57 protein-coding genes and 1 riboswitch (1 of these 58 running past the window's edge) are annotated in these 57671 nt (G+C 41.9%); of the genes, 11 read left to right on the top strand and 46 right to left on the bottom strand.

Going from position 1 to position 57671, the window contains the following annotated elements; genetic code table 11:
- The 9 genes from metH to AAGC65_RS04675 all read right to left on the bottom strand — a co-directional run.
- Positions 1–2499 carry the 5' portion of a methionine synthase gene (metH, locus tag AAGC65_RS04715; RefSeq protein WP_343111261.1) on the bottom strand. It extends 1176 nt beyond the left edge of the window, so 2499 of the gene's 3675 nt are visible here — the first part of the coding sequence; the start codon lies at positions 2497–2499; its stop codon lies off the left edge, out of view.
- Between the two features lie 162 nt (positions 2500–2661).
- A riboswitch (SAM riboswitch) is annotated at positions 2662–2771 on the bottom strand.
- Between the two features lie 132 nt (positions 2772–2903).
- Positions 2904–3635, bottom strand: coding sequence for a Bax inhibitor-1/YccA family protein (locus AAGC65_RS04710; protein ID WP_343111260.1), 732 nt, complete (start codon positions 3633–3635; stop codon positions 2904–2906).
- Between the two features lie 205 nt (positions 3636–3840).
- On the bottom strand, positions 3841–4812 hold the full coding sequence (locus AAGC65_RS04705; RefSeq protein ID WP_343111259.1) for a YihY/virulence factor BrkB family protein: 972 nt from the start codon (positions 4810–4812) through the stop codon (positions 3841–3843).
- Between the two features lie 71 nt (positions 4813–4883).
- Entirely contained in the window at positions 4884–5567 is a 684-nt protein-coding gene (locus tag AAGC65_RS04700; RefSeq protein WP_343111258.1) for a M15 family metallopeptidase, read from the bottom strand.
- A gap of 4 nt (positions 5568–5571) precedes the next feature.
- A complete protein-coding gene (locus AAGC65_RS04695; protein WP_343111257.1) occupies positions 5572–6798 on the bottom strand; it encodes an alanine dehydrogenase in 1227 nt (408 codons plus the stop codon).
- Positions 6799–6850: 52 nt separating this feature from the next.
- Positions 6851–7267 carry a tRNA (adenosine(37)-N6)-threonylcarbamoyltransferase complex ATPase subunit type 1 TsaE gene (gene tsaE, locus AAGC65_RS04690; protein ID WP_343111256.1) on the bottom strand — a complete coding sequence of 139 codons (417 nt, stop codon included), beginning with the start codon at positions 7265–7267 and terminating at the stop codon, positions 6851–6853.
- A 142-nt stretch (positions 7268–7409) separates the two neighbouring features.
- Entirely contained in the window at positions 7410–8390 is a 981-nt protein-coding gene (locus tag AAGC65_RS04685; RefSeq protein WP_343111255.1) for an alpha/beta hydrolase, read from the bottom strand.
- 425 nt (positions 8391–8815) lie between these two features.
- On the bottom strand, positions 8816–11335 hold the full coding sequence (locus AAGC65_RS04680; protein ID WP_343111254.1) for a TonB-dependent receptor: 2520 nt from the start codon (positions 11333–11335) through the stop codon (positions 8816–8818).
- 69 nt (positions 11336–11404) lie between these two features.
- Entirely contained in the window at positions 11405–11737 is a 333-nt protein-coding gene (locus AAGC65_RS04675; protein WP_343111253.1) for a hypothetical protein, read from the bottom strand.
- 227 nt (positions 11738–11964) lie between these two features.
- On the opposite strand from AAGC65_RS04675, the gene AAGC65_RS04670 reads away from it, so the two are divergent.
- The 3 genes from AAGC65_RS04670 (at position 11965) to AAGC65_RS04660 (ending at position 13942) form a co-directional block, all read left to right on the top strand.
- A complete protein-coding gene (locus AAGC65_RS04670; protein ID WP_343111252.1) occupies positions 11965–12312 on the top strand; it encodes a hypothetical protein in 348 nt (115 codons plus the stop codon).
- 29 nt (positions 12313–12341) lie between these two features.
- Positions 12342–13040 carry a peptidylprolyl isomerase gene (locus AAGC65_RS04665; RefSeq protein WP_343111251.1) on the top strand — a complete coding sequence of 233 codons (699 nt, stop codon included), beginning with the start codon at positions 12342–12344 and terminating at the stop codon, positions 13038–13040.
- A gap of 134 nt (positions 13041–13174) precedes the next feature.
- Positions 13175–13942: an exodeoxyribonuclease III gene (locus tag AAGC65_RS04660; RefSeq protein WP_343111250.1), complete on the top strand. Its 768-nt coding sequence runs from the start codon at positions 13175–13177 to the stop codon at positions 13940–13942.
- A gap of 184 nt (positions 13943–14126) precedes the next feature.
- Here AAGC65_RS04660 and AAGC65_RS04655 read toward each other — a convergent pair whose 3' ends face one another.
- The 7 genes from AAGC65_RS04655 to AAGC65_RS04625 form a co-directional block, all read right to left on the bottom strand.
- Positions 14127–14660, bottom strand: a complete 534-nt coding sequence (locus AAGC65_RS04655) for a hypothetical protein (protein WP_343111249.1) — start codon at positions 14658–14660, stop codon at positions 14127–14129.
- A gap of 158 nt (positions 14661–14818) precedes the next feature.
- Positions 14819–15382 carry an elongation factor P gene (gene efp, locus AAGC65_RS04650; protein WP_343111248.1) on the bottom strand — a complete coding sequence of 188 codons (564 nt, stop codon included), beginning with the start codon at positions 15380–15382 and terminating at the stop codon, positions 14819–14821.
- A 124-nt stretch (positions 15383–15506) separates the two neighbouring features.
- A complete protein-coding gene (locus AAGC65_RS04645) occupies positions 15507–16127 on the bottom strand; it encodes an ABC transporter ATP-binding protein (protein WP_343111247.1) in 621 nt (206 codons plus the stop codon).
- Positions 16128–16244: 117 nt separating this feature from the next.
- The gene (gene lpxA, locus AAGC65_RS04640; protein WP_290326962.1) at positions 16245–17030 is read right to left on the bottom strand and encodes an acyl-ACP--UDP-N-acetylglucosamine O-acyltransferase; all 786 of its coding nucleotides are present in this window, start codon (positions 17028–17030) and stop codon (positions 16245–16247) included.
- On the bottom strand, positions 17027–18436 hold the full coding sequence (locus tag AAGC65_RS04635) for a bifunctional UDP-3-O-[3-hydroxymyristoyl] N-acetylglucosamine deacetylase/3-hydroxyacyl-ACP dehydratase (RefSeq protein WP_343111246.1): 1410 nt from the start codon (positions 18434–18436) through the stop codon (positions 17027–17029). The genes lpxA and AAGC65_RS04635 overlap by 4 nt, the downstream gene beginning before the upstream one ends.
- A gap of 94 nt (positions 18437–18530) precedes the next feature.
- The gene (gene lpxD, locus AAGC65_RS04630; protein WP_343111245.1) at positions 18531–19574 is read right to left on the bottom strand and encodes a UDP-3-O-(3-hydroxymyristoyl)glucosamine N-acyltransferase; all 1044 of its coding nucleotides are present in this window, start codon (positions 19572–19574) and stop codon (positions 18531–18533) included.
- 127 nt (positions 19575–19701) lie between these two features.
- Positions 19702–20946, bottom strand: coding sequence for an HD domain-containing protein (locus tag AAGC65_RS04625; protein ID WP_343111244.1), 1245 nt, complete (start codon positions 20944–20946; stop codon positions 19702–19704).
- 265 nt (positions 20947–21211) lie between these two features.
- Here AAGC65_RS04625 and AAGC65_RS04620 point away from each other — a divergent pair, with 265 nt between their 5' ends.
- The gene (locus AAGC65_RS04620) at positions 21212–22765 is read left to right on the top strand and encodes a bifunctional response regulator/alkaline phosphatase family protein (RefSeq protein WP_343111243.1); all 1554 of its coding nucleotides are present in this window, start codon (positions 21212–21214) and stop codon (positions 22763–22765) included.
- Between the two features lie 181 nt (positions 22766–22946).
- On the opposite strand, the gene hisS is transcribed toward AAGC65_RS04620, so the two are convergent.
- Positions 22947–24317 (bottom strand): histidine--tRNA ligase, encoded by a 1371-nt coding sequence (gene hisS, locus AAGC65_RS04615; protein WP_343111242.1) that lies wholly within the window; start codon positions 24315–24317, stop codon positions 22947–22949.
- A gap of 144 nt (positions 24318–24461) precedes the next feature.
- Here hisS and AAGC65_RS04610 point away from each other — a divergent pair, with 144 nt between their 5' ends.
- Positions 24462–24974: a GNAT family N-acetyltransferase gene (locus AAGC65_RS04610; RefSeq protein ID WP_343111241.1), complete on the top strand. Its 513-nt coding sequence runs from the start codon at positions 24462–24464 to the stop codon at positions 24972–24974.
- Positions 24975–25107: 133 nt separating this feature from the next.
- Here AAGC65_RS04610 and AAGC65_RS04605 read toward each other — a convergent pair whose 3' ends face one another.
- From AAGC65_RS04605 to AAGC65_RS04570, 8 genes are all read right to left on the bottom strand, one after another.
- The gene (locus AAGC65_RS04605) at positions 25108–25548 is read right to left on the bottom strand and encodes a low molecular weight protein-tyrosine-phosphatase (RefSeq protein ID WP_343111240.1); all 441 of its coding nucleotides are present in this window, start codon (positions 25546–25548) and stop codon (positions 25108–25110) included.
- A gap of 94 nt (positions 25549–25642) precedes the next feature.
- Complete coding sequence (locus AAGC65_RS04600; RefSeq protein WP_343111239.1) at positions 25643–26437, bottom strand: S1/P1 nuclease; 795 nt, start codon at positions 26435–26437, stop codon at positions 25643–25645.
- Between the two features lies 1 nt (position 26438).
- Positions 26439–26879 (bottom strand): fumarate hydratase, encoded by a 441-nt coding sequence (locus AAGC65_RS04595; RefSeq protein WP_343111238.1) that lies wholly within the window; start codon positions 26877–26879, stop codon positions 26439–26441.
- 154 nt (positions 26880–27033) lie between these two features.
- Positions 27034–28431: a class II fumarate hydratase gene (gene fumC / locus AAGC65_RS04590; RefSeq protein ID WP_343111237.1), complete on the bottom strand. Its 1398-nt coding sequence runs from the start codon at positions 28429–28431 to the stop codon at positions 27034–27036.
- A 158-nt stretch (positions 28432–28589) separates the two neighbouring features.
- Positions 28590–29480, bottom strand: coding sequence for a type II CAAX endopeptidase family protein (locus AAGC65_RS04585; RefSeq protein ID WP_343111236.1), 891 nt, complete (start codon positions 29478–29480; stop codon positions 28590–28592).
- 9 nt (positions 29481–29489) lie between these two features.
- Positions 29490–30509: a tetratricopeptide repeat protein gene (locus AAGC65_RS04580; protein WP_343111235.1), complete on the bottom strand. Its 1020-nt coding sequence runs from the start codon at positions 30507–30509 to the stop codon at positions 29490–29492.
- Positions 30510–30606: 97 nt separating this feature from the next.
- A complete protein-coding gene (locus AAGC65_RS04575) occupies positions 30607–31266 on the bottom strand; it encodes a DUF6624 domain-containing protein (protein ID WP_343111234.1) in 660 nt (219 codons plus the stop codon).
- Positions 31267–31329: 63 nt separating this feature from the next.
- Positions 31330–32331 carry a tetratricopeptide repeat protein gene (locus AAGC65_RS04570; protein ID WP_343111233.1) on the bottom strand — a complete coding sequence of 334 codons (1002 nt, stop codon included), beginning with the start codon at positions 32329–32331 and terminating at the stop codon, positions 31330–31332.
- 109 nt (positions 32332–32440) lie between these two features.
- Here AAGC65_RS04570 and AAGC65_RS04565 point away from each other — a divergent pair, with 109 nt between their 5' ends.
- The 3 genes from AAGC65_RS04565 to AAGC65_RS04555 all read left to right on the top strand — a co-directional run bounded on the left by AAGC65_RS04565 (position 32441) and on the right by AAGC65_RS04555 (position 34856).
- Positions 32441–33655, top strand: coding sequence for a serine hydrolase domain-containing protein (locus tag AAGC65_RS04565; RefSeq protein WP_343111232.1), 1215 nt, complete (start codon positions 32441–32443; stop codon positions 33653–33655).
- Between the two features lie 99 nt (positions 33656–33754).
- On the top strand, positions 33755–34060 hold the full coding sequence (locus AAGC65_RS04560; RefSeq protein WP_343111231.1) for a YbaB/EbfC family nucleoid-associated protein: 306 nt from the start codon (positions 33755–33757) through the stop codon (positions 34058–34060).
- 115 nt (positions 34061–34175) lie between these two features.
- Complete coding sequence (locus AAGC65_RS04555) at positions 34176–34856, top strand: metal-dependent hydrolase (protein WP_343111230.1); 681 nt, start codon at positions 34176–34178, stop codon at positions 34854–34856.
- Positions 34857–34930: 74 nt separating this feature from the next.
- Here AAGC65_RS04555 and AAGC65_RS04550 read toward each other — a convergent pair whose 3' ends face one another.
- From AAGC65_RS04550 to AAGC65_RS04520, 7 genes are all read right to left on the bottom strand, one after another.
- Positions 34931–35110: a hypothetical protein gene (locus AAGC65_RS04550; protein WP_343111229.1), complete on the bottom strand. Its 180-nt coding sequence runs from the start codon at positions 35108–35110 to the stop codon at positions 34931–34933.
- A 76-nt stretch (positions 35111–35186) separates the two neighbouring features.
- Positions 35187–36449: a glucose-1-phosphate adenylyltransferase gene (locus AAGC65_RS04545; protein WP_343111228.1), complete on the bottom strand. Its 1263-nt coding sequence runs from the start codon at positions 36447–36449 to the stop codon at positions 35187–35189.
- On the bottom strand, positions 36446–37870 hold the full coding sequence (locus AAGC65_RS04540; RefSeq protein ID WP_343111227.1) for a glycogen/starch synthase: 1425 nt from the start codon (positions 37868–37870) through the stop codon (positions 36446–36448). The genes AAGC65_RS04545 and AAGC65_RS04540 overlap by 4 nt, the downstream gene beginning before the upstream one ends.
- A gap of 557 nt (positions 37871–38427) precedes the next feature.
- Positions 38428–41235, bottom strand: a complete 2808-nt coding sequence (gene polA, locus AAGC65_RS04535; RefSeq protein WP_343111226.1) for a DNA polymerase I — start codon at positions 41233–41235, stop codon at positions 38428–38430.
- Between the two features lie 208 nt (positions 41236–41443).
- Positions 41444–42010 carry a DNA-3-methyladenine glycosylase I gene (locus tag AAGC65_RS04530; protein ID WP_343111225.1) on the bottom strand — a complete coding sequence of 189 codons (567 nt, stop codon included), beginning with the start codon at positions 42008–42010 and terminating at the stop codon, positions 41444–41446.
- Complete coding sequence (locus AAGC65_RS04525) at positions 42003–42623, bottom strand: hypothetical protein (protein ID WP_343111224.1); 621 nt, start codon at positions 42621–42623, stop codon at positions 42003–42005. The genes AAGC65_RS04530 and AAGC65_RS04525 overlap by 8 nt, the downstream gene beginning before the upstream one ends.
- Before the next feature lie 131 nt (positions 42624–42754).
- On the bottom strand, positions 42755–43099 hold the full coding sequence (locus AAGC65_RS04520) for a carboxymuconolactone decarboxylase family protein (protein WP_343111223.1): 345 nt from the start codon (positions 43097–43099) through the stop codon (positions 42755–42757).
- A 389-nt stretch (positions 43100–43488) separates the two neighbouring features.
- On the opposite strand from AAGC65_RS04520, the gene AAGC65_RS04515 reads away from it, so the two are divergent.
- Together AAGC65_RS04515 and AAGC65_RS04510 are read left to right on the top strand one after the other, a co-directional pair.
- On the top strand, positions 43489–44754 hold the full coding sequence (locus AAGC65_RS04515; RefSeq protein WP_343111222.1) for a hypothetical protein: 1266 nt from the start codon (positions 43489–43491) through the stop codon (positions 44752–44754).
- A gap of 95 nt (positions 44755–44849) precedes the next feature.
- Complete coding sequence (locus tag AAGC65_RS04510; protein ID WP_343111221.1) at positions 44850–45209, top strand: VOC family protein; 360 nt, start codon at positions 44850–44852, stop codon at positions 45207–45209.
- Here the strand turns inward: AAGC65_RS04510 and AAGC65_RS04505 are convergent.
- The 14 genes from AAGC65_RS04505 to AAGC65_RS04440 form a co-directional block, all read right to left on the bottom strand.
- Positions 45204–45536, bottom strand: coding sequence for an MGMT family protein (locus tag AAGC65_RS04505; RefSeq protein ID WP_343111220.1), 333 nt, complete (start codon positions 45534–45536; stop codon positions 45204–45206). The genes AAGC65_RS04510 and AAGC65_RS04505 overlap by 6 nt on opposite strands.
- A gap of 58 nt (positions 45537–45594) precedes the next feature.
- On the bottom strand, positions 45595–46245 hold the full coding sequence (gene trmB / locus AAGC65_RS04500) for a tRNA (guanosine(46)-N7)-methyltransferase TrmB (protein WP_343111219.1): 651 nt from the start codon (positions 46243–46245) through the stop codon (positions 45595–45597).
- Between the two features lie 64 nt (positions 46246–46309).
- The gene (locus AAGC65_RS04495; protein WP_343111218.1) at positions 46310–46744 is read right to left on the bottom strand and encodes a hypothetical protein; all 435 of its coding nucleotides are present in this window, start codon (positions 46742–46744) and stop codon (positions 46310–46312) included.
- A 4-nt stretch (positions 46745–46748) separates the two neighbouring features.
- On the bottom strand, positions 46749–47099 hold the full coding sequence (locus AAGC65_RS04490) for a phage holin family protein (RefSeq protein WP_343111217.1): 351 nt from the start codon (positions 47097–47099) through the stop codon (positions 46749–46751).
- Between the two features lie 184 nt (positions 47100–47283).
- Positions 47284–47550 (bottom strand): YtxH domain-containing protein, encoded by a 267-nt coding sequence (locus AAGC65_RS04485; protein WP_343111216.1) that lies wholly within the window; start codon positions 47548–47550, stop codon positions 47284–47286.
- 156 nt (positions 47551–47706) lie between these two features.
- Positions 47707–48750: an AI-2E family transporter gene (locus tag AAGC65_RS04480; protein WP_343111215.1), complete on the bottom strand. Its 1044-nt coding sequence runs from the start codon at positions 48748–48750 to the stop codon at positions 47707–47709.
- 88 nt (positions 48751–48838) lie between these two features.
- Positions 48839–49057 (bottom strand): hypothetical protein, encoded by a 219-nt coding sequence (locus AAGC65_RS04475; protein WP_343111214.1) that lies wholly within the window; start codon positions 49055–49057, stop codon positions 48839–48841.
- Positions 49058–50485: a sigma-54 dependent transcriptional regulator gene (locus AAGC65_RS04470; protein WP_343111213.1), complete on the bottom strand. Its 1428-nt coding sequence runs from the start codon at positions 50483–50485 to the stop codon at positions 49058–49060.
- A 173-nt stretch (positions 50486–50658) separates the two neighbouring features.
- Positions 50659–51258, bottom strand: a complete 600-nt coding sequence (locus tag AAGC65_RS04465; protein WP_343111212.1) for a hypothetical protein — start codon at positions 51256–51258, stop codon at positions 50659–50661.
- Between the two features lie 349 nt (positions 51259–51607).
- Complete coding sequence (locus tag AAGC65_RS04460) at positions 51608–52390, bottom strand: enoyl-CoA hydratase-related protein (RefSeq protein WP_343111211.1); 783 nt, start codon at positions 52388–52390, stop codon at positions 51608–51610.
- Positions 52391–52396: 6 nt separating this feature from the next.
- Positions 52397–52816: a cobalamin B12-binding domain-containing protein gene (locus AAGC65_RS04455; RefSeq protein ID WP_343111210.1), complete on the bottom strand. Its 420-nt coding sequence runs from the start codon at positions 52814–52816 to the stop codon at positions 52397–52399.
- 258 nt (positions 52817–53074) lie between these two features.
- Positions 53075–53602, bottom strand: coding sequence for a hypothetical protein (locus AAGC65_RS04450; RefSeq protein WP_343111209.1), 528 nt, complete (start codon positions 53600–53602; stop codon positions 53075–53077).
- Positions 53603–54027: 425 nt separating this feature from the next.
- Positions 54028–54717, bottom strand: a complete 690-nt coding sequence (locus AAGC65_RS04445) for a response regulator transcription factor (protein ID WP_343111208.1) — start codon at positions 54715–54717, stop codon at positions 54028–54030.
- Position 54718: 1 nt separating this feature from the next.
- Entirely contained in the window at positions 54719–56353 is a 1635-nt protein-coding gene (locus AAGC65_RS04440; protein WP_343111207.1) for a HAMP domain-containing sensor histidine kinase, read from the bottom strand.
- A 450-nt stretch (positions 56354–56803) separates the two neighbouring features.
- Between AAGC65_RS04440 and pdeM the strand changes: the two genes are divergently transcribed.
- Entirely contained in the window at positions 56804–57469 is a 666-nt protein-coding gene (gene pdeM, locus AAGC65_RS04435; RefSeq protein WP_343111206.1) for a ligase-associated DNA damage response endonuclease PdeM, read from the top strand.
- The last annotated feature ends 202 nt before the right edge of the window (positions 57470–57671 follow it).

Here is a 57671-nt window from a genome sequence, read left to right as displayed (position 1 = left end):
GGCCCCGCCAATAATAAGCGGAATAGTAAACCCTTCACGTTCCATCTCTTTGGCAAAATGCACCATCTCGTCAAGCGATGGGGTAATGAGGCCGCTAAGGCCAATAATATCTACATTTTGTTTCTTAGCTTCTTCAATGATCTTCTGCGCAGGTACCATCACACCCAAATCAATCACCTCAAAGTTATTACAGGCTAAAACCACGCCTACTATATTTTTACCAATATCGTGCACATCGCCTTTTACAGTGGCCATTAATACCTTACCGGCATTGGCACGCTGATCTGCACCTCCATTATTCTTTTTCTCTTCCTCAATAAAAGGTAAGAGATAAGCCACAGCTTTTTTCATCACCCGAGCCGATTTTACTACCTGCGGTAAAAACATCTTTCCGGCTCCAAAAAGGTCGCCAACGATATTCATACCGTCCATCAACGGGCCTTCTATTACTTCAAGCGGTTTGCTGTAAGCCAGACGTGCTTCTTCCACATCATCATCAAGGTATTCGATGATACCTTTCACTAAGGCGTGTGAAAGCCTTTCCTGTACAGTTCCCTTACGCCATTCCTCATCCCTTACAACCTCTTTACCTTTACTTTTAATGGTATCGGCATATTCAACCAGGCGCTCGGTAGCGTCATCACGGCGGTTAAGCAGTACGTCCTCTACCAGTTCAAGCAGGTTTTTATCAATCTGCTCGTAAACTTCCAGCATACCGGCATTCACAATACCCATATCCATACCCGCTCCAATTGCATGGTACAGAAATGCGGAGTGCATAGCCTCACGAACCACATTATTACCCCTAAAGGAGAATGATATATTACTTACACCACCGCTTACCTTAGCATGTGGCAGGTTTTGCTTTATCCAGCGGGTAGCTTCAATAAAATCGACAGCGTAGTTGTTATGCTCCTCTAAACCGGTTGCTACGGTTAATATGTTGGGGTCGAAAATAATATCCTGCGCCGGGAAACCTACCTCATTTACCAGGATATCATAAGAGCGTTTACAGATCTCGATACGACGCTGCAATGAATCGGCCTGACCGGTTTCGTCAAAAGCCATTACTACAGCAGCGGCGCCATAGCTCAATATTTTACGGGCTTGTTCCTTAAATTTATCTTCACCTTCTTTTAGTGAGATGGAATTAACAATACCCTTGCCCTGTATACACTTTAATCCCGCCTCAATAACCGACCATTTAGATGAATCGATCATGATGGGCAGCTTGGCAATATCGGGTTCGGATGCTACCAGATTCAGGAATTTAACCATCACCGCTTCCGAATCAATCATTCCTTCATCCATGTTGATATCAATCACCTGGGCACCACCTTCTACCTGTTGCAGGGCAACGGCCAGGGCCGCTTCATAATCTTCGGCCAGTATCAACTTAGAGAATTTTGGCGAACCGGTAATATTGGTACGTTCACCCACATTCACGAAAATACTTTCGGGCTTAATGGTAACCGCTTCCAGTCCGCTCAAGCGCAGATCAGGCTCAACCTCAGGAATTAATCTTGGTGGATGTTGAGCTGCCTTATCTGCAATACATTTAATATGATCTGGCGTGGTACCACAACAACCACCCACGATGTTAACCAGGCCTGCTTTTATAAAATCATCAACCTGGTGCGCGGTTTCATGCGCGGTTTCATCATACTGGCCAAACTCGTTAGGCAAGCCCGCGTTTGGATAGGCTGATATAAAAACATTAGCTTTCTCAGACAGCTCGGCAAGGTGGGGGCGCATTTCCTTTGCACCTAAAGCACAGTTTAAACCTACCGAAAGCAGGTTGGCATGGCGTACAGAATTCCAGAAAGCCTCTACCGTTTGGCCAGACAAGGTGCGGCCAGAAGCATCGGTAATAGTACCTGATATCATAACAGGTAAATGCTTGCCTGATTCATTGGCATAACGATCAATCGCGAATAAGGCTGCTTTCGCGTTCAGGGTATCAAATATGGTTTCAACCAGCAACAGATCGCTTCCGCCATCAACCAAACCGCGAACCTGATCATAATAAGCTTCGGCCAAATCATCAAAGGTTACGGCACGGAACCCTGGATCGTTCACATCGGGCGACAAAGAAGCCGTACGATTTGTAGGACCAACCGCACCTGCAACAAACCTTGGCTTTGCAGGATCTTTTTGGGTGTATTCATCGGCCACTTCCCGGGCCAGGCGCGCGCCTTCGTAGCTAAGCTCATAAGCCAGCTCTTCCAGCTTATAATCGGCCAGTGAAATTACCTGTGTACTAAAAGTATTGGTTTCAATAATATCAGCACCGGCATCCAGGTATTCAGCATGAATAGCTTTGATCACGTCAGGACGTGTTATATTCAGCAAATCGTTATTGCCTTGCAAATCGGTGCCATGATCTTTAAAACGCTCTCCACGAAAATCTTTTTCAGATAACTGGTAGCGCTGTATCATGGTGCCCATTGCACCATCAATAACCAATATACGTTTCTGTAGTTCTTTTCTAATATCCATGTTAGTATCAAGTAATTAGTATCAAGTATCGAGTACAGAAATCAGTCTTCAATTTCAGTAGCATCAAATAAAAAAGACTAAAAAAATCTTGATACCTGATACTAATTACTTGATACTAAAAAATACAGCTTATCTCGAAAAGTCGGGTGTTATGTTGACTTTCGCTTATCTGTCCCAAAGCTTTGCAGCTGTTGAGTAGAATGTAGCACCTTGTGAAGTACAGGTTGCTAAGACATCGCAGGGTCTAATCCCTCCGCCTTTCTCTATAAGCATTGCAAAGTTGCACAATAAAGCTTTAATATGCAATAGCATCCGACGTTTCAAAAGTGTATGCTATGTAAATTTTGTAAACAAAAAAAGCCGCCCGTTGCGGGGCAGCTTTAATAATAATTTTTTGTTTGTTATTATCTTCTTCTGCCAAATAAACGCAGTATCATCAGGAAAAGGTTGATGAAATCAAGGTAAAGCGTTAAGCCACCCATCAGCGCCATTTTTGAGGCCGATGCATCACCGTATTCCAGACCGGCACCAATACGTTTTAGTTTTTGAACATCATAAGCGGTTAAGCCTACAAATACTGCCACACCAACATAGCTGATGATATAATCTAAGCCACTGCTGTGCATAAACATATTAACTACTGAAGCTACAATAACACCAATAAGCCCCATCATAAGAATTGGACCATATTTAGTTAAATCGGTATTAGTAACATAACCCGCAACCGCCATTATACCAAACACAACCGATGTAGTGATAAACACACCCAATACCGAGCCTGCGGTGAAAACCAGGAGTACATAGCTTAAACTAATACCCATTATGGCCGAAAATGCAATAAACAAAAGAGCTAACACCCCGTATGACAAACGGTTAAATCCAAAAGAGATCAATAACACGAATGCAAGTGGTGCAAACATGACCGCGGTACCTAAGCCTGTATTACGACCTGTGGCCGGATCAATAAGCATATATAGCAAAGCTGTATTATGAGCAAATAAAAATGCGCAAACTGCAGAAAGCCCCAAAGCAACAAACATCCATAAAAACACATTGGCTATGAATTTACGTGAAGCGTCGCCTTCATTTAATTGTACTACGTTTTTATAAACGTATTCAGGATCTTTAATTTCCATGTTGTATTAAAAATTTAACACTCAAATTTACAAATAAATTGTGAATATAATGTGAAGGTTTTTGTGGGACTGTGAGACTATGGGACCTGGAGACTTTAGGACAACGGAAGGTAAGATGAAGGACATAAGACTATGGGTTCACCATCCCAAAGTCCCTTCGTCCTAAAGTCTCAAAGTCCATTCATCCTATAGTCTCCCAAAATCCTTATTCTCTTTTCAAATTCCCCTGCAATTCAGGATTTTGCGCCGGCAGGTTGGTTACAGATTGTTCAACCTCTGTTTGCTTGATATGTACCGCATAATCTGCCGGTTCAATATGGCTGCCGCTGGCTTCGGCATAAACCTGTGTGTATTCTGCACCAATGTACAATATGGCCGATGTATAATAGATCCACACTAAAATTACAATGATAGATCCCGCTGCACCATAGGCCGAGCCCTGAGCGGTGTATTGGATGTATAAACTTATCAGATACTGCCCCAACATAAATAACAGCGCGGTAAAAAAAGCTCCGGTACGCACATCCCGCCATTTGATCTTCACATCGGGCAAAAATTTAAATATGATGCCAAACAACACGGTAATCACCACCAGGGTGATGCCCAAGTTCACTGCCTTTAATAACAAGCCTGTTACCGCCGGTAAAAAGTGTTCGATTCGTTTACCCAATGCGTCAACAATAAAGTTTACTAACAGAGATGCCAGTAATAAAAAGCCCAGGCTTATGATCAACGAGAACGATACAAATCTGTTTTTCAATAATTTAACCCAACCACGTTTAGGTTTGGCCTTAACCCGCCATATGATATTGAGCGAATCCTGTATTTCAATAAAAATACTGCTGGCACCCACCAACAGCGTTACCACACCAATAATAACCGCCATGCCCGATTTGCCCGAGAGCTGTAAATGCTTTAACATTTCCTGTATTTGCTCGGCGGCGGCTTTACCCACATAACCTTGTATTTGCGGATAAAGCTGATTGGTAGCGGCATCCTGCCCTAAAAACAAACCAGCCAGCGATATCACAATGATAAGCAGCGGTGCCAATGAAAAAACGGTATAATAGGCTAATGAAGCGCTCAGCTTTAAGCCGTTATCATTTGAAAAGCCTGAAAATGTAGCTATCAATATTTTCCACAGCTGCTTAAGGTATTCCTTGCTATATATTTTCATGCCTGATATGTTATTAGTCGTCATTGCTAAACATTAGCAATTTTAATGCCTTTACAACCCAGAGTGATAAATTAAAGAGCCTGAAAGGGAATGTCAAGTAATTCATATCCAGCCCATCCATTAAAATCATAATGCCACCACTCGGTTTTCAGCACCGTGAACCCGTGTGCTTGCATTATAGTTTTAAGTAACTCGCGATTATTTAATTGCGTTGGCGAAACAACAGGATAGTTTGCCGCTGCCTTTCTGCTAAAACTATCAAAACCGGTAGGCATATCCAGTTCTTTACCTGTTTTAAGATCAATAAGGCTTAAATCAATGGCGCAGCCCCTGTTATGCTTGGAACCTTTACGCGGGTTGGCGACAAAGTTAGTATCGCTGGCCATTTCATAAAACTTAACGGTAACCGAGTAGGGGCGATACGCGTCATAAATTTTAAGACCAAGACCACGCGTTTGCAGGTCGGCCTCTACCTGTTGCAAGGCTTTCACTACCGGCAAACGGACAAATGCACGGGCTTGCTGATACATGCGCCTATGCATAAAATTATTAGTGGTAGCATACCTGATATCAAGAACTATTTGAGGGATATAGCGCTTAATTTCTACCAGTTGTTTATCAGGGTTGACCTTTACCTGTCTTTTATAACGGTCAGTTCCGCTGATTTTTGTACTATCAATATATTTATAGCGCTGTGCCTGCGAGCTAAACCCCGCGATCGTCAACAACATAACTACCAGGCAGCGGCGCATCATGCTGCTAACGGTGCGATACGATAAGTAGATCCAGGTCTTTACAAGGGATGGAAAACCGCTCGCCGATGTGTTTATTGGTCAGATGACCATGATAAATATATACCGCGTTGCGCACGCCCGATTTTTGCCATATCACATTTTTAATGCCGCCCTGATCACCAATATCAAGCAATATGGGTGCAAATATATTAGTGAGGGCATATGTAGCAGTGCGGGCCACACGTGAGGCGATATTGGGTACGCAATAATGAATTACGTCATATTTACGAAACACAGGGTGAGTATGGTTGGTTACTTCCGACGTTTCAAAACAACCGCCCTGGTCAATACTCACATCAATAATTACCGAATCACGCTTCATCCTACTCACGGTTGATTCTGATATGATAGCGGGGCTGCGGCCATCTTCTGCACGTATGGCACCAATGGCAACATCACACGTGGTAATGGCTTTTTCAAGCACTATAGGCTGTACCACTGATGTAAACACGCGGCTGCCTATATTATTTTGCAGGCGGCGTAATTTATAAATAGATGAATCGAAAACCTTTACTTCGGCACCTAATGCAATGGCGGTACGGGCAGCATATTCGCCCACAGTACCGGCACCCAATATCACAATTTCTGTAGGGGGGACACCTGTAATACCACCCAGCATTAAACCCTTGCCATCAAATACATTACTTAAATATTCGGCAGCTATAAGCACAGAAGTTGCTCCAACTATTTCGCTCATAGCCCTAACCACGCTCAGGGTATTTCCCTCATCACGTAAATGTTCAAAGCTAAGGGCGGTTATTTTTTTTGCCATCAGGGCGTGGAGGCATTCTGCTTTAAGAGTGGCCAATTGCAGGGCCGACAATAATATTTGTCCGGCTTTCATCATCTCAATTTCCTGCAGCATTGGCGGCGCTATTTTGATAATGATATCTGCCTCGTAAACAGATTTGGTATCATAAACTATTCGGGCACCCTGATCGCTGTAATCTTTATCAGAAAAATTAGCGGCCTGGCCGGCATTACTTTCTAAAATAACATCATGGCCGTTGTTAACCAGTAAAGCCACTGACAATGGAGTTAACGGGATCCTGTTTTCCTGGAAGGTTGTTTCTTTAGGAATACCAATATATAATTTATCTTTTTTGCTTTTAACCTCCAGCATCGACTCCTGGGGTTGCATCAATGCCTGTTTCGCAATGTCTGAAAACCCACTGTATATCCCTGAACTCATGTTGTTTTATTTTGTGGCTGATGAAGATAATAAAAAAGGGGCTATCATTAAACTAAATATTTTCAACGTCGATCTGCCGTGAGCCATCCGCCAAAGCAGCTATACTAACCCGGGTATAATTCAGGGGCAGCAGATCAGGAATTTTTTCGGGCCACTCAATAAAGCACCACGCACCGGCATAAAAATATTCTTCATAACCCATATCCAGGGCTTCTGTTTGGTTTTTAAGCCGGTAAAAATCAAAGTGATATATTTTGTCGTTTACCATCTGATATTCATTTACAATGGCAAACGTAGGACTTGTAACCGTATCGCTCGTGCCCAAAGCACTGCACAAACTTTTAATAAGTGTGGTTTTACCGGCGCCCATATCGCCGTAAAAAAGAAATATCCGGTTATTACTCGCATGCGCGATAATGGCTTCGGCAGCAGCAGGCAATTCTGCTAGTGATTGTATGGTTATTAACACTTCTATTTATTGATCGTTATACGTTTTATGTTATTGAGCATCACCCAACCCTCTCCAAAGGAGAGGACTTCAGAAGTATCCCTCTTTGGAGGAGATTTAGAGGGGGCTTCATCTCACAACAACATCTATGTACCAAAAATAATCAAATATTTTCAACCAGCGCTTTCAGGAACACCTCCGGAATCTCCACATGCGGAATATGACCGCAATTATCAAATTCAATTAACTTACAACCGGGGATCTTTTTTGCGGTTTCGGGGCCTAATATTTTGTATTGCCCATGTTTGGCTTTTTCCTCATTGCTCAGCAGGCCTTTGCCTACTATAGTTTTATCCTCTTTGCCAACAAACAATACGGTAGGCACTTTGATCAGGCCAAACTCATAACATACCGGCTGTTCATATATCATTTCAAAAGTAAGGGCAGCCACCTTTGCATACCGCGGGAAATCGGCGCTTTTACTTACACCCGCAGCTATTTTAACCAGGTAATCATATTCAGGCTTCCAGGATGTAAAATAGGAGTTTTGATAATATTTTTTCACAGATTCAAAACTGGTTTTCAACTCGGCTTTATAATCGTCTTCGGCACTTTGGTAGGGTACAAAGGTGCGGTAATCTTCCAGGCCAATGGGATCTTCCAGCAGCAACTTTTCAACTGTTTGCGGATACATCAGTGTAAAGCGTGTGGCCAGCATACCACCCATCGAGTGTCCCAAAACAATTACCTTTTGCAGGCCTAAACTATCCAGCAAGTTTTTGTTGAAACGGGCCAACTGATGAAAGCTGTAATGTATAAACGGCTTCGACGATTTACCAAAACCAACCTGATCGGGCACTATAACCCGGTAGCCTTTGGTCGTGAGGGTTTGTATGACGTTAGTCCAGTAATAACCTCCAAAGTTTTTACCATGAAACAGTATCACAGCCTTACCATTGGCATTAACCGGTTTAACATCCATGTACGTCATACGGATATCCTGCCCCTCCACTTTAATGGGTATAAAGTTTACCGGATAGGGATATTTCACATTTTCAAGAGTGATGGATAGTGTATCTGACTGTGCGTAAACAGTAACAGATAGAATGAGGGTAGTAAGTAATAAAAGTATTTTCCGGTGCATAGCATTAATACAGCATTGAGCGCGTAAATGTTTATTTGTAGCAAAAAAATGACCTGATGTAAACTGCAAGTGTTAGCAAGAAGTAAAAAGCTCAGGATTGTGCGATTCCCTCCTAAGAATAACAGCCTATTAAAAGACATAACCTTTGATCTGCCTGGCATATAAGTGACTCACCCGGTCTACGCTACGCTGGACCACCCTCTCTTCGCCTACGGCGTAAAGAGGCTAAGAAAAAGGATAAAATAAAATTCCCTCACCCTCTTTCCAGCGAAGCTGAAGAGAGGGTCGACAAGCGTAGCGATGTCGGGGTGAGTCAATCCCATCCCGGGGGAGGGAATTAAAAAATCCTTCCAAATACCCATATAAAAAAAGTCCTGCTTTTTAGGGCAGGACTTTCATGTTCATCAATAGGTATGGAAATTATCTTATGATTTTTTATTGGTGTTGAAGCCAAACGGAACCACCACCTTAAAGCTGATATTACGGCCCATATTAAAAATACCTGGGCGTATGCCATCTGGTACATTCGGGTTATCAAAATATTTAAGCCTGCTCATGTTTGACTGGTAATTAACGTTGGCCAGGTTGGTGCCCTCAACAAACAGTTTCAAAACCGGCTGACCGGCCTTGTTCACAATGTTGCCGCCGAAACCAGCACTCAGCAGGTTATAACCAGGTGTGGCGGTCTCTGTACCATAAGCGGCAAAGAAACGGTTTTGCGCGCTGTAGTGGTCAAACCCGGCAAATACATAAATGCTTTTAATATTGCCAATGCTACCTTTAAAGTTACCACGAAGCTCAGAGTGGGTATGCAGCGGTGGTATAAATGGCAGGTATTTTAAGCTGTCGGCTACCTTTCCGCCATTTCCTTTGTTTTCGCCATAGGTTAAGCTTAATGAGTTTTCAAAGTGCAGCCAAGATATAGGATGCAGGTCAACATTTACCTCGCCGCCATATATTTTGGCTTTGCTTTGCACATAGGTAAAGGTGGTATAGCCCTGCGTATAAACAGGTGTTCCATCGGCTCCTAAAACCTGTTGCTGATAAATGTAGTTGGAGATATCATTATTAAACAATTCAACACTTGCCGAAATATTAGGCAGCGTTAAAAAAGCACCGATATCTTCCTGCAAGCTAAACTCCGATTTAAAGTTTTTATCTCCTATGTGATAGATCTGCGAACCCGGATCGGGGCCATTAGCGGATATCTCGGCAATACTCGGTGCCCTGAAACCACGCGCAATGTTACCTTTAAACAGGAATGCATCGGATACATTGTAGGTTGCACCCAGGCTGCCCGAAAAACCCGAGAATGTTTTGCTGAATGCATCAAACTGCGAAACAACGTTTGGAGCAGTAGCAGGGTTGCTGCCTGTATACAAACCAGGGAAACCTTTAGGCCCCCCAATAGTATCAACATAAGCCGCATTGTTTTTAAACGAGCGTACATCAAAACGCGCCCCGGCAGAAAGATCTAACTTTCCGTAGCTCTTTTTCACTACAAAGAAAGGGCCTATATCAAACTGGTGGTAAGCCGGTATCGGGAAGTCGGTAGCATCGCCAATTGTATTGTTTTGGTACTGGCCGTTTACACCAAAAGTGGTTTCATAACCCTTACCCATGTTAAAGTTGTATTTAACATCATAGGTATAAGTGCTCAGGTGCAGGTTTAAGCCGGCGATATCTCCATCCTCGGGGTGCGTATACTCTCGCCTGTGGCTAAATTGGTAGCCTAAATTCACTAACAGGTTTCCGTTGCCTAAAATAAAGTTACTGTTGTTATAGATGCGGTAAAGCTGTACGTGCTGGTGCAGGGTAGGGATTTTGTATGAATTTAATTCAGACTCCGGAACAATTGGGCGAAAGGCATCATCCTCAGTTATCTGTTTGGTGAATTTACGGGTAAGCGAATCGCGGCTGCCGTCAGGAATATCCTGCTCATCGTCAAAAACCGAAGCGTTAAAATAAGAGTAACCCCATGATTTATTTACACCTACCATTACGCGTGCATCTTTTTCCTGGTACCCGGTAGCGTAAACGCGGCCATCATGCTGGTTCTGGTAGTCTTTAGCTTCCTTTGCAGATATCACAGTTCCCCAAACCAATCCGTTCTGGTTGCCCTGCAATTTGAACGATCCGTTGAGCAAACCCTGGTTAGTACCATAAATACCTTGTACCGAACCTAAAATTTTACCTTCCGGAACCGGAGCTGCGGTGATCAGGTTAACCACACCGCCGATAGCATCAGATCCGTAAGTTAAACTTGCCGGGCCCTTGATGATCTCGATACGGTCAATGGAGTTTTGATCAACCTCAATGCCGTGCTCGTCACCCCATTGCTGGCCTTCCTGGCGTATACCATCCTGCAGGGTGATAACACGGTTATAGCCCAAACCATGTATAAATGGCTTAGATACGTTTGGCCCGGTGGTAACGGCGCTTACACCAGGCAGGTTAGCTACCTGATCAATAATATTACCCGATGCTGCACGCTGGTCTAAATAAGTTTTGCCCACGGCAACCATAGGTACCGGGCTGCGTTTTATTTCTGTTGCCTTGCTTACACCGGTAATGATTACCTCACCGGCCTCCAATGATGAGGCTTGTAGTTGTACGTTAAGTACAGACGTTTTTGAAAAGTCAACCCGTTGATTATAGGTAGCATAACCTAAATAGCTTACCTGCACCAGGTAAACCCCTTTTGATACACTCCGGAAGTTATATTTTCCGTCAACTCCGGTAATGGAGCCCATTTTTAAATCGGGGATGTTCACGGTTGCACCGATAATCGGTTTGCCATCAGCTTTATCGGTAATAGTACCTGAAAGACTTCCCGCCGCTTCTTCGGCCGGGTTAGTTTTAACAGTAACAATAGGGGTATTAGCAGCCAATGCCGGCAAACCTAAAAACAGGATAAATAAGCTACTAATTAGCTTCAATTTCATAATAAAATAAATTTTGGATCAATAAAAACACCACATCAGCTGTGGCTCATTGTGAAGAAAAAAATGATATTATGACAATCCCGGAGGTGCCCTGCCCGCGGCAAGTATAAGCCCTATGCTTACAAAGTTGTATTGGCAGGCTTTAAAAAAGTGCAACACCGCAACTTGTGGACTAAATTGAAAAGAATCGTTAATGATTGCGGCCTGATGATGCATCACATCGCACATATTACAGGTTTCCTTAACGGTTTGCAGCGGCAGATGATGATTACCCGTAGTATAGGCCGATTTAGTTATAGGTTTACTAAAAAGGTGCTGGTGAGTATAAACCATATACTGCCCGGCTACAAAGCAAATAAGCAATAGCCATGCGTGTATGATATATAATTTGTTTCGTTTCACCTTTAAATACCCTGTTTTGCAAAGGTGAGGCAAAAATAGTTAATAAAATGTTAAATCTAATGCAACATTGTAACATTTATGATAGTAATGCCCCTATAATAGTGTAAGCTTTAAATAAGTTGCTTTGCGTTTTTAATTCTAATTCGTCTGTAATAAATCAAATATCAGCACCAATCCATGTTATTGCCACGCATATGCAATCAACTATTCTATATCTTTGCCAACATATGACACCTGCCGAAATTAATTCAAAGTGGAATACCTTACAGCTACTTATTGCCGAGGATTTTGATAACGAAAAACCCGATTTGAAAGTAATGCTGTTTTTAATTGGCGTGCAGGAACTTGGGCAGGGGCCGCGTAAATTCAGCAAACGCCAAAAAGAAGAGTTGATGCATATTGCCACCTGCCGCCTGTTCAGTATGCTTGGCTTTTATGAGCTGGAAGGACAAGATCAGGATGGCTGGCCGCACTGGAAACGGGTAGGAGTTATCCCGAATTACACGCTGCTTGAACAAGAAATGGTCTTAAAATCGCTCATTATCAATTATTTTGAAGAACAGGGTGTAATATAATTTTGATATATTAAGCCTGTTATCGATATATGAAAAAGCTCTTTACCCTTGTATTGCTGCTGTTAAGCATCTCGGCATTTGCCGGGCCACCTAAAAATCAATATGTACGTATTAAAACCGCCTATGGCGATTGCATTATACGGCTATACAACCAAACGCCTTTGCATCGTGACAACTTTATAAAACTGGCAAAAAAGGGATTTTATAATGGCACTTTGTTTCACAGGGTGATACAAAACTTTATGATACAAGGCGGTGATCCCGACTCCAAAACAGCCATAGCCGGCCAGGAACTGGGTGACGGGGATGTGGGTTATACCGTACCTGCCGAATTTAGGGACAGCCTGTTTCATAAGCGCGGCGTACTGGCTGCTGCCCGTGACGACAACCCTAAAAAAGCATCAAGCGGGTGCCAGTTTTATATTACCGAGGGCAAACGATTTACTGATGGCAAGTTAGACACGCTGGAAAATACCCGTTTAAAAGGCCGCAAGATACCAACCTGGCAACGGGAATGGTATAAATCAGTCGGTGGTGTACCTCACCTTGATCAAAATTACACGGTTTACGGCGAGGTGGTTTCGGGTATTGATATGGTTGATCGTATTGCCGCTGTAAAAAAGGATGAATGCGATAGGCCATTAGCCAATGTGCCTATGACAGTCGAGGTGCTCAGCAAAAAGGAATGTACTCAGCTTGATAAAATATTGAGCTCCCCAGCCCCCTAAAGGGGGAGCGATCGCGATTTCGACTTTATCTTAAAAACATAAAAGCGACTTAAATCGCCCTACAGTAAAACACAAAATTCAAAATAACTTATTTTCACAAGTCTAAATCCGAAATCGAACATCCCAAATCCGAAATGAAAATAATCACCTATAACGTTAATGGCATTCGCTCGGCTATTAGTAAAAACTGGCTGGCCTGGCTGCAGGCTACCGATGCCGATGTAGTTTGTTTACAGGAAATAAAAGCTACCCCCGATGTATTGACCGACCTTGGTCTGGTTGATCAACTGGGCTACCAGCATTACTGGTTCCCGGCCGAGAAAAAAGGCTATAGCGGTACCGCCATTTTTACCAAACAGTTACCCAAACATATTGAATACGGTTGCGGTATACCTGATTTTGACCGCGAAGGCCGTTGTATTCGCGTTGATTTTGATGAGGTATCTGTCATGAGCGTTTACTTCCCATCCGGCTCAAGCGGCGATGAGCGCCAGGTATTCAAATTCCGTTTTTTAGATGAATTTGGTAAATATCTTACCTTGTTAAAAAGCCAGTTACCTAAGTTAGTAGTATGCGGCGATTACAATATCTGCCACAGGCCAATTGATATCCACAACCCTAAATCGAACGCCAACTCATCAGGTTTTTTGCCTGAAGAACGCGAATGGATGGAAAAATTTATTGAAGGTGGCTTTATCGATACCTTCCGCCACCTGAATAAAGAACCGCATAACTATACCTGGTGGAGTTTCAGAGCGGGCGCAAGAGGTAAAAACTTAGGTTGGCGTATTGATTACGCTATGGCCAGTACCGAACTGGAAGCTAATATTAAAAGGGCAGCTATACTACCCGAAGCCAAGCACTCGGACCATTGCCCGGTATTACTGGAGCTGGAGTTTTAGCCCCCCAGCTCCCTGAAGGGGAATTACTTGCATAAGAATTATCACCTGCAGTCCTATCGAACTCGCACTCGTTTACAACGATGCTTAACATAGGTGTAGGTTTATCATTATAAACGCTCCAAAGTTTATATTTAATCGACTCAATGTATAATAACTTAAAGACTTACAGATTCGCTATCATTTATTATACTTTAACAACATAAATAATCACAGATCTTTCGTCATTTAAAAAACCAATGCTCAAGTTTCGACGATCATTCGGTTTTTGCTCTCTCGTTAGATATAATTTGATATCCGTTTGTTTTAAATCGCCTGCAACATCTGTCAATTCTTCAGAGCCTATTAGGTTTCCCGGTTTTAAATAAGGATCTTTTTTTACATCTGACAAAAGCATCTGATAATCATCTGCCGATAATTTTATAAGCGCTACAGATATATATTTTCCGTGAAAATCGGGATATGATGCCTGCTTTTTTATAACACGTGTCGATGGGGGTGGATCTTTTAATACCACGCTTTTATACTCATCATAATAGAAGCTATCTGTTGGAAATATCGCCACATATACTTCATAAAACAGTGCAGTTATAATTGCAGCTATAATAAAAATTCCTGTTTTTTTATGACCAATCCATTTAAAAAACCGATATATAAGATAGATGACCAAAACCACCATTCCAATAAAGAGGAGGAGTGAGAAAATAAAAAAAACGATCATATATTTAAGAAATGGTATGATTATAATAAATGACACGGTTTGCAACGAGCACAAGAAAGGGATATAAAAAAGAGGTTTCGTAAACGAAACCTCTTTTTTATATCGTCTGCAAAGCAGCGTATGCAAATCAAAAGTTCCCCCTTTAGGGGGTTAGGGGCTTAACCCTTTACACGCTCTACATAAGTGCCGGTAGCAGTATCAACCTTTACCTTATCGCCGATGTTGATGAACAGTGGTACGCGAATCTCGGCACCGGTTTCAACTGTAGCGTTTTTCTGGGCTCCGCTTGAGGTATCACCTTTAACGGCAGGCTCAGTATAAGTTATTTCCAACTCGGCCGAACCTGGGATAGATCCCATGATAGGCTCGTCGCTTTCAAAGGCAACCATTACATTCATGCCTTCTTTTAAAAATTTAACCGCAGGGCCAAATAATGCTTTCGGTACGTTATGCTGATCATAAGTAGTGTTATCCATTACTACTAATGAATCGCCTTCGTCATATAAATATTGATAATCGCTGGTTTCAACCCGGGCAATATCTACCTCTTCGTCTGTACGGAAACGGTATTCAACCAGTTTTCCTGATTTTACGTTGCGCATACGGGCCTGGTAAAATGCACGTAAGTTGCCGGGGGTGCGGTGTAAAAACTCCTCAACCTGCACTAACTCTCCGTTGAAGCGCAGGACATTTCCATTTTTAACATCTGATGCTTTAGCCATAAAATAATATTGAGGCGCAAAATTAGGGATTAGATTTGAAATGTAAGATATGAGACCTGAGATTTTTTAAAGGCAAAACTCAAACGCCAGTAAATAAACATTTGATAATCATACCCCTTTAAAGTTAACTCTTATAATCAGTGATGCTTAAACGATGCTTGCAAAAACTATACTCGTGTTCCTGGTTGGAGCAAACAATGGTAAGCCTGTCTTGTGCAAATTGCTCCACCAAACTTAAGTACCAATCTACCCCCTGCGTATCCAGGTTAGAGGTAGGCTCATCCAGCATCAACATGGGGGTATCGGCGCAGAAAGCCAGTATCAGTTTCAAACGCTGTTTCATACCTGATGAAAAATACCTGATCAGTTTGTTTTCACTTTTGGCCAGGTTAAGCAGGCTTATCAGTTCTTTTTTATCAATGCCTTGTTTATACTGTTTAAACTTGAAGTGAAAATCAACCATCTCATTCAGCGTAAACTCTTCAATAAGTTCTAAGTAGGGGGCGGCAAGGCTCAAGTGCGTAAATACCTGATCAGGCTCAACGAGTTTATCCTGAAAATTAAAGTTTATGGTACCTATAGAAGGTGTAAGGCTCGCGTTTAAAACCTGTAATAGTGTTGATTTTCCTGAGCCGTTTGGGCCCAGTACCGCATACGCCTGGCCGCTGTTAAAAGTATAATCAATACCCTTGAATATCCAGTCGCGGTTAAATCTGCGGCCGATGTTTTGGAGGGTGATGTTCATAGGAGCATTTTAGTCCATAGACCATAGTCGATAGTCCACAGAACTTTAATTTTATAAAATCCTCATTACAAGTATTTTTAGTCCATAAACTATCGACTATGGTCTATGGACTAAAAATTACGTATTCCCAAATCCCTTCATGATGCCTCTTTGCGAATTTTGCAAAAAGTTAATGATCTCATCACGTTCAACACTTGGGGTAAACTCGGCCTCAATAATATCAAGCGCCTTGCTTACATTGTATTTTTTAAGGAATATGATACGGTATATTTCCTGAATTTCATTGATGGTGGCTGCCGAAAAGCCCCTGCGACGCAAACCCACGGAGTTAATACCAACATATGATAATGGCTCTCGACCGGCTTTGGTAAACGGAGGTACATCCTTACGTACCAACGAGCCGCCCGATATCATACTATGCGCGCCAATTTCAACAAACTGGTGTACTGCAGATGAACCGCCTACAAAAGCATAATCATAAATATTGATATGCCCCGCCAACTGAACAGAGTTGGCAATAATTACGTTATCGCCAATAACACAATCATGCGCTACGTGCACATAAGCCATCAGCAGGCAATTGCTACCAATGGTGGTGGTATTTTTATCAAGCGCGGTACCCCGGTTAAGGGTTACACACTCGCGGATGGTAGTATTGTCACCAATAGATACTGTGCTTTGCTCACCTTTATATTTAAGATCCTGAGGCGGGGCAGATACCACCGCGCCGGGAAATATACGGCAGTTTTTACCTATGCGGGCACCATCCATAATAACAGAATTGGAACCGATCCAGGTACCTTCGCCAATTTCCACATCTTTGTGAATCGTGACAAACGGCTCAATAACCACATTGTCGGCTATTTTAGCCTGTGGGTGTATATATGCTAATGGTTGGATCATGCTTCGGTGGTTTTATTTACTTTTACTATTTGCGCCATCAATTCGGCCTCAACAACTATACGCTGTCCAACCATACCTATACCCTTCATTTGGGCAATACCGCGCCTTATTGGAGCCAACAGGTTACAAATGAAAATGATAGTATCGCCGGGTACAACCTTGTCTTTAAACCTCGCGTTTTCTATTTTCAGGAAAAGCGTGATGTAGTTTTCAGGATCGGGTACCGTATTCAGCACCAGGATGCCCCCGGTTTGTGCCATTGCCTCAATTTGCAAAACACCAGGAAAAAGCGGCGAACCTGGAAAATGGCCCATAAACAGATCCTCGTTCATGGTTACATTTTTTAACCCAACCACATGGCTTTTTGATAGCTCCAGAATTTTATCGATCATGAGCATAGGCTGCCTGTGCGGCAATATTTTCATGATCTGTACAGTATCATAAACCGGTGGCATGTTAGGGTCATATACCTTAACATACTTACGGCTTTTTTCCTTTTTAATAAGCGCTTTTATTTTTTTGGCGAAGGCCACATTAGCCGCATGACCCGGCCTTGCAGCCATAATATGCCCTTTAAGCGGAACGCCTACCAAGGCCAGATCGCCAATCATATCCAGCAGTTTGTGCCTCGCTGGTTCGTTCTGGTAGCGCAGTTCAATATTATTTAAAATACCCTGCTGGGCAACTTTAATATCTCTGCGGTTAAATAGCCTGGCCAGATCAGCGAGTTCATCTTCATCAACATCCTTATCAACTACTACAATGGCATTATTTAAATCGCCGCCTTTGATCAGGTTGTGCTTTAACAGCATTTCCAGCTCATGTAAAAAGCAAAAGGTTCGGCAGGATGCGATTTCTTTTTTAAACTCGCCTATAGTTGAAATACTGGCATGCTGACTGCCCAACACCTGCGAGTTAAAATCAATCATACAGGTAAAGCGGTAATCATCAAGCGGCATGGCCACCATCTCTACCTTACGGTCGGGTTCTGAATAATGTATATTATAAGGAATGTGGTAGTATTCGCGGTCTGCGTCCTGTTCAACCAGGCCGGTTTCCATGATCACATCAACAAACTGTATAGAGCTACCATCCATGATCGGGGTTTCCGGACCGTCCATATCTATTAAAACGTTGTCAACTTCCATACCCACTAAAGCCGCCAGCACGTGCTCAACGGTGTTTATGGTCGCGCCATTTTGCGAAATAGTAGTACCCCGCGAAGTATCAGTTACGTTATCAACATCGGCATCTATTATTGGCGAACCCGGCATATCTATCCGTCTGAATTTATATCCGTGGTTTTCCGGTGCCGGGTTAAACGTCATGGTTACACGCTGACCAGTGTGCAAGCCTGTACCTGAAACCGATACCGGCGCTTTAATAGTTCTTTGTTTTACGTTCATTTTATGATGTTCATTGGTACATTAGTTCATTTGTTTATTGGTACATAGTTCATTAAATCATTGGAAAAGCCCAATGAACCAGTGAACCGATGAACTAATGATCACCTTTTCTGAGTTCTTCTATTAATTTTTCAAGCTCATAAACCTTTCTGTCCAGTTCGGGCAGTTTTCTGAGCCTGGCATGCGCCCGCAGATAATCCTTATAAGGCATATAAGGTGTGCCACCCCAGGCTTTACCCTCTTCGGTAATGGAACTGTTAATGCCTGTTTGGGCAGATAACTGCGTACCGTTGGCAATATTTAAGTGCCCTGAAATACCCACCTGGCCTCCAATAACGGCATTTTTACCAATTTTAGTACTGCCTGATATACCTGTTTGGGCCGCTATAACCGTATGCGCTCCAACTTCGGCATTATGGGCTATTTGAACCAGGTTATCTATTTTGGCTCCTTCACGTATAATAGTAGAGCCCATTGTAGCCCGGTCAATAGTGGTATTAGCGCCAACCTCTACGCCATCCTCAATAATTACATTGCCTATCTGGCTTATTTTGGCGTAAGTACCATCGGCAGCAGGAGCAAAACCAAAACCATCGCTGCCTATAACCGCACCTGCGTGAATAATTACATTATCACCTAAAACACAGTCAAAGTAAACTTTTACACCAGCAAACAAGGTAACATTTTTACCAATGGTAACATTATCGGCAATGTAAGTATTTGGATATATTTTAGAATGATCGCCAATCCTGACACCCGGGCCAATATAGGCAAATGCCCCTATATACACGTTTTCACCAACCTGTGCAGATGGGTGTATAAAACATGGCTGTTCGATGCCCTGTTTATTAAGCTTTATGGTATTATACTTTTCAAGCAAAACCGAAAAAGCGCTGTAAGCGTTTTCAACCCTGATCAGGGTTGACTTAACTTCAGCGGCAAGCTCCAAATCGTTATTAACTATAACAACCGAGGCATTGGTAGTATATAAAAACTGTTCGTATTTTGGATTGGCCAAAAATGTAAGGCTTCCGGCGCCCCCATCTTCTATTTTAGCCAGTTTATCAACCGTTACAAAAGCATCACCCTCAACAGTCCCGTTGAGCAATAAACTTATTTCCTGAGCAGTAAATTGCATCGACAAATTTAAATGTTAAAATTAAAGCAGCAAATTATTAATGAGTTAGGAGTATTAAGCAGCGGGTTTTGAGTCAGATACTTAATAATATCTTCATTTTTCCTCAAAAACTTATCACTTAACATCGTTACCTATGACTCCTATCTTCCAATAAATCCTTACTGTAGCAAAGAATATATTTTTTTACCGTTTTTGCCAATGCTTCTAAATTTGAATTATCACTGGCTGTGGTAATATCATGCACCCGGCCATCCTTCATTAATATACCTATATTGCCGTCGCCTGCCGTGTACGCATTATTACGTATGGAGGTTGTAAAAACGAAGTACGATGCATCATGTTCGCTAACGCCATATTGCTTCATGGCCTGTTGCTTCAGCTGATCAACAAAGCTTTTTTCGGGCTCCTGGCTGGTAATATCTACATGATACAGATTGCGCTGCACCAAGTTTTTTGACAAAGTAGATAACACATAATCAGGATACTCTGCCCACACCTTTACTGCCGACATGATATCGGCGTCATCTAAACTGGCAAATATTTCCAGGTGATGATCTTCGTTCATAAACGCATCCCGGCTTATCTTGTTTTTTATAAAATGTTTAAGGGCCGGGGTAGCAAACAGATCATGGCCCTGCACCGTAAGCTCACGGCACCGCTTAAATACCCGTACCAAAAGCTCTTCGCCGGCTATTACGGTTTTATGCAGGTATACCTGCCAGTACATGAGCCTGCGGGCTATTAAAAATTTTTCGATAGAGTAAATACCTTTTTCCTCAACTACCACATGATCATCTTTCACGTTCAGCATTTTGATGATACGGTCTGAACTGATAACACCTTCAGACACGCCGGTAAAAAAGCTATCGCGGTTCAGATAATCGAGCCTGTCCATATCCAGTTGGCTTGATACCAGCTGATGCAAAAACCTGCGCGGATAAGTATCATTAAAAATACTGATGGCCATAGTTAATTTGCCCTCAAACTGCTCATTAAGTTTATTCATGAGCATGGCCGATATATCTTCATGGGCCACTCCCTGAATAATGGAGCGCTCCAGGGCATGCGAGAATGGGCCGTGTCCAATATCATGCAATAAAATGGCAATGGTTAGGGCTTCTTCCTCTTCCTTATTAATATTGTGCCCTTTATTTCGGAGGGTTTCGATGGCCATATCCATCAGGTGCATGGCGCCTAAGGCATGATGAAAACGAGTGTGTAAAGCTCCGGGATATACCAGGTGGGTCATGCCCAGCTGTTTAATATACCTTAGCCGTTGAAAATACGGATGTTGGATCAGGTCAAATACCAACTCGGTTGGAATACTGATAAAGCCGTAGACCGGATCGTTTATAATTTTCTTTTTGTTCAATTTGGTAGTTTACAGTGCAAAAATGTAAAACAAAGGTAAAATAAGCTCACCATGTTTGTTAATTTTTGTTAATACCTTTACTTATCAACAACAAAACCATTGCTTTGAGGTTTATTGGTCTGAATCAGGATATATAGAATTTAAGAATTATCGGGATCAAAGCAGTTTCAAGTCGTTATTTGATTAGCCTAACTATTTATACATTCAAAAAATTCTTAAATTCTGTATATCCTGATTCAGATATTCTTTTAATACAGATACTACTATGCAAGACACCACCATTTTATGGGCCGATGATGAAATTGACCTTTTAAAGCCACATATACTTTTCTTAAACGAAAAAGGATACAAAGTAACTACCGTAACCAATGGTAACGATGCCGTTGACGCGTTCAAGCAAAACTATTTCGACCTGGTTTTTCTGGACGAGAACATGCCCGGCTTAACCGGCCTGGAAACCCTGCAGCAGATCAAGAATCTGAACAACGATGTACCTATTGTACTGATTACCAAAAACGAGGAGGAATATTTGATGGAGGATGCCATTGGCTCCAAGATAGATGACTACCTGATCAAACCGGTACATCCTAAACAAATACTGCTTACCATTAAAAAACTGACGGAAAATAAGCGCCTGGTTACTGAAAAAACAACTATGGCCTACCAGATGGATTTCCGTACGCTGGGTATGACCCTCAATGACAACCTGAGTCATCAGGAATGGGTTGACGTTTACAAAAAATTGATTTACTGGGAACTGGAGCTGGAAAAACTGGAAGACGCCGGCATGCACGAAATATTAACCCTGCAAAAAGCCGAGGCCAACGTACAGTTTTGCAAGTTTATTGAACGCAACTATTTAAACTGGATCAAGAACCCGGAATTTGCACCAACCAGCTCGCCCCAGTTATTTAAAAAGAAAGTATTCCCTAAACTTGATGGCAGCGGACCGCTGTTTTTTATATTGATTGATAACCTCAGGTACGATCAGTTTAAGGTGATTAACCCAATCATATCTGAGTACTTCAGAATGGAGGAGGAAGATACCTACTACAGCATTCTGCCAACCGCTACCCAGTATGCCCGCAACTCGATATTCTCGGGCCTGATGCCTTTGGATATGGAAAAACGTTACCCTACCATGTGGCAAAACGACGAGGACGAGGGCGGTAAAAACCTGTACGAATCTGAGTTTATTGCCGATCATTTGAAACGCGTACTGCGCAAAGAGTGCAAATACTCATACCATAAAATATTGAATATTGACGAGGGCAGGGCATTGAACGAATCGGTAAGTAACCTGATGAACAATGAACTGAACGTGGTGGTATATAACTTTGTTGATATGCTATCGCACGCCCGTACAGATATGCAGATGATCCGTGAGTTGGCCAGCGACGATGCCGCTTACCGCTCTTTAACCCTGTCATGGTTTGAACACTCGCCTTTGTTTGACCTGCTTAAATTTTTGGCCCAGAAACAGGTAAGGGTGATCATCACTACCGATCATGGTACCATTCGTGTTAAAAACCCAAGTAAAATTGTAGGCGACAGGAATACCAATACCAACCTGCGCTATAAACAAGGTAAAAACCTAAACTATAACGCCAAGGAAGTATTCCACATCCGCAACCCGCACGATGCCATGCTACCTAAGCTGCACCTGAGCTCAAGCTTTGTATTTGCAAAGGAAGACAGCTACTTTGTATATCCGAATAACTACAACCACTTTGTGAATTTTTATAACGAAACTTTCCAGCACGGCGGCATCTCGTTAGAAGAGATGATTATCCCAATAGTTACCTACGGGCCTAAATAAAAGCCCCCTACCCCCCTAAAGGGGGAACTTTTGATATAAAAAGGGCCATCATTCTAAAATGATTGCCCTTTTTTATTATCCTATTGTCATTGCGAGGAGGAACGACGAAGCAATCGCGAACTCTGCAGATTCAATTTTTACAGTTTGCGATTGCCACGCTACGCTCGCAATTGACAATAGCTTATGCTAACCGTTCTACAATCTGTGCGGCGGTCAGTTTTTCATGCTCACCGGTGGTCATATTTTTAAAGGCGAGCAAGCCGCTTTGTATCTCTTCACTGCCAATTACTACCGTGTATGGGATGTTTTTGTTATTGGCATATTCCATTTGCTTTTTGATCTTAGCTCCTGCGGGATAAAGCTCGGCATTCACGTTTTGGCGGCGTAGTTGTTGTAACAATGGCAAGCCATATAATTCACCTTCTTTATCAAAATTACAGATAAGTACTTGTGTGCTTTGATTTGCCGCGGCCGGAAACAGGTTCAATTCTTCCAATACATCATAAATACGGTCGGCACCAAATGATATGCCTACGCCGGTAAGGCCTTTAAGCCCGAACATCCCAGTAAGGTCGTCGTAACGGCCGCCACCGCCGATGCTGCCCATAGCCACCTCATTGGTTTTCACCTCGAAGATGGCACCGGTGTAATAGTTTAGCCCACGCGCCAAAGTAATGTCCAGTTCCAGTTTAGCGGTTTGCAGCGGGCAGCTTTTAATATAGCTGAATACCGTTTCAATTTCGTCGCAGCCTTTCAAGCCGATCTCTGATGAAGCCAACGCCTCACGCAGACTTAGCAGCTTTTCTTCATTGGAACCTTCCAGCAGGATAACGGGCTTTATTTTGTCGATATCAGCCTCTGTAAAACCGCGTTCTATCAGTTCTTTAGTCACGCCATCCAAACCTATTTTATCCAGTTTATCGATGGCTACCGTTAGGTCAATAATACTATCAGCTTTATCTATAATTTGAGCAATACCCGATAGTATTTTTCTATTATTGATTTTGATGCTAAAATCTTTCAGTCCGAGTTTACCTAAAGCTTCATCGTAGATCATGATAAACTCGGCCTCATTCAATAATGAATCTGAACCTACCACATCTGCATCGCACTGGTAAAACTCACGGTAACGGCCACGTTGAGGTCTGTCGGCACGCCAAACCGGCTGCACCTGGAAACGCTTGAACGGAAAAGTGATCTCGTTCTGGTGCTGCACTACGTAGCGGGCAAAGGGTACGGTAAGATCATAGCGCAGGGCTTTTTCAGAAATTTCTGAGGCTATAGCGTTGGAGTTTTTTGCAACCAATTTATCTGCATCAGCCTTGGCCAAATAATCACCACTGTTCAATATTTTGAATATCAGCTTATCGCCCTCTTCACCATATTTACCTAACAGGGTAGATGAGTTTTCCATCGTCGGCGTTTCTATCTGCTGGTAGCCGTATTTACGGAACACGCTTTTAATAGTATCAAAAATATAGTTACGTTTCACCATTTCGGTAGGTGAAAAATCGCGGGTGCCTTTGGGTACAGATGGTTTAATGGATGCCATGCGGCAAATGTACATAATTCACATTTGTGAATTAGCGGATTTAAAGATCCTGAAGCAAATTCTGGATTACTGCGAGGAATATCCAAGCTTAAATGACAATCCGTTTACCCTATCACCTGTATAATAATCTATTTTTGGGTTACCATGAACATTATCGCCCAAACCTCGCGCTTGTTGATACGCGAATTTACAGCCGAAGACGAACAATTGTTATTAGACCTTGATGCCGATGCTCGCCTTACCCGTTATGTAAAAAAACGTACCGAGCAGGAAAGCAAAAAGGTTTTTAAAGATACCCTCAGAGATTATGAAAAGCGATCAGGACTGGGCCGGTGGGGGATATTTAACCTTGCTGATAACGACTTTATTGGCGTTTGTATACTCAACTACAGCGAGTACGATAGCACACGTATTGAACTGGGCTACCGCCTGCACCTCAAATACTGGGGAGCTGGCATTGCTACCGAGCTGGCCAAAGCACTGGTATTTTATGGGCTTAATGATGCCGGCTTAAAAGAAATTTGCGCGGTAACACATCCCGATAATGCCGCGTCGCAAAAAGTATTGGCTAAGGCAGGTTTTATTCAGCATGGCCGGGCTTTTTGGTATGGGGAAAGTTTACCGTTTTTTAAGGTGAGTAAAGTGGTTCCCGCTTAGAAAGCTTTTTCAGTGCAGTAATACCACGTTTTTTGTCATTGCGAGCGAAGCGTGGCAATCGCGAACTTTACAGAGAGATTCTGCACAGTTCGCGATTGCTTCGTCGTTCCTCCTCGCAATGACACGAATGAAATTACCCTTTCGTCAACCTCCTGATAATATCTTTGCAACCACCTTCAATCAGTTCAAAAACGGGTTCAAATTGGTTATCGTCATAGTAAGGGTCGGGGACCACTTTATCGCCAAGCAATAGTTTTACTTTCTGGATATCCTGATCATTACGGGCCAGCGAAATAACATCCGTCAGGTTATTTTTATCCATCACGAAGATGTGATCAAACTCGTCAAAGTCGCTGGTTTTAAACTGGCGGCAAACTTGTTTGCTGATGTCGATTCCATGATTACGCGCTGCCCGGGTTGATCGTCTGTCGGGCCCTTCACCAATATGCCAACTGCCTGTACCGGCCGAATCAACTTCCCAGTCCAGACCAGCCTCCTCCGCCAGGTGCTGCATTACACCCTCCGCCACCGGCGAACGACATATATTACCCAGGCAAACCATTAGTATTTTCATGCTTGTAAGGTGAGTGGTTGAATAAGTTGATTAAGTGAGTGGTCTATGACGGTCTTTTAACCATTCTCCACTCACCTAATCAACCATTCACTAATTATCCAAATATCTGGTTCAATATACCTGCTAAACGTACACCGGCTTTCAGCATTTGGTGGTTAAGCAATTCGATATATTTAAAATTGTATTTGTAGCTCAGGTTTTCGTGGGGGGTAACACCTGCATATATATTTTCGGCAAGCTGATTGCTTTCATACAGCCACTCACTAATTGGCGCTTTTTGCAGCTGGGCACGTTCAGCAGCTGTGGTGTGGTTGATCATGGCCGCATACTCGGTATAGCTTAATTGCTGCGCATCTATCAGTTCGCTATCCCATACAGAGTGCAGGTTGGTATCTTTTCCAAACCATTGTACCTTAACATCATTGCCTCCTTTATCCTGGGTGTGGCCGGTGTGCAAAGGTTGGTGTACATCCTCAACAATGTGGATCAGCATGCGCAGGTAAAGCAATTTGTTGGCTTTGGTAATGTCTTTCTTTTTTAACCCTGCTATCAAAAAATTCATTTTGGTATAGGCATCTGTCGCGGTATCTGCTTTTAAATATTCCTGCAGTTCGGGATAGGTAAAAGTTTTATCCAGATCAATAAAATGCCAGTTGTACAGATACCTGTAATTCGGGTCTGACTTAATAAAATCGGCCCAGTTACTCGTGATGGCGATTGATTCATTGCCTAAAATGGCTTTGATGGCCGCGCGGGCTTTTGGAGTTAAATAGCTGTCGGCTATTTGGCCGCAAATACGGTGACCGTTTGTTCCCCATGCCATGCTTTGCAAAGGCAAATAAAACAATGCAATAAGGATCAGGATTTGTTTAAAAAAATGTTTTTTCATGTTATAGTGGTTTTGGAACACAGCTGGTACGTTTTATTAAATGCGCGTTAATGGGTATAACGTTTGATGTACTTGCAAACTGAATAAGCGAATCGCTTTTTTGCTTCACTTTAAAATACTCCTCATACTCGCCCGAGCGGAAACAGCCTTTTTCGTCCTTATAGCTACCATCGGCATTACAAAACTCACCTTTCAGGTGCAGGGTATCCAGTTTTTGTGAATAGGTACCTTTGATATATTCGGCCCAGTGACCGCTATTCATACAGGTATCCGATCCGTAATTCACTTTGCTGAATGAGCTGATCTTCACAAAAAAAGAATCGCAGCTAAATTTAAGCGTATATAATGAATAGGAAACCAGGCGTTTTTGTGCCGGCACAGAATCCTGTTGCCACTCACCCTGTACATATTTTTCTCCAACAGATTGTGTATCCGGGTTCATGGTACAGGCGTGAAAACTAAGAGCTAAAAGCAAAAGGCCGAGGGCTGAAAGCCGGGAGCGTAAAGGAAAATATTTAATACGGAATTTTATTTGCATAAACTGCAAGTTCAATAAAAAGCCCCTCTCTGTGCAGAGAGGGGTTGGGGTGAGGTTCTTATTTTAATGAGCCTATCATTTCTTCGGGTTTAACCCATTGGTCAAACTGTTCGCTGGTTAGCAGGCCCAGCGCAATAGCGGCTTCACGTAATGATTTGTTTTCTTTCAATGCGGTTTTAGCAATTTTTGCCGCATTTTCGTAACCGATGTGCGGGTTAAGCGCAGTTACCAGCATCAGTGAATTCTCCAAGTGCTTTTTGATGCCTTCGTAATTTGGCTGGATGCCAACCGCGCAATGGTCATTAAATGATACACAGGCATCACCAATTAAACGGGCCGACTGTAAAAAGTTAGCAGCCATAACCGGTTTAAATACATTTAGCTCGTAATGACCGTTTGAACCACCGATAGATATGGCAACATCGTTACCCATTACCTGTGCTGCTACCATAGTAACCGCCTCGTTTTGGGTCGGGTTAACCTTACCCGGCATAATGGATGATCCCGGCTCATTATCCGGAATATGAATTTCGCCAATACCTGAACGCGGACCAGAAGCCAGCATCCTGATATCATTAGCTATTTTCATTAACGATACGGCAATTTGTTTCAGCGCGCCGTGGCTTTCCACAATGGCATCGTGAGCGGCAAGGGCTTCAAATTTATTTTCGGCAGTAATGAATGGCAAACCGGTGAACTGGGCAATGTACTCAGCCACCTTTACATCATAACCTTTTGGCGTGTTGATACCTGTACCAACGGCAGTACCACCAAGGGCAAGCTCAGACAGGTGATCAAGCGTGTTACGCAAGGCTTTTAAACCGTGGTTCAGTTGCGATACATAACCAGAAAATTCCTGACCTAAGGTTAGCGGTGTAGCATCCATCAGGTGGGTACGGCCAATTTTTACCACATTTTTAAAAGCTTCAACTTTAGCTTGCAGGGTATCGCGCAGTTTTTCAATACCGGGGATGGTTACATCAATCAGTATTTTGTATGCCGCGATGTGCATAGCGGTTGGGTAAGTATCGTTTGATGATTGTGATTTGTTTACATCATCATTAGGGTGGATAAAGGTTTTGCCTTCGCCCAGTTTATTACCCTGTAATACGTGCGCACGGTTGGCTACAACCTCGTTCACGTTCATGTTTGATTGCGTGCCCGAGCCGGTTTGCCAAATTACCAGCGGAAATTCAGTAGCTAATGATCCGGCTAAAATTTCGTCGCAAACTTGTGCTATCAGGTCGCGTTTTTCGGCAGGCAATACGCCCAGATCGGTATTGGTATAAGCGGCAGCTTTTTTCAGGTAAGCAAACGCCTCAATGATCTCTTTAGGCATTGATGCCTCCGGACCAATTTTAAAGTTATTGCGTGAACGTTCTGTTTGTGCTCCCCAGTATTTATCGGCAGGTACCTGTACCTCGCCCATGGTATCGTGTTCGGTTCTGAAACTCATGGTAGTATTATAATTTTTAGCAGGGGCAAAGTTATGGTTTTATATGAAGTAAGGGAGAGGGAAATGGTAATCTTTTTGATATAGGGGATGATTGGGTAATAGGTCATCGGGAAACTTACGAAGTTTTAAAAACTTCGTAAGTTTAAAAATATGAATGCTTATTTAACAACTACATCGTTTATCAAATTATCCTCAGAGTTTTGATATATGTTATTCGGATATTTTTTATGAATAACAACACATCCTAAAACAAATGTCAAGGCAGAAAATACGCATAATATGATATAATAAGGCATACCAAGCAAATTCAGAAAACCTTGCTGATTTTTAGGTAAAAACATAAACATAACCCCAGTAGTGTTGATCGTAGCATGTATTATCATACCAGGAATAATTGATCGCGTTTTGTAAAACACCCATCCCAAAAACAGGCCACCAAAAAAAGCGGGGAAAGCTTGCCAGGGATTTAGGTGAATCAGGCTAAAAAATATTGCTGATATTAAAATGGCTTTAAGGGGAGCATAATTTTTTAACAGCCCTTTCAACACCATCCCTCGAAATAATATTTCTTCCAATACAGGAGCTGCAATCGCAATGTTGGCAACAGAAAAAGCATCTTTTTTGAATGCCATCGCAAAGAATTTTTGCACAGATGGAGGCATAGGTATCAAGTTAGAAATACCTTGTAAACCAACAACTAAAGCTAATGTACTAATTATAACTACCGGTACAAGCCAAGCTTGTACTCTGTTAAAACTAATGTTGAAAGAGGATTTCTGTTGTCTTTTAATTTTTTTGGATGCGTACCTGATTGTTAATAAAAGTGCAAAAACATAGAATAACAAATTCAAGAATGATCTCAGTAACTGCGAACTCGGTCTTTGAACTTCGTGGAGAAAAAAGCTTAAAATTATCAAGCCAACAATCATGTAAAATAGCAACACAAAAAACAGCCTGATAACTGCTTTTAAATTAGGATATGCAAAAGTTGCAGAGGTTTGATTACTATTTGGGGCATTGATTAATTCGTTTGGTTCGTTAGTGTCCATTCTCATTTTTTAGAACTTTCTTTCCTGTCCACCTACCCAGGCCTCAAGGGCTGATAGCTTGATGTTGTTATCTTTAAACCATTGCAAGTTTTCGTCTTTGTTCGCAGTTAAACTAATCAGGCGGGTAAAAGCGGGCATGTTATCGGTTTGGGCGAGTTTCTTGAAATAATCAGAAAAGAAGCTTTTATAAAATGGATCAGCTTTTTTGCCTGTAAAACTCTCTGATATATTAAACAGGTTTTTCAATTGCAACGATAAGGAATCTGCTTTTGTTAATCCCTTTTTATCTGAGGTTGCTGCTAAAATAGATATCGGCATCATGAGGTTAGGTCCTTCTATATCTGATGGGGCTACATTGATAGTCACGCTTTTTTCGCCTGTTTGTTTAATACCATAATTTAAAATATCATGTATATACCGGTTAGCTTCTTCAGACCGTTTTGTTTGGGGCTCCAGCAACAAGAAACTGCACCAGGCTAAAAGTGAAACGCCCCGCTTCTCTTCGCCATAAGTAGCCATTGCATAAGCCCGCTGACTGCCAGGATGTTTAGGTTCCATTTTTATAGCCTCAATGGCATAGGTTTCGGCTTCTGGATATCTTTTTTGCCGTAAATAAGCCATAGCCAAATTGAAATGCAAGCGCTGAAAATCGGGAAACGCTTTCATCCCGGCTTTATAACAAGCTTCCGCTTTTTCAAATTGTCCATCATCATCGTAGGTGCTTCCGAGCAAATCAAAAGCCGGGGCCATTTTATGAGTTGTGGTAAGTTTTTCAAGATACGGGATGGCATCCTTAGATTTGCCGGAACTGCACATAGTGTATGACAACTCATACATGGCACTCATATTTTCGGCATCTAACTTTAAAGCTTCCTGATATTTGGATATGGCTTCATCGTACTTTCCGGCATCATGCAGCTCAATGCCTTCTTTAATTAATGCTTTGGCGGCATCGGTATTTTGCCCGAACGCAAAAGTTGAAAAGCACGCAAATAAAAATAGCAGTAAAATTTTGTGATAGGTTTTCATGCTTAAATTTAAACACAGCTACCTAAAAAAGAAAGCATGTTGAAACTTTATTTTCATTTAATCCATACACTCAAAAGTTAGTGTATTAAAACAAACCTTATTTAACTTCTTCTATTTTAACCACTTTGTATTTAACACCCAATCTGGCAGCATTTTGTTCAACTGTTTGCTCAAAACCTGCTTTTTTACGACGGGCATTTACCTGATCGGGATCTTTAATAGGCCAAATATAGCACCCTATATCTTTCCCGTTTTTAAGTAGCCGTTGACAAACGGCCTGCGTTCCATAGATTTGCTCTTTATGATGATTGGTCAGATCTTTGTCAATCATCATGGCATATAGATAATAAGGCAACTCCTTATGATCGGCAGCTTTTTTAATGATGGGTAAATATTGATCAATCTTGGATGAATGTTGAATTATATTCCAGGCAGATTTGTTAGCTGGCTCACCTATAAGTGTCTTGCCGGGATACCCGTATTCTTTAAATACCCGCTCAACAAAAACAACATTCGCCGAATCCAGACGGTTTTGCAAAGCCGAATAATGATTCATCGCCTCGGCAATCGAAAGTGATAAATTTTTGGCAACCGAGTCCCTTTTTCCGGGCTCCATTAACAAGGTTAATTGTTCCCTATACTTCTGATCGAGCACCATAACACTGTCCATTTGCTGTTTTAAAAAAGGATTAAGCTTCTGCTGGCTAAAGCCTGAAAATGAAGTAAAAAGGAATAAGATAAGAATAGATGGTTTCATAAATTGTGAATAACTAAAGGTTTAGTCAATTTAACGCACTATATCTTAAAAACTTATTTCACCTTAAAACTTTCTTTCTTGTCCACTCACCCAAGTCTCTAATGCCTTTCGCTTATCCTCATTTTGTTGCAGCCATTGCGTATCCGCTGCTTTATTAGCGCTCATATCCATAAGCCGGGCAAAGGCTGGCATATGCTCCGTTTGGGCCAATTTGTAAAAAAAGGATGCGTAGTAATTCCTGAAAAAATCGTTCCCTGTTTGTTTTTCGGCCAGCTGACCAACCGCCAAAAACACCGCCTTTAATTGAGCTGCCAGCAGGTCGGCTGGAGAGGCGTATTTTTTGTTATCTGTAGTTGCCACCGAAGTTGAAAGTGCTTTATTTAAGGCAATGGTAGCGGCATCTGCTTTTTCGGTTTTCAACGTGCCTCCTTTTAAAATGCTTTGCATATTGGTATAAGCCTCGGCCGAGCGTGAGCCATCGGGTTCCAGCAATAAAAAGCTGCACAATGCCAGCAGGGCAGGCGCGCGCTTGTTTTGATGGAAACACACCAATGCATATAAACGCTGACTGTTGGTATGTTTCGGATCGAGCTTAATGGCTTCGGTTGCCGCCAGCTCGGCATCAGCAAATTGTTTGGCCCGGAAATAGGCCAGGCCCAGGTTAAAATACAATGGCTGGTAATCGGGCTTAATTTTTATGCCAGCTTTATAGGCATCAATAGCTTGCTGCGGTTGTTTGGCGGCATCATAAATACTACCTAAAAGTTCATAAGCAGGGCCGGTAAAGTTATTGCTACTTGCTACGGTTTTATTTAAATAGGGTATACCTTCAGTACCCTTACCTACTGCCGATAGGCTAAAAGCCATCTGGTAATTAGCCTGCGGGTTGTAAGGTTCGGTATTTAGCGCTTGCTTATATTTTTCAATAGCACCGGCATAATCGTGGCTGTTATTCAGTTGAATGCCCTGCTTTATCAGTTCGCTAACTGATGTGTCCTGCGCATAAGCAAAGAAGCTCAAAAACAAAATGTGTATAATTAAACCTATCTTTTTCACAGTATTCATGCATTAAACATACAAAGAGTATTATCTAAACGAAAAAATTTAAAAGTTTAATTCATACCTGCATTATAATTTCTAATTTTCGCATTCGTTTAAGTTGAGAAATTTATTTATGAGATTAGTGTACAAAGGCCTGCTATCAGTTGCCGCTTCCCTATTGATTTTAACATCCTGCAAGTCAAAAAATAACGATAAAAGTACAAGCGCAAGCCCCGCCAACAGCAAGCCTTTAGATACCACCACTCTGCTGGCCTATAACCCCAAAAATGCCGATAAAAGAATTGATGAGGTGATGAAAGAACTGCACCGCACCCGTGGTTTTAATGGCAATGTGCTGGTAGCGAAAAAAGGAAAAATAGTTTATGAAAACGCCATAGGCTGGGCCGATTACCTGCACCGCGACAGTTTGAAATTAAGCTCGCAGTTTGAGCTGGCTTCGGTTACCAAAACCATGACCTCCACCGCTATTTTGATGTTATTGGAGCGTGGTAAACTCACCCTTGATGATGATGTAAAAAAATTCTTCCCCGATTTTCCGTATGATGGGGTTACCATACGCCTGCTGCTTACCCACCGCTCGGGCATGATGAATTACGTTTATTTTATTGACGATATATACCGCAGCCAGCACCTTAACCAGCGCAAAGGCCTAACCAACGCCGATGCCATGAAAATGATTGCCGACTATAAACCGCGGCCATTCAACGTGCCTAATAAAAGGTTTCTGTATAATAACTCCAACTTTATGGTGCTTGGTGCCATTATTGAAAAAGTGAGCGGCATGAGCTATACCGATTTCATGAAACAGAATGTATTTATCCCAGCCAGCATGGTGCATACGCATGTATACTCCAAAGCCGTATATGATAAAATACCGGTTGATGTGGTTGGCCATGATAGGGGCCAATGGAAATACTCCGTTGCTCAAAACTTTTTGGATGGACCCGTGGGCGATAAAGGTATTTACAGCACCGTTGGAGACTTGTTTTTATACGACCGTGCCTTGCGCGCAGGTCGCTTACTGAAACAGGCTACGCTTGATTCGGCCTATGTGCCCCGCAACCCGATGGTTCATGGTCACTTTAGTTATGGTTATGGCTGGCGTACATTTACCGCGCCGGGACAACAGGTTATTTACCACACCGGCTGGTGGCACGGCTTCAGACACATTTATTTGCGCGATATGAAAAACGATATCACCATTGTACTGTTAACTAATTTAGCCAACGGCAGTTTACTAAAATTGGATGATCTGTTCAAGGCCGCCGGTATGCCAATAGTACGCAAGAGTGCCTACACCGGTAACGGCGATACCAGCGAGGATTAATATTTTGGTGAGTGGTTGATTCGGTTGATTGTGTGAGTGGTTTTCTCGTAATTAAACAACTCAATCAACTACTCACCGTAAACCATAAACAAAAATATCATGTTTGATAAATTAATGGAAGCCCAGCAAAAGGCTGGCGAAGTAAAAAAACGCCTGGATGCGATCACTGTTTCAGGATCGGCCGAGGGCGGAAAGATCACTGTAACAGCTAATGGCAATAAAGTAGTACAATCTGTACAAATTGACAGCTCGTTTTTAGCTGATGCCGATAAGGAAGAGATTGAAGAATTATTGGTAGTAGCTATCAACAAGGCTATGGACCAGGCCGAAAATGTAAGCCAAAGCGAAATGGCCGCCATGACCAAAAACATGTTTGGCGACCTGGGCGGCATGTTCGGAAGATAATATCCTGTTTTTTAACGCCTGTTTGTAACTTTTTTGCCACGCAATGGTTATATGTTGCAACACTGGTTTGCAAGTGTTTAATTTTGCTGCGGATTCATAAAAACCAAACATCCATATGAAAACTACCTATTACGGACAATCGACCATTGAAATAGAAACAGGCGGTAAAAAAATACTTTTTGACCCCTTTATTACCCACAATGCACTGGCTAAGGATATTGACATTAATACCATTAAACCTGATTATATCCTGATTTCGCACGGTCATGGCGATCACGTTGCCGACCTGATCGAGGTACAAAAAAACAGCGGTGCAAAAGTTATCTGCATTGCCGAAATTGCCAACTGGCTTAATAGCAAAGGCATTGACAATGTACATGGTATGAATATTGGCGGCGGCTTTAATTTTGATTTTGGCCGTGTTAAAATGGTTAACGCCATACACTCCAGCACTATGCCCGATGGCGCACCAGGTGGCAACCCTGCAGGTTTTGTACTGTACACCAATGAAGGTAAAAACATATACTTTGCCGGTGATACCGCGCTTACTTATGATATGAAACTTTTGGCCGATGATAACCTGGACTGGGCTTATTTGCCACTTGGTGATAACTACACAATGGGTGCTGATGACGCTATTAAAGCCAGCGCTTTCATTAACTGCAAAAACATCATAGGCATGCACTATGATTCGTTCCCGGTTATTGAAATTAACAAGGACGAGGTGGCTGAGAAGTTTGTTAAAGCCGGCCTCAACTTAAAGCTGCTCACCGTAGGCGAAGCTATCGAGTTGTAGAACAGAAAAGCTTATAAAATAAAGAAGCCCCGTGGTATTAAACTACGGGGCTTCTTTATTTTGAAGAAAGATTACTATCTCATTTTAGTGGTGTCTTTCTTGGTCGAATCTTTCTTCATTTTTTTGTGTTTCCATTTTTTCTTAGTGGTATCGGTTTGCATTGTACCGTGCCCGGTTTTCACCGGCGTTCCATAAGCAAATACGCTTCCAAAAGAGATTGCTGCTAAAGCAACCATACATAGTACCTTTTTCATAGTCTTTCTTTTAAGTTTTAAATAGTTTGTCCACTTATATAACAAATTAACTATGAATAGTTTTCATTAATTTTCATTAAATAACAGTACCATTAGGAATAATCGCCCGCTTCTTTACAACCACTATACCATCCTGTACAGTGTGCGTACCAAAATCGCCGTCGGGCAGTGGTTCGCCAACGTTTATTTTCACATCGTTACCAATGTAGGTGTTTTTGTCAATAATGGCATTTCTGATCTGGCATCTGTCGCCAATACCCATAATCGGCGAATCGCTCAATTTTAATTCAGCAATTTGCTCCAGGGTTTGATAACTATCGCTTCCCATTACATAACAATTCTCAATAGTAGTATCCACACCTATACGGGTGCGTATCCCAATCAATGAACGTGTAATTTGCTTGGCATTAATAATACAGCCATCGGCCACTATAGAGTGCTCCAGCAGCGTACCCGAAATTTTAGTTGGGGGCAACATACGGGCACGAGTATAAATCGCATTTTCACCAAATAAATTAAACTTCGGAATATTATCTGTTAAACCCAGATTGGCCTCAAAAAATGAAGGAATAGTACCAATATCTGTCCAGTAGCCTTCATACTGGTAACTGGCCACCTTATAATCGGCTATTGATTGCGGGATGATCTCTTTACCAAAATCGGTACGGTCATTCCCTTCCAGCAGATCATATAAAAGTTTACGGTTAAAAATATAGATCCCCATAGAGGCCAGGTAAATCCTGCCTTCGGCTTTCATCTCCTCGCTTACATCAGATGCCCAGCTTTCAAAATCCTTTTTAGGTTTTTCAATAAAAGCTGTCACCATGTTGTTTTCATCCGTCTTCAATATACCAAAGCCCGGTACATCGGCCGCATCAACCGGAATAGTAGCTATAGAGATATCGGCTTCGGCCTCCATATGCTGGTTGATCATGTCTTCAAAATCCATCTGGTACAACTGATCGCCGGATAAAATGAGCACATATTCAAAATCATGTACTGCCAGGTGGTGCAAACTTTGCCTTACCGCATCTGCAGTACCCTGGTACCAACCTACGTTTGAAGGGGTTTGCTCAGCCGCCAAAATATCCACAAACGCATCGCTGAAACTACTAAAGTGATAGGTGTTTTTGATATGCTTATTCAACGATGCCGAATTGAACTGGGTTAACACATAAATACGTGTTATACCCGCGTGCAGGCAGTTTGAAATAGGAATATCAACCAAACGGTACTTACCAGCAATAGGCACAGCCGGTTTAGAACGTGTTGCAGTTAGGGGAGATAAGCGACTGCCCTGGCCACCGCCAAGTACAATTGAAATTACTTTAGATGTCATATCGTTGGATTTAAGCTTTCATACAGATCAATATATTCTTTTGCCGAACGGCCCCATGAAAAATCAAGCGCCATCATTCGTTTACGTAACAATTGTAATTGCGTAGGGTTTTGGTATAAGGCATGGGCTCGCGCAACAGACAGGCATATATCATCAACGCTGGCATTATTGAATCGGATACCATAACCGCCTTCATCGCCAAAATCAATTACCGAATCAATTAAGCCGCCGGTACTGCGCACCAATGGCATAGTTCCGTATCTTAATGAATACAGCTGATTAAGGCCGCATGGTTCAACACGCGATGGCATCAGCAGGAAATCAACCCCGGCATAGATCTGGTGGGCAAGCGCCTCATCATAACCTATAAAAACATCGCACAAGCCCGGGTATTTTTCCTTTAGTTCCAGCAGGGCCAGTTCCATCTCTTCATCGCCCGAACCTAATATAACAAAGTTAACTTCGCCTTCCAGTTCAACCAGGCTGCGTTCAATGGCTTCGGGTAGCAGGTCAGCTCCTTTTTCGACCACCAGGCGGCCTATAAATGAAAATAAGGGTTTCTCGGGATTCAGGCCAAACCGTTCACAAATTACCTGTTTATTAGCGGCTTTGCCTTTTGCCAGATTTTTTACGTTAAAGTTCGAGGCTATCATGGCATCAGTTTTAGGGTTCCATACTTCGGTATCAATACCGTTGATGATTCCGTAACCCTTGCCCCGTTCAATCCAAAACAAATATTCTAATCCGTTGGAGTTGATGGTGAGCTCATTCAGGTAAGTAGGTGATACCGTAGTATACCTCCAGCAGCATTTTACTGCCGATGCCAGCGGATTTATACCACCGGCCCAGTCAAGCAAGCCAGCCTGGGTAAAATCAATCTCGGGTAGTAACGACACATATTCCCAACTGAACGCGCCATGATATTGCCCGTTATGAATGGTAAATATGGTAGCCACGCCAGCCAGCCGGCGGTATAATTTAGAATGATAAAGCAGAAACGGCACCAAACCGGAATGATGGTCATGGCAATGGATAATGTCGGGCGTTTGCTGTGAGTAACTTATCCAATCTAAAAAAGCCAGCTGAAATGCTATAAACTGCTCCCTTTCGTCAGGATAGCTGTACACATTTTCCCTATCGAGCAGCCCTGGTATGTGAACCAAAAAAAGCTCGAAACCAAGCTTGTTTGTTTTTTCCTTTAATATTTCAAAGTAATACCTTTTATTGCCCAAAAGCGTAGCCGCATTAAAAACGATTTCAAATTCGTTTTCGCGGGTAAACTTCCTATCGTAATAAGGCATTACAACAGCAGCCTGCAATCCTGCCTGGTTTTGGTATTTAGGCAAGGCTCCAACAACATCGGCAAGGCCGCCAACTTTGGCAACCGGGTAACATTCAGCGCTTAGGTGGAATATTTTCATTTAGGTTTTATTGGCTCAATTTAAGCAAACAATATACTAAAATAGCAACCCATAATAATTAATATAGTTTTTAAAATTTCGGCAAGTTATTGTAAAAAACTTATTAAGGTTTTGCGGTTTGCTTTGAAGTATTTGCAGAGAAAAGCAATAATATCATAAGTGTTGAGAATAAACACTTTTAGAAAAAATGTCATTTCGAGAGAGCTTGGGTGGGATTGAGCGTGGAGTGAAAGAGAAATCTTATACGCTATTACGAAGCGTATATGCCATACGTATAAGATTTCTCGCTATCGCTCGAAATGACAGCATGTTTGTTTTTTGTAGAGACGCATCACATGCGTCTCCTATAGGCTCATCATACCAAGCGGTCTCTTGTAGTATTTGGCTAAAGCCTTTTTGCACATTCTTTATCCGCCCCATAAATGGGACGGCAATGAATAGCAACAGCCATTATTAATATCCAGCAGCCGTTCCTATTCATTGCCGTTGGCTTTAGCCAACGGATTACAAACGATATAGATAATGGCTTTAGCCGAAATATAGCGGCACTATTTTTATCAATGCGCTTCCAACCAGTTCAACCCTGTACCAATTTCTACCATGATAGGCACTTCGGTCTTAATGGCGTTTTTCATGTTGTGCATAATGATAGGTTTTACCAGTTCAATTTCATGATTTGGCACATCAAAAACCAACTCATCATGCACCTGCATGGTCATGCGGGCATCCAGTTTCTGTGCTTTCAGTTCGCGGTGAATGTTGATCATGGCTATTTTGATCATATCAGCCGCTGAACCTTGTATGGGGGCGTTGATGGCATTTCGCTCCGCAAAACCACGTACAGTAGCATTGGCCGAGTTAATATCGCGCAGATAACGGCGACGGCCCATCAGCGTGGTTACATAACCATTTTCGCGGGCGAAGTTCATGGTATCGCTCATATATTGCTTAATACCCGGGAATTGCGCAAAGTATTGTTCAATAATGTCGGCAGCCTCCTTACGGGGAATACCCAGATTTTGCGATAACCCAAACGCCGATTGCCCATAAATAATACCAAAGTTAACGGCCTTGGCATTCCGGCGCTGGTCGCTGGTTACTTCATCAAGCGCGATGCCGTATACATTAGCTGCTGTGGCCGTGTGGATATCATGGTTATCAATAAAGGCCTGCATCATGTTAGGGTCTTTACTGATCTCGGCAATAATGCGCAGCTCTATTTGTGAATAATCGGCAGATACGATGCTGTGGTCACTGTTTCTTGGTATGAATGCCTTTCTAACCTCACGGCCACGCTCGGTACGGATAGGGATATTTTGCAGGTTGGGATTAACGCTGCTTAAGCGTCCTGTTGCCGCTACCGCCTGGTTGTAAGAGGTATGCACGCGACCGGTTTTAGGGTTAACCATTGTAGGCAAGGCATCAACATAAGTTGATTTTAGTTTTTGCAACTGGCGGAAATCCAGAATATCGCGCACAATATCACTTTTTGCGGCAAGCGCAAGCAATACATCCTCGCCGGTTTGATACTGGCCGGTTTTGGTTTTTTTAGCTTTAGGATCAAGCATTAGTTTTTCAAACAATACCTCGCCCAGTTGTTTTGGCGATGCGATGTTGAATTTTACACCCGCTTTTTCATATACCGTTTTTTCATACCCGGCAATGTCGGTTTCCAATTGTTTGGAAAACTCCCGCAGGGTATCATGGTCAATTTTCACACCCTCAAACTCCATATCGGCCAGCACGTATATCAGCGGATGTTCTATCTCGTTGATCAGCTTTTCGCTTTCAACCTGTTTAAGCTTAGGTTCAAATATGGTTTTAAGCTGTAGGGTTATATCGGCATCCTCGGCGGCGTAGTCTTTTATCTTTTCAATTTCCACATCGCGCATATTGCCCTGATTTTTGCCTTTGGGCCCAATAAGCGTAGTGATAGAAACCGGTTTGTAGCCCAGGTAATTTTCTGACAGCACATCCATACCGTGCCGGGTATCAGGGTCAATCACATAGTGCGCCATCATGGTGTCAAACAAGCTGCCTTTAACCTCTACACCGTACCATTTGAGTATCAGGATATCAAACTTAATGTTTTGGCCAATTTTGCCTATACCTTCATGCTCCAACACGGGTTTAAATTCCGTTACAATACTTTTAGCTTCATCCTGATTGGCCGGAACAGGCACATACCAGGCCTCGCCCGGTTTTATGGAGAATGATAAGCCCACCAGCTCGCAATGGTTGGCATCGGTACCGGTAGTTTCCGTATCAAAGCAAATGGTTTCCTGTTTTAATAGCAGGGCAATCAGTTCGGCACGGGTTTCCATTGTATCTGCCAGATGATATTCGTGTGGCACATTATCAATGTTTTTAGCTGCTATAACTAGGTCTTCGCGAATATCCTCCACATCAACTGTCATAGTGGTGCGGGCGGTAGCTACGGGTTCACCAAACAGGTCGGTTTGTACCGAAACTGACTTCATTTCGGTGATGCTAAAATCATCGCCAAAAACACGCTTGCCCAAGGTACGGAACTCCAGTTCGGCAAAAAGGGGCTCCAGCAGGTCTTTACTTGGGGCACATAGTTCCATGCCTTCTTCGTCCAGCTCAACCGGTACATCCAGTAATATGGTGGCCAGTTTTTTAGATAGCAAGCCCTGATCTTTGTAAGTTTCTACGTTTTCGCGCTGCTTGCCTTTTAGTTCATGGCTATGGGCGATGATCTCTTCCATTGAGCCATATTGTTTGATGAGGGCTTTGGCTGTTTTTTCGCCAATGCCGGGAATGCCAGGTATGTTATCAACAGCATCGCCCCATAAACCTAAAATATCAATTACCTGCTCTACACGTTCTATTTCCCACTTTTCCAATACCTCCTTAACGCCCAGTATTTCCATTTCGTTACCCATACGGGCCGGTTTGTAGATGCGGATGTTTTCAGATACCAGCTGCGCGAAATCCTTATCGGGGGTCATGCAATAAACCTGATAACCCTTTTGCTCAGCCTTTTTGGCCAGGGTGCCTATAATATCATCGGCCTCATAACCATCTGATGTAATAACCGGTATGTTGAAACCCAATATCACCTTAATTACATAGGGCAGTGCCGCAGACAGATCTTCGGGCATAGCCTCACGATGGGCCTTGTAAGCCTCATAATCGGTATGGCGTTCGGTTGGCGCGTCGGTATCAAATACCACGGCCATATGGGTTGGCTTTTCTTTCTTCAAAACATCAAGCAGGGTGTTAGTAAAACCCATTACAGCCGATGTGTTTAATCCGTTTGAGGTAAACCGCGGACTTTTACTTAAAGCAAAATGCGCCCTGTAAATGAGGGCCATGCCATCCAAAAGAAATAGTTTTTTCATTACTTATGATTACACTGATATTATTGTGACGACTCCGATCACGTATGATTACACTGATTATCAGCTGGTAAATATTAAAGATTAAATTACTTTGTATCTTTTCAAAAATACAATTTATGTTGATGAATAGTGGCTATTCACTTCCTAAAAATCAATTCAGGACATCATCTTCAGAATCAGTGTAATCAAGATTATATCGGCGTAATCCTTATCTAAAATCGCAGCTGGCCAGGTGATCATTCACCATGCCGGTGGCCTGCATGTGGGCATAGCAAATGGTGGTACCAAAAAACTTGAAACCTCGTTTTTTCATATCCTTGCTGATAGCGTCAGATATTGGTGTACTAGCGGGTATTATGCTTTCAGGGTGATTGATGAGAGGTTTACCATCGGGCATAAAACTATACAGGTACTTATCAAATGAGCCAAACTCTTGTTGCACTTTGATAAACAGCTGGGCATTATTAATGGCCGCCAGAATTTTTAAGCGGTTGCGGATGATCCCGGTATCCTGCATCAGCCGCTCTACATCCTCATTGGTAAAGGCGGCAACCTTTTGTATATCAAAATTGGCAAAGGCTTTACGGTAACCCTCGCGGCGGCGCAAAATGGTGATCCAGCTTAAACCTGCTTGTGCCGATTCAAGCACCAGGAATTCAAACAGCACATGATCATCATGAGTTGTTTTACCCCATTCTTCATCATGATATTTCATATAAAGCGGATCGGTACCCGCCCAGGCACAGCGTTTTAAATTGGTATCAACATTATTCATATCGAGAATATTTATAGGATGTGATTAAAGTAAATTTATTGACCTTCTGACTTTGTAAAATGCTTATAATCCTTTTGATCACCGTGTAGTTTGTGTTTTGATCAGCCTTTATGCTTACCCGAAGGGATTTACCAGCAAGCATGCCGTAAGCTGTTCGCGATGCATATAACCAATTAAATAATTCATTACTTGTAGTATCCGTCATTAAGCCTTTTTGAGCATAATATTCCCGGGGATCATAATAGCCATTTATGTATTTTCTGAGATCCTTAACTGGTGTGCCGATAATATCAGTTGTTCCAAATTTTGTTATCTCCTGAGGTAAAAAAGAAATACTGTACAAAACGCCCATTTGCTTTAGGGCTTGCTCGCGAATATTATTACCGGGAAGCTCTAACATCACTTTACCTTGGGCAATTAATATGGTCACCATGTCTCCGTCAAAATCATCATAAATCAGATTTGATGATGTAAAAGGTGGTGTAATCTCAATAGGGCACCGGAGTTTAGGCTTACCATTTATAACTATAAACATTAATAGAATTAATAAAACATTAACTGTTGGCAATAGATCAACAATTAATACTTCCCGGCGCGGTTTAGGCTTATACATTATTGGAACTAATTGGAAATTAAATATACAGAAGCATTATTATTTTTTGACATCCCAATAAACCTGTTACCATAATTATACCATCCGGCGCAAATAGCTAATAACCTGCTTATCCCACAACCCGATACTTGCTAAGCTTCATTCAGCTCGTCCCAGTACTCAACGGCGCGGCGATAGTGGGGTATTACTATAGAACCGCCCACTAAGTTTGCTATCATAAATACTTCGTTCAGCTCGTCGGATTTAACGCCGGCATCAAAGCATTTGCCGAGGTGATATTTAATACAATCGTCGCAGCGCAGTACCATGCTGGCTACCAGGCCAAGCATTTCTTTGGTTTTAACATCCAGCGCGCCCTCGGCATAACTGGTGGTATCCAGCGCGAAAAAACGTTTAATATTGGTGTTGGCGGTTTCCATGATCCGGCCGTTCATTTTTGACCGATAAGCATCAAATTCTTCTATTAGTTTTCCCATGATATTTTAATTGTTGATTTAGATAGATATCCTTTAAACTTTTTAAATTAAAATTTTAACACTTTTTAGCTCCAAAAAAGTTCAAAAACACACCAAAATTTGATAAAAAACCTATGAAAAACTCTATTTTCAATCATTTTTTATCAGTTTTTGACCATTTTAAAAGCTTTAAAAAGTTTTAATTTGCTGATTTACAAATACATGATCTGCAATTTATCTATTTCTTGTGTTTCCGGCTCTTCAAAGAAACAGCCCGACTTTTACTCGAAAAAAGGCGGGCTGCTACACTAACAAAAATACTAAAATAATTGGCAATTGTTCTATTCATCATTGTTTAAATATTTTTTCTTTCAAAAATTAATCTACTTTTGCCGGCCTAAATCTTATAAATGAAATATCTGTTTTACCTTGTGATCTTGCTATCACAGGCCCCACTCTTTTCGCACGCTCAAAGCAATTATAAACCCGGCTATGTCGTCAATTCTAAAAATGATACCTTAAAAGGGTTTATCGACTATCGAGAATGGAACAAGAATCCCAAAGAAGTAAACTTTAAACAAAACCTGGCAGCATCACCGCAAAAATTCACACCTGTAAATGCCAATGCTTTCGCTATAACTGATGCCGAATATTACGAAAAGTTTATAGTTAAAATAAGCACAAGCGAAATTCAACCCGACAAACTGAGCCTGGCCCCGGATACCGCTTATGTTACAGATACCGTTTTTTTAAAAAACCTGGTGAACGGCAAAACCATATCTCTTTACGAATTTACCAACAGCCAAAAATCAAGCTTTTACATACTTGATAAACTTACCAGGCAAATAAATTATTTGAAACAATACCTCTTTTATGCAGATGACCAACAATCTGTGTCAAACTTAAATATCTACAACAACCAATTGACCCGATTGGCTTACGAATACCAACCTGGCAACAAAAAATTATTATCCCATACCAGGGTGGCCAGCTATTCCGAAAGCTCACTAAAGGCTGTTGCTATTGAGCTAAACGGGGGAAACGCAACACAACAGGCGGTGCATTCAAGCTCGGGTATACGTTTTTTTGCAGGTGCTGGTATTCGTTATAGCAAACTTCAATTTAATAGCCCAACAGGTGCCGGCCCGTTTAGCAACGGTATGCACGATAGCTATACTTCGCCGGTTTTGACAGCCGGGGTCGACTTCCTGGCAAATAAATACACAGAAAAAATTGCTTTCAGGTTTGAGTTTCAGGCAGCTGCAGGCAGCTATCAATTCTCTGAGAACTATACAAACGTTTATGACACCCAGAACTCGCTCGCTATCAAGCAATTTCACTTGTCGGCCATCCCACAAATCATTTATAATTTTTATAATGCCGATAAGCTTAAGGTGTTTATTGATTTAGGAGCAGCCATGAATGTTTTTAAATATAATAATTATGACTTCGTAATCTCCAGAACCTTTGGCGGTACAACTTCGGTCGACCGACAAAACAAATACCCCGATCTTGAGAATTTTACAGTTTCGTTTCCGATAAAAGGGGGAGTGCGGATTAATAAATGTTTAGAACTATACGGAGCTTACTACTTGCCAGCATCGGTTACCAGGTACTCGTTCTTTTCAGCTGCTCAATCATCAATTCAGGTGGGCGCAAATTATATTTTCAGGTAGAAAAAATATTTCTTCCCGAGGCCGTCTTTTTTATCTTTGAGCTATTCAGTTAAAAAGGCGGCCTCTGTGTTCCTGCTGAATTTAAACAATCCCCTATGATCAACTTTAAACGGGCCGACCATATACATATTTGCGTAGCACCCGAACGGCTGGAAGAAGCGCGAATTTTTTACACCGATATTATTGGCCTGGAGCTCACCGAGCGGCCCGCGGTATTTTCGTCGGCTGGTTATTGGTTTAAGATTGCGGATATCGAGTTACATATCGGGGTAGAGGATAGTCTGCCGCGCTCTATTAGGCACACTGCCTTTGAGATCAGTGACATTGTTGCAGCCCGCTTGCATCTGGAACAACATCAGGTTGAAATAGTAGAAGAACCCAAGATCGCGGGCCGGGAGCGTTTTGCCTTTATTGACCCTTTTGGCAACCGCATGGAACTGCTACAGTTATTATAAAGCCAGTTCGATGGATGGATCCCAGAATAAGCTTTTAAAATCCTGCACCTGATCGTCTTTTACCATTACGCCCTCACTTTCCAACAATTGCTGCATGGTACTTCCGCCAAAATGAAATTTACCTGTAAGCAAACCTTGCCGGTTAACCACCCGGTGGGCAGGCACCATAACTACGGCCTTTCTTGCAGACTGCATAGCGTAGCCCACCATGCGCGACGAGCCCTTTGTACCCAGATAGGCCGCTATTGCCCCATATGAGGTTACCCTGCCCGGTGGTATCAGCCTAACAACCTGGTAAACCTTATCAAAAAAGTTAATATCCTCCATATAAAAAGCTTAAAGTTGAAAGCATAAGGCTTAAAGCGATGCAACGCTTATAATTGCTCTAAGCAAATGAGAACTTAAGGTAATTAATGTTCTTATTATCCTTCAAATATTTTTTCTCGTAATATGTTTTGATCGACAGTACCTCATCGGCATAGGGCGAATGGTACAGGTCTTCGGTCTTAACGTGCAGTTTGAGTTTCAGCTCCTCAATTTTTTCGGCCGTGTAAGCGTGCAAGCCGTCGTTATCTGTTTTTAAGTTAACGCAACCACCCGGTTTTAATACCTCAATATATTTATCCAAAAATCGGGGCGATGTCAGGCGTTTTTTCTCACGGCTCAACTGTGGTTGCGGGTCGGGGAAGGTGATCCAGATTTCATCAACCTCGCCATGGGCAAAATAATCAAGCAGGTTTTCTATTTGCATACGTAAAAAGGCTACGTTAGGCACGTTTTCTTCAATGGCGGTTTTCGCGCCGCGCCAAATACGGTTGCCCTTATAATCGATGCCAATAAAGTTTTTGTTGGGAAACAGGTTGGCCAGGTTTACGGTGTATTCACCTTTACCGCAGGCCAGTTCCAAAACTACCGGATTATCATTTTTGAAGAACCCCTTGCTCCACTCGCCTTTAAAAGGTTTGCCGGCATCTAATTGTAATACATTGCTAAAGGTGTCAATTTCAGCAAAGCGCTTTAATTTATCTTTTCCCACTTTTTTAAATAAAGTGCAAAAATAGCCTTTTCTGCAAATTGTGAAAACCCTGGCTTTATATAGCTCAAATAACAACAGGCGGGGGTACGTGCGGTAACGACCCATGATTGGGCGATGGTTTCTTTTTATCTGATTTATTGAATAACGCTTTCACCTTTGTCCAGATACCGCCAACCGCATCCTCACTAATATAGTTTGATGCTTTTTGCGATACCAGGCCCACCAATGTTTTCACTAAAAAGTTGGAGTGCTTGAACAATGTTTTATTCAGGGTAACCGGTAATACTATACGCGATAATAAACCTAAAATATCCTGGTTAAAAAACCCGGGATGCTTTATACCATCATCCTTACCAGAAAATAATGAACCTATGGTTGAAAACAAGGCTGATGGGCTGTTAAACCGGGCAGCTAAAGCCAGGCCTTGCTGACTTTCAACACCTTTCAATCGTGCAATCTCCTCGCGCAGCTCGTTAATATCATTTATTGGGGTGTTCATAGCTTTACTTTTTAAATATTTTTTGGATGAAGATGTTGATAAGTGGTTTTTCAATACGCTCCTTATTGAGTTTTATCACTATTGCAATAAGCAAATAAATAAGCGCTACGCATCCAAAACCTTCCCATAACGATCCTAATACATCGGCCAAGTAAAAGGCTAAAGTAAAACTGGCAAAAACAAATGCAAACACCATACTTATAACGGTGATAACATCAGTAATCACACTTGCTAAAATGGAAGTACCACCTTCAATAGCTTCATATTTCAGCAATTTAAAACGCGTTTCGGCATACTCTTTCAGCTGGTCAACAATTGGCGGTATAGGAGGTGGTGTATCTTTTTTAGGTTCCATAGGTGTTTGTATTAGATAGTTATCAGGGATCAAAGAGCAAGGATTTATGGACAATGGACTTATAGAACAAAGAAGTCAAAATAAGGATTTAACAGATCTTTTAATCCTTATTTTTTATTTCCCTAATCCTTGCTTTACAAGCCTTTAGTCCTTACTCCACAAATCCTTACTCTTTGCTCCCTCATTATGCATGTTCCAGATCGTCCTGATATTCTTCTTCGGCGCCTCTGATCTTTGTTTTTATATTTTCAACCACCTTATCTTTTAACCCCACCAGGTTATCAATTTCGGCAGCAGCAGTTTCTTTAATAGAATCGCCCAGGTTTTTTAATGATTCGGTTAGCTTATCGCGTGTTTCGTCGCCTTTGTTTGGCGCAAATAGAATTCCTAAAGCTGCCCCTGCTGCCAAGCCTGCAAGCAATGCAACAACTACTTTTGACTCATTATTCATTGTAATATAATTTTAAGTTGAACATTTATTTTAATATGGCTAAATACCTTGCCAAATATCATCAATCAGTTAATTTGTCTGCAATTTCTGTATAAATATTTTTTTTACTACCCCTGTTTTTGACACGGTGTTCACAAAAGTATCCAACACCTGTGCTCAATTTTCAGGAGAGGTTCTGATGCGTTCCAGCCTGTCGGCCGCCATCCGGTTAGTTTCATATATTTCCAGCAGCAATAAAAAGTACGATAACAAAACCGGTCCAAAAACCAGGCCTAAAATTCCAAAAAGCGGTAAACCTATAAATACCCCTATTACAGATATAATGGGGTGCGTATTAGCTATGCGCTTATTAATAACCATACGCAGCACGTTATCCACATTGCCTATGAATAGCAGCCCATATGCTAACAGTAAAATTCCGCTTAAGGTATGTCCCTGTGCAAATAAAATAATACTTGCGGGTATACACAGCGTTGGCGCGCCCACAACCGGTAAAAATGAAATAAAGGCACCAATAACACCCCAAAATATTGCATCAGGAATTTTAAACGCGTAAAAACCCATAGCCAGCAAGGTTCCCTGAGTAATGGCAATGATGCCCTGTCCCAAAACGTTTGAATAGGTAGAATCGCGCAGGGCTGCTGCAAATTTTAACGCATGCTGTTCGCGAAAGGGAGCGTACTTTAATAAACCGGCCTCAAACTCCCTGATCTGCGTAAGCATAAAATACAACAAAAAATACAGCACCAGCAAGGTTATGATAATGTTGGCCGCGCTGCTGAGTATAGATGGAAAAAGCTCGGTTATAAATGTTCCTAACTTTTGCAGGGTATTTTCGGCAAAGTGCGGCTGGTTAAGGTTGGCTGCGGCAAACGCGTCAATTTTGGATGTCCATTGGTCAATAGGCAACGATTTAAGGTTGATGCTGGATATTTTGCCCACCACCATGATGCTTAAAGATAGAAATGGGATAACGATAACAATGAGCGAAGTAAAAATAATAAGCAGTGCCACCAGCACCTTGTTCCACCCCTTGTTTTCAACCAGGTTTATATATAAGGGCCTGAAAATAGTGAATAACACAATAGCTCCCAATATGGAACTAAACAAGCCGCTAAGCGCATAAAGCAAAAAACAACCCAGCACAATAATGCTTACCAGGATAATGTTGTTACGCTGTTTATAGTTAAAAATTGACATTTAAGGCTTAGTTAATGTATAGTTTAAAAACAAAAAAAACGCTAAAAAAGTTTTAGCGTTTTTCGGAAATACAAAAGCTGTAAAATGGCTAATCGGCATTATTAAGTAAGTTATTAATTTGGGTTGAGCTGGTTAAAATAGTATCCATATAAAATGAGCAATCATCCGAAACATCATCGGGTAACTCATATCTCAACTGCTCCAATGCAAGATAAATATTTGAAAGCTGATTTTTAATATCGTGTTTCAATTTGCGTAAACTTTCATCATTACTGCCGCCCGTATTCTGTTGCTGATCTTCTTCCATTTATTTCAGGTTGATGGCCTTCATTTTATTATACAAAGTTTTGCGGTCGATGTTTAAGATCTCGGCGGCCTTTGTTTTATTAAAATTAACTTCCCTCAGTACCTTAATTATGGTTTCATATTCGGCTTCAAGCGCGGCGTTTTTCAGATCGTGGCGTGCTTCCTTTGCCTCGGCGGCCTCTTGCTGAGGGGCGGCATAGGCCGGTTCATAAACAGGCGCTTTAAAATTGGAGATCTCCAGTGGCAATGCCTTCATCGTGATCTCGTTATCTTCAGCCAGCAATGCTGCCCGCCTGATCACGTTTTTAAGCTCACGTATATTACCCTGCCACCTGTAGTTCATAAAGCAATCAACCACCTCCGGCGAAAACGAGGTAACATTACGCCCCAGTTCGGCATTGGCTATCTTTAAAAAATGCTCGGCCAGCAGCATAATATCATTACCGCGCTCACGCAAAGGCGGCATGTATATGGTAAACTCGTTAAAGCGGTGGTACAGATCTTCCCGGAAACGGCCTTTCTGAATGCCTTCCTGCAGGTTTTCGTTGGTTGCTATAATAATACGCACATCCAGGTCAATTTCCTTGGTGCTGCCTATCCTTTTCACTTTACGCTCCTGTACGGTACGCAGCAGAGCGGCCTGTATCTCGTACGATAGGTTACCCACTTCATCTAAAAACAGGGTACCGCCGTTGGCCATTTCAAAGTGACCGATTTTGGTGTACAACGCGCCGGTAAATGATCCTTTTTCGTGACCAAAAAATTCGCTGGCAGCCAGCTCCTTGGTTAACGATCCGCAATCCATAGCAATAAAGGGCTGGTTATGGCGCAGGCTGTTCAGGTGAATACTCTGCGCTACAGATTCTTTACCGGTACCGCTTTCCCCTAATATAATAACGCTGTAATTGGTAGGGGCAACCAGCTCAATTTGCCTCCACAATTCTTTTGAGGCCCTGCTGGTGCCGGCCACAAAATCATTGGCAAAGGTTTGTTTTTTATTATCGCGGCTTTTTGATTTATCGGCAGCGGGAATATTATTGCTGCTAACAGCATCCTCCACTAAGGCATGGTGCGTTTCAAAGGCCTTATTGATGGTATTTAATATCTCATCAGGATACAGCGGCTTGGTAATATAGTCGTAAGCGCCCATTTTAATGAGCTCAACTGCCATTTTAATATCTGAATAGCCTGTTATGATAATAACCCCGGTTTTAGGATACTGGGTTTTTATATTCCTGAGCATTTCGCGGCCATCGGTATCTTCCAGCCTGAAATCGCAAAGCACAAGGTTAAACTCTTCGTTTTTGAGCGCTTCCATTCCGCTTGTACCGCTCGAAGCTGTACTTACATCAAAGCCATTGCGGGTTAAAAACTTGGATAGCAATAAAGCCACATTAACTTCATCATCAATGATGAGGATTTTCTTCATAAGAGCAAAACTGGTAAACGGTAAATGTATTTAAACGTATTAAAGTACAAACAATGTTGCTAATTTATGGAGGTTTTATTAAAATACAGGTTATTAGGGATAAAAAAAGCTACAAACAAAAAGGGAGGCTGTTGTGAGCCTCCCTTTTTGTTATAGGTATAAGTAGGGCCATATTAAAAGCCGTACGCTACGCGGATACCTAAAAAGCTTACTTTGCTTTGGTCAATTCCAGTAGCAAATTTGGTAGTTGCTTCATAACGCACACCTGCATCAATAAAGTTACCGTTTGCGCTGATAGGGAACTGAACACCTACTTGAGGAGCGTAAACAAACGCTGTTGATTTGTTAGCGCCAACATCATTTTTGTTTAACAAGAATGCAGCACCCGCTTCACCTTGTACATAAAAATTCTGGATAGGGAAGAATTTTAAACCAGCTTTAACAGGTAATAAGTTAAAGTTAGGCTCATCAAATGTACCGTTAGTACCTGCTACATTTTTTTCGCCGAATACGTTATTGTAACCTGCGTTAATTGTAACAAATAACTGTTTTGAAATAACCGGGATATCTGCTTGTACCGAACCGCCTAAGTTCCATTTGTTGTTGTCGTTGAAGTTACCTAATGGTAAACCCGCGTCAACACCAATGCTGTAACGGATACCGTCTTTTGTAGTAGTAGAAGTAGAAGTTGGGGTAGTTGTTTGGGCTTTTGCGGTAAATGCAAATGCTGCGAATGCTAAAGCCAGGGCTGAAATTTTAAATGTATTTTTCATAACAATTGTGTGTGTTTTTGATATATGTTTTTAAACACATGGCAAAGTAAAGCACGGAATCATATATGATTTTTCATCCAAAAGTCATGAATATTTAATCAATTGATTAGCAATAATTTATTTTTTGACTCGATGGGTATTTTGGTCAGGATAATGTAAAACGAGGTTCTTTACATCTTAGAATTGTCAAATTAACATTGATTTAACATTGAAAAACAACCCCCACCAAGGGGCATTTCGGCTTATTTTAGCTTTGATTTAACATTTTTTAACAAATGGCATTGAATTTTCAGTTTAAAACCCAGCTTATCCACAACAAAAAAAGGGCCTCTAATGAAGCCCTTTTTTGTTACTCGCCTTTAAACTCGGCCTTTCGTTTCCCTAAAAACGCGTCGACTCCTTCTTTAAAATCTTTGGTGCCAAAACATTTGCCAAACTCGGCTATCTCGGTTTCATACCCGTTAACCCCATCGGTATAACCGGCATTAACCGCGCGTATAGCCGAAGCCAGTGCCAGCGGCGCCCTTGATAATATTTTTTGTAATAACTCCTCGGCTGTTGTCAGCAGATCTTCCGGGCAGGCTACATGCGTTACCAGCCCAAACTGCTGCGCTTCTACCGCGGTGATCATATCGGCAGTTAGTATCATTTCTATCGCTTTGCCTTTACCAATTAGTTGGGCCAGGCGTTGTGTACCGCCATAACCGGGTAGCAGGCCAAGCGTTACCTCAGGCAAACCCATTTTAGCGGTTTCGGAAGCTATACGGATATGGCAGGCCATAGCCAGTTCCAGACCACCGCCTAATGCAAACCCATTAATGGCTGCTATTACCGGCTTAGGGCCGTTGGCTATCAGGTCAAACACATTGGCATGCCCTTCCCGGGCCAGGGCTGTACCGCCTTCCACATCAAGCGCGGTAAACTCGCTGATATCGGCTCCGGCCACAAAAGCCTTGGCGCCCGCACCTGTTATAATAATACCGCCAACTGCCGGATTGCGGAAAGCCTCCGTAAAGGCGAGGTGCAATTCGGCAAGGGTATCTTTATTAAGCGCGTTAAGCTTGCTTTCGCGGTTAATGATAATATATTGTATACGCTCTTTATTCTCTATCAGTAAATTTTGAAATTCCATGACCTTTTAAAAATTACGGTGCTGGTGCACCCAGTTGGTTATATAGGTAACAATATCGGCAGTATTGGTTCCAGGTGGAAAAAGCTCGCCCACACCCGATTGTTTCAGCGCCACCATATCTTCGTGCGGTATAATGCCGCCGCCGGTAAGCAGCACATCATCCATTTGTTTATCCTGCAGCAGTTTTACTATTTTGGGAAAAACCGTCATGTGTGCGCCGGATAGTATAGATATGCCAATGGCATCCACATCCTCCTGCAGAGCAGTGTTCACCACCATTTCGGGGGTTTGGCGCAGGCCGGTATAAATCACTTCCATGCCTGCATCGCGCAGAGAGGTAGCAATAATACGTGCGCCACGGTCGTGCCCATCGAGCCCTACTTTGGCAACTAAAACACGGATGGGTCGGTTAAAGGTATTACTCATGTAAACCGTTATTGGTTACGGTAAAAGTAATAAGAAAATTGATGATGTTGTTTTAATATCCGGACTTAATGATTTTGGGAGCAAGGATAATAGATCAATAATATGTCACAGCCACTTTCTTATCGTTTTACAATCAAACCCTACTCCGGTACCCATTTATCATGTTCAATAAATATATTTTCGGCAACGGTAGTCTGAAGACTATAGGCATAATAGTCCGAAGTCAGAGACTTTCGAATAGCAGTCCGAAAAACTTCTTCATGAAAATAAAGTCATATAAAAATCAACGTATTGGTTTCCGCCAGCCAATTCAGCACAATATCGAGCAACATCTTGTCCTATATCTTCATTTTCATATAGTTCATTATCTAACATTCTTTTTTCAAGAAAGCTGGCGGCTTCATAAAGTGAGCTGAGAAAATGCCCACCACTCTTGGCGCATGCCCACAATAGATGCGTTGACTTGCTTTCAAAACATCTAACTTCTCCTGTAGGTATATCAATTACCAGATCATCAACTTCAAATTTTCCGAAAAATATCCTGTTATCGTTTCGATATGGCTTATCAACAAATTCAACCATCCCTATGGCAGTTTTTGTAAGGTCATAATTTTCCAAAAGCAATAACAGTTCATCATTAATTAAAGGTTGACTGTTAGAGGTTTTGCTGATCTGATAACCTTCAATAATCTCATTAATTAAATCTTGGTCTAAGCCATGTGCCTTGTAAAACTCAGGGCTTGATGCAATTCCTTTGAGTTTAGTGACAAATTCAGTGTGAATCATATCTCTGATAAATTTAAATATTGTTTTCCTTCTTCCAAGGAATCTACCCGCTATTTGAAGTCTCCGATTTTCGGCTTAATCTGCCTGTAGTTTACAAACTGGCAAATTCCCGGAATCTGAAGACTATAGGCATAATAGTCCGAAGTCAGAGACTTTCGGACAGTGGAAAACATCCTGAATATTATAACCACATCGGGGTTAAAGCTTTGTAGCAATAATAAAACCGCTTCTGATCAAGTGCGGTAGGGACTAAACGCCGGTTGCATACCTACGACATGCTAAACATATCTCTTTACTTTCTACAAAGCTTTTACTCCTATGAAGTAGGGCTTAACTGATATATCCTATTTTTAATCTCCAGTTCGAGATACCCGGAAGTTTTCAAATTGTACAACGTACTTTATCCTTACTCAAATATTTCAGCCTCACCAAACTAATTTATACCCCGAGCCCCGTACCGTGATGATCTGCACATTGGCATCGGTCCTTAAATGTCCGCGCAGTTTACTTATAAACACATCCAGGCTACGGGCGTTGAAAAAACTATCATCGCCCCAAACTGTCTCCAGCAACACTTTCCGGGAAATAACCTGGTGCTGATTTTTACAAAGCAGTTTCAGTATATCACTTTCCCTGCTGGTTAACTGCCAGCTGTTGATACCTTGCTGAAGCGTGTTCTTAACCGAGTTGTAAGCGATACTACCGATATGATAAGTTTCGCTCATGGGACGGGTAGGGGTAAGCATCCGGTTATTACTGAGCAGCACTTTCATCCTTATCATCAGTTCTTCAACACTAAAAGGCTTTTTCAGATAATCATTAGCGCCCGATTCAAATCCCGCTACAACATCTTTAGGTTGCGAGCGGGCAGTTAAAAAAATAATAGGTGTGGCGTGGTCTGTTTCGCGCACCTGCCTGGCAACTGCAAAGCCATCTATTTTGGGCATCATCACATCAAGCACCAAAATATCAGGTTTACTGTTTTTGTATTTTTGCAGGGCCTGCTCGCCGTTGGCACAAAGTGCTACCTCAAAGTTGTTTTCTTCCAGGCTTTCGCGTACAATATGCGCCAATGCCAGCTCATCCTCTGCCAATAATACGTGTGTTTTATTCATTTTATGCTGGTATTGATACCACAAACTCGCTGCCTTTATTTATTTCGCTTTTTACAGCAACCGTACCACCGTGCGCCTCAACTATGTATTTAACATAACTTAATCCAAGCCCGGTGCCTTTCACATCATGTATATTGCCTGTAGGTACACGGTAAAATTTTTCAAATATTCGGTTCAGATGAGCAGGAGGTATTCCTATGCCGTTATCTGCAATTGAAAATTCTATCATTCCATTACGGCCGCTCAGACAAATAACTACATTAACAGGCTGACCGGCATACTTCACAGCGTTATCTAAAATATTTAATATTACACTACTAAAATGCAGCTTATCGGCCACAATGTACCCAATGTTATCCTTATTATTATAGGTGATGTACACTGTTTTGTCTGCTTTAGATTTTTGAGCAGCTATAAGCTCATTCATCAACTTATCTACCTCTATTTTCTCTTTTACCAAAACTATCTTATCGCTTTCAAAAGTAGCCACATCCAACACTCTGCTCACCAGATCATTTAAGCGGTTTAACTCATTGCGAGATGTTTGCAGGTAACGTTGCACTTTTTCAGGATCATTTAAAGCGTTATATTTTTGCAAGCCTTCTATTGCCACCGCGATTGTGGCGATAGGCGTTTTTAACTCGTGAGTCATATTGTTAATAAAATCGTCTTTTAGCTCACCTAATGCCTTTTGCTGATTAATGATCCTAATAATGTAGTAAAAAGAAAAGATGGTAAATAAGATCAATAATGCAGATAAGGTAAGCGTAGTCAGCATACTCCTGATCACCACATATTGCAGGTTCCGAAAAATTGCCCTGGCATAAAAGCTGTAGCGGTTTTGCAGAGTATAATGAGTTAATAAAAACATAAACCCATGATATTGATATTTATATTCATTGGTTTCACTATAAAACAGTTTATCTGTTTTGGGTGGGGTAGGTTTACTTGCTAATTGTATTTTAAGGTCAGCATTGATATGTATTTTGTCAAGCACTATTTTTAAATAGTTACTTAGTTTTAAACTATCGGCTTGCTTATAATTAGGTGGCATTTTATAGATGCCGGTATGCTCCGGGATCCAGCTATTTGGCAGTGTATTATGGTGGGTACTCATATAAATGCCCGATTCCGTCATACCATCATAAATCATCAGATCGTTAATAATGATGTTCATTAGGCGGGGATCATAGAATGCCATCTCGGTAATTATTTCAGGAATCGTGGCTTTATGTTTAATTTTTGACCTGTAATAATCAAACTTCATTCTATCAGTTTCAAATCCGGAGTTGCTTCTTGAGCCATGAAAAGAAATCCAGATAATAAACGGGGTATTAGCAGTACCTATACTGAAAGTGGCGGGTTGATGGCCAGAAACTGCCTGCGTTTGCGATGAACTATCTATTTTGATAACCGTTGTTTCTTCCGAAAGTCTTTTCACCATGACTACTCTTATCGAATCAAAATAATCTCTTTTGCAGCTGTCCAATGCCTGTTGCATAGCAGCATCTATTTTACCCCCAACTATTTTTTTGTTTGCCTTATAGGCATTAATACTCCAATAGGTTTGAAAAACAATGATGGCAATTAACGATAACGTGATTAAGATTAGTACGGTTTTAAGTTTCCTTTTCATGGTTTATTTGCTTGATGAAGATAAAAGTAAATACACCAATACCTGCAAGGCTCTTTTGTTAACATTGCTTAACATTAAATAATAAAATTTAAGATTTGGAGAGATGCGTGATTTAGTAGTCTGGAGACTATAGGCATAATAGTCCGAAGTCAGAGACTTTCGGACAGCGGAAAATATCCTGAATATCCTAACCCCATCGGGGTTAAAGCTTTGTAGCAATTTTAACAATAAACCTCTCCCTTTTATAATGCCGTAGGTACTAAACGCAGGTTGCAAACCTACGGCATACTAAAACATACCTCTTTACTTTCTACAAAGCTTATACTCCTAAGGAACCCTAAACCATATACATCTTAATTCGCTATTTGAAGTCTCCGACTTTTGATTACTATGACCCTGGTTTACAAAACATCAGTTTTACCCCCAAAATAAATTTTAACTTTGCCCCTTATGACGATCAGTGCGGCAACTTCATTTACATTATTAAATCAAACCCTGCTTTTACTGCCTCAGCGGGCCATTTACTGGGAACAACAAAAAGCTTTAATTGTAGCCGATGTTCATTTTGGCAAAGTGGGCCATTTCCGCAAGGCGGGCATAGCTGTGCCGCGCGATATGGAACAAAGCGATCTGGCCACCCTATCCGATCTTATTTATGAATACCAACCCGAAAAGCTGCTGTTCCTGGGCGACCTTTTCCACAGCGATATGAATAACGATTGGGATTGGTTCACCTTATGGCGAAGCCAGTTCCCCGGCTTACAAATTATATTGGTAAAGGGCAACCATGATATCATTGCCGATAGTAATTACCATCAGTTGAACATTGAACTGCACGACCAGCTGCTGATTGGCCCATTCCTAATGCTGCACCACCCGCTACCTGATGAAACGTTACAAAATACTGAAGGCTACATTTTTTGCGGGCACATTCACCCCGGCGTAAACCTGAATGGACGCGGCAGGCAATCCATAACACTGCCTTGTTTTGCCTTTGGCAACAAACAAGCCATACTACCTTCTTTTGGAAAATTTACCGGCAAAGTAGCCATCCGCAGCCAAAAAACCGACCGGATATTTGCCGTATTGAAAGATAAAGTTGTGGCTATTGATTAGGGATGAAGAATCAAGATATAAGAACCAAGAGACAAGAAGTAAGAATCAAGAATTGACAGACAAGAAAATAATGAGCGGCCATTCAATATTGTAAGTAAACTTATTTTATGAATTTCACTAAAAGTCTTGTCTCTTGATTCTTATTTCTTGATTCTCTTCTCTCTACTCTTGATGTGGCTCTTATACACATCTGACGCTGCCG

Source organism: Mucilaginibacter sp. (assembly GCF_039207105.1).
GTDB lineage: Bacteria > Bacteroidota > Bacteroidia > Sphingobacteriales > Sphingobacteriaceae > Mucilaginibacter.
The sequence above is the reverse complement of the archived record's forward strand: the minus strand, read 5'-3'. Positions and strand labels throughout refer to the sequence as shown.

Coding starts and splice junctions, on each gene's coding strand:
- AAGC65_RS04665 (WP_343111251.1), top strand. CDS start 12,342: ATGAAAAAGCTCTTTACCCTTGTATTGCTGCTGTTAAGCATCTCGGCA.
- AAGC65_RS04480 (WP_343111215.1), bottom strand. CDS start 48,750: ATGTCAATTTTTAACTATAAACAGCGTAACAACATTATCCTGGTAAGC.
- AAGC65_RS04540 (WP_343111227.1), bottom strand. CDS start 37,870: ATGAAAATATTCCACCTAAGCGCTGAATGTTACCCGGTTGCCAAAGTT.
- AAGC65_RS04610 (WP_343111241.1), top strand. CDS start 24,462: ATGAACATTATCGCCCAAACCTCGCGCTTGTTGATACGCGAATTTACA.
- AAGC65_RS04655 (WP_343111249.1), bottom strand. CDS start 14,660: ATGATCGTTTTTTTTATTTTCTCACTCCTCCTCTTTATTGGAATGGTG.
- AAGC65_RS04705 (WP_343111259.1), bottom strand. CDS start 4,812: ATGAAAATATATAGCAAGGAATACCTTAAGCAGCTGTGGAAAATATTG.
- AAGC65_RS04670 (WP_343111252.1), top strand. CDS start 11,965: ATGACACCTGCCGAAATTAATTCAAAGTGGAATACCTTACAGCTACTT.
- AAGC65_RS04575 (WP_343111234.1), bottom strand. CDS start 31,266: ATGAAACCATCTATTCTTATCTTATTCCTTTTTACTTCATTTTCAGGC.
- AAGC65_RS04475 (WP_343111214.1), bottom strand. CDS start 49,057: ATGGAAGAAGATCAGCAACAGAATACGGGCGGCAGTAATGATGAAAGT.
- AAGC65_RS04685 (WP_343111255.1), bottom strand. CDS start 8,390: ATGCACCGGAAAATACTTTTATTACTTACTACCCTCATTCTATCTGTT.
- lpxD (WP_343111245.1), bottom strand. CDS start 19,574: ATGCAATTTACTGCTCAGGAAATAAGTTTATTGCTCAACGGGACTGTT.
- AAGC65_RS04515 (WP_343111222.1), top strand. CDS start 43,489: ATGAAATATCTGTTTTACCTTGTGATCTTGCTATCACAGGCCCCACTC.
- AAGC65_RS04485 (WP_343111216.1), bottom strand. CDS start 47,550: ATGAATAATGAGTCAAAAGTAGTTGTTGCATTGCTTGCAGGCTTGGCA.
- AAGC65_RS04495 (WP_343111218.1), bottom strand. CDS start 46,744: ATGAACACCCCAATAAATGATATTAACGAGCTGCGCGAGGAGATTGCA.
- AAGC65_RS04580 (WP_343111235.1), bottom strand. CDS start 30,509: ATGAAAACCTATCACAAAATTTTACTGCTATTTTTATTTGCGTGCTTT.
- AAGC65_RS04595 (WP_343111238.1), bottom strand. CDS start 26,879: ATGAACCCGGATACACAATCTGTTGGAGAAAAATATGTACAGGGTGAG.
- AAGC65_RS04555 (WP_343111230.1), top strand. CDS start 34,176: ATGAAAACTACCTATTACGGACAATCGACCATTGAAATAGAAACAGGC.
- AAGC65_RS04490 (WP_343111217.1), bottom strand. CDS start 47,099: ATGGAACCTAAAAAAGATACACCACCTCCTATACCGCCAATTGTTGAC.
- AAGC65_RS04560 (WP_343111231.1), top strand. CDS start 33,755: ATGTTTGATAAATTAATGGAAGCCCAGCAAAAGGCTGGCGAAGTAAAA.
- AAGC65_RS04510 (WP_343111221.1), top strand. CDS start 44,850: ATGATCAACTTTAAACGGGCCGACCATATACATATTTGCGTAGCACCC.
- AAGC65_RS04450 (WP_343111209.1), bottom strand. CDS start 53,602: ATGATTCACACTGAATTTGTCACTAAACTCAAAGGAATTGCATCAAGC.
- AAGC65_RS04710 (WP_343111260.1), bottom strand. CDS start 3,635: ATGGAAATTAAAGATCCTGAATACGTTTATAAAAACGTAGTACAATTA.
- AAGC65_RS04550 (WP_343111229.1), bottom strand. CDS start 35,110: ATGAAAAAGGTACTATGTATGGTTGCTTTAGCAGCAATCTCTTTTGGA.
- AAGC65_RS04700 (WP_343111258.1), bottom strand. CDS start 5,567: ATGATGCGCCGCTGCCTGGTAGTTATGTTGTTGACGATCGCGGGGTTT.
- AAGC65_RS04660 (WP_343111250.1), top strand. CDS start 13,175: ATGAAAATAATCACCTATAACGTTAATGGCATTCGCTCGGCTATTAGT.
- AAGC65_RS04635 (WP_343111246.1), bottom strand. CDS start 18,436: ATGAACGTAAAACAAAGAACTATTAAAGCGCCGGTATCGGTTTCAGGT.
- AAGC65_RS04525 (WP_343111224.1), bottom strand. CDS start 42,623: ATGTATAAGCCTAAACCGCGCCGGGAAGTATTAATTGTTGATCTATTG.
- AAGC65_RS04445 (WP_343111208.1), bottom strand. CDS start 54,717: ATGAATAAAACACACGTATTATTGGCAGAGGATGAGCTGGCATTGGCG.
- AAGC65_RS04465 (WP_343111212.1), bottom strand. CDS start 51,258: ATGAAAAATACATTTAAAATTTCAGCCCTGGCTTTAGCATTCGCAGCA.
- AAGC65_RS04645 (WP_343111247.1), bottom strand. CDS start 16,127: ATGAACATCACCCTCCAAAACATCGGCCGCAGATTTAACCGCGACTGG.
- AAGC65_RS04565 (WP_343111232.1), top strand. CDS start 32,441: ATGAGATTAGTGTACAAAGGCCTGCTATCAGTTGCCGCTTCCCTATTG.
- efp (WP_343111248.1), bottom strand. CDS start 15,382: ATGGCTAAAGCATCAGATGTTAAAAATGGAAATGTCCTGCGCTTCAAC.
- hisS (WP_343111242.1), bottom strand. CDS start 24,317: ATGGCATCCATTAAACCATCTGTACCCAAAGGCACCCGCGATTTTTCA.
- polA (WP_343111226.1), bottom strand. CDS start 41,235: ATGAAAAAACTATTTCTTTTGGATGGCATGGCCCTCATTTACAGGGCG.
- AAGC65_RS04455 (WP_343111210.1), bottom strand. CDS start 52,816: ATGAGTAATACCTTTAACCGACCCATCCGTGTTTTAGTTGCCAAAGTA.
- AAGC65_RS04520 (WP_343111223.1), bottom strand. CDS start 43,099: ATGGGAAAACTAATAGAAGAATTTGATGCTTATCGGTCAAAAATGAAC.
- AAGC65_RS04695 (WP_343111257.1), bottom strand. CDS start 6,798: ATGAGTTCAGGGATATACAGTGGGTTTTCAGACATTGCGAAACAGGCA.
- lpxA (WP_290326962.1), bottom strand. CDS start 17,030: ATGATCCAACCATTAGCATATATACACCCACAGGCTAAAATAGCCGAC.
- AAGC65_RS04620 (WP_343111243.1), top strand. CDS start 21,212: ATGCAAGACACCACCATTTTATGGGCCGATGATGAAATTGACCTTTTA.
- pdeM (WP_343111206.1), top strand. CDS start 56,804: ATGACGATCAGTGCGGCAACTTCATTTACATTATTAAATCAAACCCTG.
- AAGC65_RS04505 (WP_343111220.1), bottom strand. CDS start 45,536: ATGGAGGATATTAACTTTTTTGATAAGGTTTACCAGGTTGTTAGGCTG.
- AAGC65_RS04600 (WP_343111239.1), bottom strand. CDS start 26,437: ATGAAAAAACATTTTTTTAAACAAATCCTGATCCTTATTGCATTGTTT.
- AAGC65_RS04585 (WP_343111236.1), bottom strand. CDS start 29,480: ATGGACACTAACGAACCAAACGAATTAATCAATGCCCCAAATAGTAAT.
- AAGC65_RS04680 (WP_343111254.1), bottom strand. CDS start 11,335: ATGAAATTGAAGCTAATTAGTAGCTTATTTATCCTGTTTTTAGGTTTG.
- AAGC65_RS04440 (WP_343111207.1), bottom strand. CDS start 56,353: ATGAAAAGGAAACTTAAAACCGTACTAATCTTAATCACGTTATCGTTA.
- AAGC65_RS04460 (WP_343111211.1), bottom strand. CDS start 52,390: ATGGAATTTCAAAATTTACTGATAGAGAATAAAGAGCGTATACAATAT.
- fumC (WP_343111237.1), bottom strand. CDS start 28,431: ATGAGTTTCAGAACCGAACACGATACCATGGGCGAGGTACAGGTACCT.
- AAGC65_RS04470 (WP_343111213.1), bottom strand. CDS start 50,485: ATGAAGAAAATCCTCATCATTGATGATGAAGTTAATGTGGCTTTATTG.
- AAGC65_RS04605 (WP_343111240.1), bottom strand. CDS start 25,548: ATGAAAATACTAATGGTTTGCCTGGGTAATATATGTCGTTCGCCGGTG.
- AAGC65_RS04530 (WP_343111225.1), bottom strand. CDS start 42,010: ATGAATAATGTTGATACCAATTTAAAACGCTGTGCCTGGGCGGGTACC.
- AAGC65_RS04545 (WP_343111228.1), bottom strand. CDS start 36,449: ATGACATCTAAAGTAATTTCAATTGTACTTGGCGGTGGCCAGGGCAGT.
- AAGC65_RS04570 (WP_343111233.1), bottom strand. CDS start 32,331: ATGAATACTGTGAAAAAGATAGGTTTAATTATACACATTTTGTTTTTG.